Here is a 57,554-nt window from a genome sequence, read left to right as displayed (position 1 = left end):
TCGTCGAGGACGACAATCACGTGGCGGCGGCCCTGTCCGCGGTCCTGGCCAGGCACGGCTTCGACGTCGTGCACGCACGCAGCGGAGAGGAAGCGCTGCAGGCCCTGCTTCCCGGCAAAACGCCACCCTTCGGAGTCGTGCTCCTCGATCTGGGGCTGCCCGATCAGGACGGCTACGAGGTGTGCGGAAAGATCCGCAAGCGCCAGTCGATCCCCGTGATCATGGTGACCGCACGTGCCGACGTACGCTCGCGGATCCACGGTCTGAACCTCGGGGCCGATGACTACGTGGTGAAGCCGTACGACACGGGGGAGCTGATCGCCCGCATCCACGCGGTCATCAGGCGCCCCCCGTCCGGCGCCGCCGCGGAGCCCGCGGACAGCGAACTGCGCCTCGGTTCCGTACGCATCGAACTGCCCACCCGGCAGGTCAGTGTGGACGGTTCGACGGTCCAGCTGACCCGCAAGGAGTTCGACCTGCTCGCGCTTCTCGCGCAGCGGCCCGGCGTGGTGTTCCGCCGGGAGCAGATCATCAGCGAGGTGTGGCGCACCAGCTGGGAGGGAACGGGGCGCACCCTTGAGGTGCATGTCGCTTCCCTGCGCTCCAAGTTGCACATGCCGGCCCTGATCGAGACCGTGCGGGGCGTGGGCTATCGGCTCGTCGTCCCGGCCGCGTAGCGCGTAGCGAGGTCAGGTGCGCTCTCGCCTCCTCCCGCTGCTCATCGTCCTCATGGCGGGAGTGCTGCTCGCGCTGGGCTTCCCGCTCGCGGTGAGCGTGGCCGCGGCACAGCAGCAGAAGGTGGTCGTCGACCGGATCGACGACACGGCGCGCTTCGCGGCACTCGCGCAGTTCGTCACCAAACGTCCCACGGGATCGCGCCTGAGGGACAAAGACGAACGCCGCGAAACCCTTCAGACCGAACTCGACTACTACCACGAGGTCTACGGGATCAAGGCGGGTGTCTTCTTCAGGGACCGTGAGCCCATGGCTCACGCGCCCGGGAGCTGGTTCCTGCCCCCCAGGGGGGCCGAGGTGCGGGAGGCCTTCGAGGAGGCCCTCAGGTCCCGTGGAAGCCACGATCCGCAGCAGGTGTGGCCCTGGCAGCACGGCCGGCTCGTCGTCGCATCGCCGGTGATCAGGGACGGGGACGTCATCGCGGTCGTCGTCACCGAATCACCTACGGGGCGCATGCGCTCCAAGACGCTCCAAGGGTGGCTGCTCATCGGCGCGGGCGAGTCGGCGGCCATGCTCCTGGCCGTCGGTGCCGCGCTGCGCCTCACCGGCTGGGTGCTGCGTCCGGTGCGGATCCTGGACGCGACCACGCACGACATCGCGACCGGGAGCCTGAAGTCGAGGGTGGCGGCCGCGGGCGGGCCCCCGGAACTCCAGCGCCTCGCCCGCTCGTTCAACGAGATGGCCGACAACGTCCAGGACGTCCTCGAGCAGCAGCGGGCCTTCGTCGCCGACGCCTCGCACCAGCTGCGCAACCCGCTCTCCGCCCTGCTGCTGCGCATCGAGCTGCTCGCCCTCGAACTGCCCGAGGGGAACGAGGAGATCGCCTCTGTGCGCACCGAGGGCAAGCGACTCGCCCAGGTCCTCGACGATCTCCTCGGCCTCGCGCTCGCCGAGCACGCGGCAGCCGACCTCCAGCTCACCGACATCGGTGCGCTCACGGCCGAACGGATCGGGTCCTGGCGGCCGCTCGCCGAGGAGCGCGGGGTGCGGCTGCTCGGCACCTGCCCGGCGACCACCGGCTGGGCCGACCCGGTCGCCCTGTCCAGCGCCCTGGACGCGGTGATCGACAACGCCCTCAAGTTCACGCCCGAGGACGAGGAGGTGCGTGTGGAGGTCTCCTGGAGCGGTGCGCTGACGACCGTAGTGATCACCGACGGCGGACCCGGCCTCACGGAGGACGAGCTCGCCCGCATCGGCGACCGCTTCTGGCGCAGCAACCGCCACCAGAACGTGCAGGGCTCGGGCCTCGGCCTGTCCATCTCGCGGGCCCTGCTCACCACGGGCGGCGGTTCGATCGCCTACGAACAGCACGAGCCGCACGGACTGCGCGTGACCGTCACCGTCCCGCGCGGCGAGCCCGGTCCCAAGGTCTGACGGCCACAGGCCTGACGGCTACGGCTTGACCGACTGGTAGTAGCGGCGTGCGCCCTCGTGCAGGGCGAGCGGGTCCGTGTAGAGCGCCGTGCGCAGGTCGACCAGCTGGGCCGCGTGCACCTTGTCACCGATGTGGTCGCGGCTGTCGATCACCGTGCGCGTCAGACCCTCGGTCAGCTTCGGGTCCGCCCGGTCCGTGGTGACCAGGAGGTTCGCCACGGCCAGGGTCGGTACGGCCTCGCTCTGCTGAACGGCGGGATAGGCGTCGGCGGGCATCACCGCTGCCCGGTAGTAGCGGGAGGCCCCGCCCTGCTTGTGCAGCGCGTCCACGAGGTCGCCGAGCGGGACGAGCCGGACGTCGAACGTCTCGGAGAGCTCGGCCACGGTGAGGGTCGGCAGTCCGCCCGACCAGAAGAAGGCGTCGATGTCGCCCTTCTTCAGAAGTTCGGGCGCCGTGTCGATACCGGAGTCCACCGACGTGAGGTCCTTGCCGGGATCGAGACCGGCGGCCTTGAGCACCCGGTCCGCTATCAGGCGCACGCCCGAGCGCGGCTGGCCCACGGCCACCTTCTTGCCCCGCAGGTCCTGGGCCTTGCCGATGTCCGACGAACGCCGGACGACGAGCTGGACGTAGTCGTCGTACAGCCGCGCGCAACCCCGCAGCCGCTCCGCGCCCGCACGCCCCTCCTGGCGGTACTTCGCGACGGCGTCGGCCGCCGCGACGGTGAAATCGGCCTTCCCCGTGGCCACCCGCTCGACGTTCTGCTGCGAGCCCTCGCTGTTGAGCAGCTTCACGTCCACCTTGGGCATGTCATGGGAGACCGCGGTCCGCAGGAGCTTGCCGTACCGCTCGTACACCGCGTTCTTCACGCCCGTGCTGAACGTCATCCGGCCCTCCGGAGAGTCGTCGCCCACCGGAACGAGCCACCACATCAGGAGTCCGAAGACCACGAGGGCAGCGGCCGCACCCTGGAGTGCGCGACGCCTGCTGATGTGGAGGGGTGCCTTGAGCATGCGCGCGATCCTGCCAGGCCACTCGCCGCGATGGCCAGGGCCCAGCTCCCGGCAGGGGCACTTCGGCGACCGCCTACCCTTGTCGTATGAGCAGCGGAGACCGGGGACAGGCAGTGGGCGTCAAAGGAACGTACGAGGTACGCACCTACGGGTGCCAGATGAACGTCCACGATTCGGAGCGCCTCTCCGGTCTCCTCGAGGGCGCCGGCTACGAACGCGCGCCCGAGGGCTCGGACGGCGACGCCGACGTGGTCGTCTTCAACACGTGCGCCGTGCGGGAGAACGCCGACAACAAGCTGTACGGCAATCTCGGCCGTCTGGCGCCGATGAAGACCAAGCGGCCCGGCATGCAGATCGCCGTCGGCGGCTGCCTGGCCCAGAAGGACCGCGACACCATCGTCAAGAAGGCACCCTGGGTCGACGTCGTCTTCGGGACGCACAACATCGGCAAGCTGCCGGTGCTCCTTGAGCGCGCCCGCGTCCAGGAAGAGGCGCAGGTCGAGATCGCCGAGTCGCTCGAGGCGTTCCCCTCGACGCTGCCCACGCGCCGCGAGAGCGCGTACGCGGCCTGGGTCTCCATCTCCGTGGGCTGCAACAACACCTGCACGTTCTGCATCGTGCCCGCCCTGCGCGGCAAGGAGAAGGACCGCAGGACCGGCGACATCCTCGCCGAGATCGAGGCGCTCGTCGGTGAGGGCGTCTCCGAGGTCACCCTGCTCGGCCAGAACGTGAACGCGTACGGCTCGGACATCGGTGACCGCGAGGCCTTCAGCAAGCTCCTTCGGGCCTGCGGGAAGATCGAGGGCCTGGAGCGTGTGCGCTTCACGTCACCGCACCCGCGCGACTTCACGGACGACGTGATCGCCGCCATGGCCGAGACCCTGAACGTGATGCCGCAGCTGCACATGCCGCTCCAGTCGGGCTCGGACCCCATCCTCAAGGCGATGCGCCGCTCGTACCGCCAGGACCGCTTCCTCGGCATCATCGAGAAGGTCCGCGCCGCCATGCCCGACGCGGCGATCTCCACCGACATCATCGTCGGCTTCCCCGGAGAGACCGAGGAGGACTTCGAGCAGACGCTGCACGCGGTCCGTGAGGCCCGCTTCGCCAACGCCTTCACCTTCCAGTACTCCAAGCGCCCCGGTACGCCCGCGGCGACCATGGAGGGGCAGATCCCCAAGGAGGTCGTGCAGGAGCGCTACATGCGTCTTTCCGCCCTCCAGGAGGAGATCTCCTGGAACGAGAACAAGAAGCAGGTCGGCAGGACCCTGGAGCTGATGGTCGCCGAGGGCGAGGGCCGCAAGGACGGCGCCACCCACCGTCTCTCCGGACGCGCCCCCGACAGCCGCCTGGTCCACTTCACCAAGCCGGACACCGAGGTACGCCCCGGTGACGTCGTGACGGTCGAGATCACTTACGCGGCGCCGCACCACCTGCTCGCCGAGGGCCCCGTCCTGAACGTGCGCCCCACGCGCGCGGGTGACGCCTGGGAGAAGCGCAACACCGAGGCGGCGGCCAAGCCCGCGGGCGTGATGCTCGGACTGCCGAAGATCGGCGCCCCCGAGCCGCTCCCGGTGGCCGCGGGCAGCGGTTGCGGCTGCGACTGACCGGGGCGAGCGACGGGGGACGGGGGAGAGGCCGATGGCGCGCTGGGCACTGATGATGGAGAACCCTCCGGGGCCGGGGGCGTGGCATCTGTTCGAGCTGATGGCCACGGTGGACGGCACCCATGAGGAGGCGGTGGAGCGGTTCGCGGAGTTCGTCCGCCTGTACCGCCCCAAGCACCCGCGCTATCCCGTACGGATGCGGCGCTACCGCACGGCCGACGGCTGGATGGTGATCGGCGACGGCTCGTCCGGGGGCTCCTTCCCCTACCGCTTCTCGATCTCCGAGCTGGAGTGGGACTCGGGCCCGATCGCCTACTAGCGCGCGGGCGCGCGTTACGCTGCCGATCATGCTTGTCGCCGCAGCCGTCTGCCCCTGCCCGCCCCTGCTCGTCCCCGAGGTCGCCGCGGGCGCTGCCCCCGAACTGGACGCCGCGCGTGCCGCGTGCACGGACGCCATCGGGGTGCTCGCGGCCTCGCGGCCCGACCGGCTCGTCGTGGTCGGCCCCGCCGAGGAGAGCGGGCGTGGCCCCCATCCGCAGGGCGCCCGTGGCTCCTTCCGCGGTTTCGGCGTGGACCTCGACGTGCGCCTCGGGCGTTCGGGCGACGACGGCACGGACGGCGCCCCGCAAGCTGCGGCGGAGCGCGAACTTCCGACCTCCCTTGCCGTCGCCTCCTGGCTGCTCGACCGCACGGAGTGGTCGGCGGCCCCGCTGGAAGGGCTCGGGGTGGGGGAACCTCTGGCGGCCGAGCGGTGTATTCGGGTCGGAGGGGACATCGCGGCGCGGGGCGACCGGGTGGCTCTGCTGGTGATGGGCGACGCCAGCGCGTGCCGCACGCTGAAGGCGCCGGGGTATCTCGACGAGCGGGCGGCCGGGTTCGACGCGGAGATCGCTCGTGCGCTGGGGGCGGCGGACGTCCAGGCACTCAAGGCGCTCGACGAGGAGCTGGCGTACGAACTGAAGGCGGCGGGACGGGCTCCGTGGCAGGTGCTCGCGGGCGCGGCCGATGGCGCGGGCCTGAGCGGCGAGCTGCTCTACGAGGACGCTCCGTACGGCGTCGGGTATCTGGTGGCCACCTGGTCGTAGCGGCTCGTGTCGTAGCGGCACGGTCGCAGTGGTCTGACCGCGTCGGCCTGGTCGAGGCCGCATGACGTACGGCGACGGCCGCGGAGCTTGTGGCGCTCCACGGCCGTCCGCCGGTGTCGTTCAGGGAGCCTGAGGGGGCTTCGGCGGGGCGGCGTCGCCGCCCGGGCCCTTGCCCTCGTCGGGCGTCCCGGCGAGGCGGTCCATGGCGTCCTTCGCCTTGCCCGTCCCCGCCTGGATCTTGTCGCTGTACTTGCCCTTGGTCTTGTCGTCGACCGCCTTCGCGGCCTTGTCGAGACCTTGGTCGATCTTGTCCCCGTGCTGTTGCGCGAGGCCCGCGACCTTGTCCTTCGCCGGGGCGAGCTTGTCTTTCAGGCTCTGCAGGAAGCCCATCGGTTACCTTCCCTCGCTGGGAGAGTCACTTGCGGGCGCCCTCGTCGGCCTCTTCGTTGTCGGCGGCCTTCTCCGCGGACTGCTGCTTGGGGATGTCCACGTTCTCCGCGGCAGCCTCTTCAGCCTCTTCGGTGTTCTCCGCCTCGTCCTCGGTCTTGCCCTCGGTCTCGGCGTCGGCCTTCGTGTCGGCCTTGGTCTCGTCCTCGGCGGCGGCTTCGGCCTTGGCCTCTTCCTTGCCGGTCTCGGGCTCGGGGGACTCCCCGGCCGCTTCCGGCTCGGCCGTCAGGGTGTCGGCCGCCGCCTCGGTTGTCGACGCCTCTTCCGTGTCCTTGGACTTCCTACGGAACCGTGCAAAAACGCCCATATCTACTCCATACGGTACTCGTGTGGGCGAAATCCCGCGCCGCCCGGTGCGCCCTGTTGCGCCGCCCGGGTCGCCGGTCCTCGAAAACCGGCGGCCGGAACCTCGCAACAGGCAACGACCCCGGACGCGTGGCGTCACGTAGCTCGTTCGGGAAGTGGCCGCGGCGTTTGCGAGACTGGGGCGGTGAGTAGAGCAGCTCCCGCACCGCGGGTCATCGCCGTCGTCGGTCCGACCGCGGCAGGAAAGTCCGATCTGGGCGTTTTCCTCGCCCAGCGTCTCGGCGGCGAAGTCGTCAACGCCGACTCCATGCAGCTCTACAGAGGGATGGACATCGGGACCGCCAAGCTGACCCTCGAAGAGCGCGACGGAGTCCCGCACCACCTCCTCGACATCTGGGACGTCACGGAGGCGGCGAGCGTCGCCGAGTACCAGAAGCTCGCGCGAGCCGAGATCGACCGCCTCCTTGCCGACGGGCGCTGGCCGATCCTGGTCGGCGGCTCCGGGCTCTACGTCAGGGGCGCCGTGGACCACCTGGAGTTCCCCGGTACGGATCCCGTGGTCCGGGCCCGCCTGGAGGAGGAGCTCGAGCTCCGGGGCTCCGGCGCGCTCCACGCCCGTCTCGCCGTCGCGGACCCCGGTGCGGCCCAGGCCATCCTCCCCAGCAACGGCCGCCGGATCGTCCGCGCCCTGGAGGTCATCGAGATCACCGGCAAGCCCTTCACCGCCAACCTCCCCGGACACGAATCCGTCTACGACACCGTCCAGATCGGTGTCGACGTCGGCCGCCCCGAACTCGACGAACGCATCGCCACGCGCGTGGACCGCATGTGGGACGCGGGCCTTGTCGACGAGGTGCGCGCTCTGGAGGCAGTCGGACTGCGCGAAGGGCGTACGGCGTCGCGCGCTCTGGGGTACCAGCAGGTGCTCGCGGCGCTCGCGGGGGAGTGCACCGAGGACGAGGCGCGCGCGGAGACCGTGCGCGCGACCAAGCGCTTCGCACGCCGTCAGGACTCGTGGTTCCGCCGCGATCCCCGGGTGCACTGGCTCAGCGGCGCCATGACCGATCGAGGGGAACTCCCAGGACGGGCACTGGCGTTGGTCGAACGAGCGGTCACAGCCTGATCACGTGATGGCATCGGGACGCTCAGGCGGTCATCCCGGCCCCCGGCGCCGTGCCATCATCGACCATCGATCGACCAGTGGAGTCCGAAGCAGGAGGGCGGATGGCGATGGAGGCCGGCCCTCGTGACACCGCACATGGTGGCGGCGAGCTGACCCCGGACGGCCCCGACGGGGCACCGGACGGCGTGACCGACGACGGTCCCGGCGCGGACCAGATGGCCGTGGCCGAGGTCGAGGTCGAACTGCGCCCGCAGCGCCGTCTGCGCATCTGGCAGCTCGCGCCGATCGTCATCCTCGCCGCGGCGGGATCGCTGATGTTCGCCTTCCCGCTGGCCTTCGAGTTCGGTGACGGCGGAGCCGTCGTCGCCATGCTCGGGCTCCTGATCAGTTCCTGCGCCGCAGGCTGGGGCATGATGGCCGCGCGCCGCGTGGGCCACACCTGGCCGGGGCTGCCGGAGCGCGGTTCCGGAAGCCGCCCGGACTGGCGCATCGTCGGCGCGTACGCCCTGGTGTTCCTGGCCGTCGCCGTCCTCGCGGTGTGGCGCGTCGCACGCCTTCGCTGACGGCGTCCTGCCAGTTCAGGGCCCTGATGGGCACCGTACGGACCGAGTGTCGTCGCCACCCCGTACGATCGAGGAATGAGCACGCGGATCGCCTTCCTCAAGGGGCACGGGACCGAGAACGACTTCGTGATCGTTCCGGACCCCGAGAACGCCGTCGAGCTGCCCCCGAGCGCGGTGGCCGCCCTGTGCGACCGGCGCGCGGGCATCGGGGGAGACGGCCTGCTGCATGTCGTGCGTTCCGCGGCACACCCCGAGGCGCGCCACCTGGCCGCCGAGGCCGAGTGGTTCATGGACTACCGCAACGGCGACGGTTCGATCGCCGAGATGTGCGGCAACGGCGTGCGCGTCTTCGCCCGCTATCTGCAGCGCGCCGGACTGGTGGGCGAGGGTGACCTGGCCGTCGCGACCCGTGGCGGCGTGAAGGCCGTGCACATCGCCAAGGCCGCGGCCGGAGGCGACGTCACCGTCGGAATGGGCAAGGCGGTCTTCCCCGAAGGGGATGTCACCGTCTCCGTGGGCGAGCGCCACTGGCCGGCGCGCAACGTGAACATGGGCAATCCCCACGCGGTCGCCTTCGTGGACGACCTGGCCCACGCCGGGACGCTGTACGACCCGCCGCCATTCAGCCCCGCCTCGGCCTACCCTGACGGCGTGAACGTCGAGTTCGTCGTCGACCGTGGCCCGCGTCACGTCGCGATGCGCGTGCACGAGCGCGGCGCGGGCGAGACCCGCTCGTGCGGCACGGGCGCGTGCGCCGTCGCCGTCGCGGCGGCCCGCAGGGACGGGGTGGACCCCGTGGCGACCGGTTCGCCGGTCACGTACACCGTCGATCTGCCTGGTGGGAGCCTGGTGATCACCGAGCGGCCCGACGGCGAGATCGAGATGACGGGCCCCGCGGTGATCGTCGCCGAAGGCGAGATCGACGCGGAATGGCTCGAAACTGTAAACCCGTGAACTGTCGCTCGAATGGGTGATCCGTTTCACGCTCGGCGAGAGGCGGTCAGCGGCGCGTGATGGGCTCGGTAGCATCAAGCACCGGCCCGGACGGAGCATGCCGTCGTCCGCTCACCGCCGGTCGGAGCAGCCGGAGGTGCCCATGAGTGCGGAGGCTACAAACCCTGCGATGTCTGGGCCCGTGACGCCCGCAGCGCAGCGCAGGCGCGGTCGTCCTAGGCTTGACCTGCGAAGGCTCGGCCGGGCGGCCCTGATGGGGTCCGCCACTCGGGACCGGTTGCCGGACGCGATCGGCCATGTGGCGGAAGCCCATCGCGCCCATTACCCGGACGCGGATCTGGAGCCGTTGCGGCATGCGTGGGTGCTCGCGGAGTCCTCCCACCGCGGCCAGATGCGCAAGAGCGGTGAGCCGTACATCACACATCCGCTCGCGGTGACGCTGATCCTGGCGCAACTGGGCGCCGAGATCACGACCCTGACCGCGTCCCTGCTCCACGACACCGTCGAGGACACGGACGTGACGCTCGATCAGGTGCGTACGGAATTCGGCGACGACGTCTGTTATCTGGTCGACGGCGTCACGAAGCTGGAAAAGGTCGACTACGGAGCGGCCGCCGAGCCGGAGACCTTCCGCAAGATGCTCGTGGCCACCGGCAACGACGTACGCGTCATGTCGATCAAACTGGCCGACCGCCTGCACAACATGCGCACGCTCGGCGTCATGCGCCCCGAGAAGCAGGCGCGGATCGCCAAGGTGACGCGGGACGTCCTCATTCCGCTCGCCGAACGCCTCGGCGTGCAGGCGCTCAAGACCGAGCTGGAGGACCTCGTCTTCGCGATCCTCATGCCGGAGGAGTATTCCCAGGTCCAGGAGCTGATGGCGGCCAACGACAGGGATGGCGGCGACCCCCTGGAGAAGACGGCCGACGACGTCAGAGCGGTGCTGCGCGAGGCGGGCATCGGGGCGGAAGTCCTCATCAGGCCGCGGCACTTCGTCTCGGTCCACCGGGTGCACCGCAAGCGCGGCGAGATGCGCGCGGCGGACTTCGGACGGCTCCTGGTCCTGGTGAACGAGGACGCGGACTGTTACGGCGTCCTCGGGGAGCTCCACACGTGCTTCACGCCGGTGGTCTCGGAGTTCAAGGACTTCATCGCCGTACCGAAGTTCAACCTCTACCAATCGCTGCACACGGCCGTGGCCCGCCCGGACGGAGAGGTCGCCGAAGTCCTCATCCGTACGCACCAGATGCACAAGGTGGCCGAGGCCGGCGTCGTCGCCCTGCGCAATCCGTACGCTCCTCCTTCGGAGGAGCAGTCCGATGCCGCATCCGACACCCCTCCCGACGACTCCTTCGAGGGCGAGCGCGCCGACCCCACCCGGCCCGGCTGGCTCTCCCGCCTGCTCGACTGGCAGGAAGCGGCCCCCGACCCGGACACGTTCTGGTCCACGCTCCGCGAAGACCTCGCCCAGGACCGTGAGATCGCCGTCTTCCGCCCCGACGGCGGCACGCTCGGACTGCCCGCGGGGGCGAGCTGCGTGGACGCCGCCTACGCCCAGTACGGCGAGGACGCCCACGCCTGCATCGGCGCACGTGTCAACGGCCGTCTGGCGACGCTGAGCACGGTCCTGCGGGACGGCGACACGGTCCAGCTGCTCATGGGGCAGGACGCGGCGTCCGGGCCGTCCCGCGAGTGGCTCGACCACGCGCGCACGCCCGGCGCACGTATCGCCATCCGACGCTGGCTCACGACCCACCCCACGCCCGCGTCGGCGCCCGCCGCGTCGACCCCGGAGAAGCCCACGCCCCCGCCGCAGGCCGTCGACTTCCCCCGACCCGCCGCCGCGAACGCCGTCGTGGACAGGGAAGGCGCGAGCGTACGGCTCGCGGGCTGCTGTACGCCCGTGCCGCCCGACGAGGTGACCGCCTTCGCCGTGCGCGGCGGCGTCGTCACCGTGCACCGCGTCGAGTGCCCCGCGGTCGCCCGCATGAAGGAAGTGGGGCGCGCCGAGGTCGGAGTGCGCTGGGGGGACAGCGCGGAGTGCCGGGTCACGCTGATCGCTGAATCGTTCGGGCGGGCGCATCTGATGGCCGACCTCACCGAGGCCATCGCCATGGAGGGCGTCGAGGTCATGTCGGCGACCGTCGAGCCGCCCAGCCAGCAGCGCGTACGCCACACGTACACGCTGCAACTCCCGGACGCGGACCACCTTCCGGGACTGATGCGCGCGATGCGTGCGGTGCCCGGGGTGTACGACGTCAGCCGCGCCCAGCACCCGGCGGCGGCGACTCCGTAGCAGCGCGCTCCGGAGCGTCATCGTCGCCGCAGCCGCCTACTGGCGACTCGTTCGAGTGGCATGTCGCGCGCCGACACCGGTGTGGAAGGCCCGCGCTGATAGCGGTAGTTCATGCTGCTCACCCCCCGGGTCAAGGCCTCGCGGCCGAAGACTCTTCGCATCGCGACCGCGCTCCTGGCCGCGGCCGCCTCCGCCACGCTTCTCGCCGCGAGTGTGCCGTCACCGGCCAAGCCGCTCGGCATCGGCGACCGGCTCTTCCCGCACCTCGGAAACCCCGGGTACGACGTCATGTCGTACGACATCGACTTCACGTACCGCGGCGACAACAAGAAGCCGCTCGACGCCACGACGGTGATCGACGCGCGGACGAGTGCTCCGCTGGAGCGGATCAACCTCGACTTCGCCCACGGCAAGGTCCGCTCCGTAGAGGTCAACGGCGCTCCCGCCCGCTTCGAATCCACCGGTGAGGACCTGGTCGTCACACCCGCGCAGCCGCTCGGCCCGGGCGAGAACATGCGGATCACCGTCCGGCACACCAGCGACCCCGCGCCCGCCAAGGACCAGGAGGGCGGCTGGGTGCCCACCTCCGACGGGCTCGCCATGGCCAATCAGGCCGATGCCGCGCACCGCGTTTTCCCGAGCAACGACCACCCCGCCGACAAGGCGATGTTCACGTTCCGCGTCACCACTCCGAAGGGGCTCACCGCCGTCGCCAACGGTCTGCCCGTCGCCACGGCGCACACCGGGTCCACCACGACGCGGGTCTTCCGCACCCACCACCCCATGGCGACGGAACTCGCGCAGGTCTCCATCGGCCGCTCCACCGTGGTGCGGCGCTCCGGGCCGCACGGCCTCCTCGTACGCGATGTGGTGCCCACCAAGGACCGCACGAAGCTGGAGCGCTGGCTGAAGAAGACGCCCGACCAGATCGGCTGGATGGAGGGGAAGGTCGGCCGCTACCCCTTCGAGGCGTACGGGGTCCTTATGGCGCAGGCGCAGACCGGCTTCGAACTCGAGACGCAGACCCTCTCGCTCTTCGAGAGCGACCTGTTCAAGCGGCCCGAGTTCCCCGAGTGGTACGTGGACTCGATCATGGTGCATGAGCTGGCGCACCAGTGGTTCGGCGACAGCGTGAGCCCGAGCTCCTGGTCCGATCTCTGGCTCAACGAAGGACACGCCACCTGGTACGAGGCACTCTTCGCCGAGGAGAAGGCGAAGAAGCCCCTCCAGAAGCGGATGCGTGAGGCCTATCGCCAGTCCGACGGCTGGCGTGCCGCGGGCGGACCGCCGGCCGCGCCGAAGGGGCCCGAGCCGGGGCAGAAGATCAGCATCTTCCGCCCGGTCGTCTACGACGGCAGCGCGCTGGTCCTCTACGCGCTGCGGCAGGAGATCGGGCACCGCGACTTCGAGCGCATCGAGCGGGACTGGGTGCGGACCCACCGGGACGGGAACGCGACGACCGAGGACTTCGTGCGGCTCGCCTCATCGGTCTCAGGGCGTGACCTGAGCGGGTTCTTCGAGGCCTGGCTGTACGGCGCGAAGACGCCGCCGATGCCGGGGCACCCGGACTGGCGTAAGGCGGCTCCCGCAGGGAAATAACCCCGTGACGAGACGGGCCGTTCCGTGCAACCATTCTTCAGGTCGGCGCCACTGCGGGTCCGGGGAAACCCTTCGGGGTCATCTCAGGGCCGGTAACGGTCGGCCCGGGGAATCTCGGGGCGGCCCGGAGCGTTGACCACCATGACGAGTCCCATCGACGTTAAGGATCCAATGACCTCCTCTTCTTCCCCTTCCCAGGACGCGCAGAGCCTCGCGCAGAACTACCCCGAAGGTCTTCGGGCCGATGCCCTGATGGAAGAGGACGTCGCCTGGAGCCACGGACACGACGGAGATCGGGACGGCGAGCAGCTCGACCGCTCCGAGCGCGCGGCCCTGCGCCGTGTCGCCGGCCTCTCCACCGAGCTCGAAGACGTCACCGAAGTCGAGTACCGACAGCTCCGTCTGGAGCGAGTGGTGCTCGTCGGCGTATGGACCTCGGGCACGGTGCAGGACGCGGAGAACTCGGTCGCCGAGCTGGCAGCCCTCGCCGAGACGGCGGGCGCGCTCGTGCTCGACGGCGTCATCCAGCGCCGCGACAAGCCCGACCCGGCGACGTACATCGGATCCGGCAAGGCTCTGGAGCTGCGTGACATCGTCGTCGAGACCGGGGCCGACACCGTCGTCTGTGACGGTGAGCTGAGCCCTGGCCAGCTGATTCACCTCGAAGACGTCGTCAAGGTCAAGGTGGTCGACAGGACCGCGCTGATCCTCGACATCTTCGCCCAGCACGCCAAGTCCCGAGAGGGCAAGGCGCAGGTCGCCCTTGCCCAGATGCAGTACATGCTCCCGCGCCTGCGTGGCTGGGGTCAGTCGCTCTCCCGTCAGATGGGCGGCGGCGGATCCAGCGGTGGCGGCGGCATGGCGACGCGTGGTCCCGGTGAGACCAAGATCGAGACGGACCGTCGTCGGATCCGCGAGAAGATGGCGAAGATGCGCCGGGAGATCGCGGAGATGAAGACGGGCCGCGAGATCAAGCGCCAGGAGCGCAAGCGCAACAAGGTGCCCTCGGTCGCGATCGCCGGATACACGAACGCGGGCAAGTCCTCCCTGCTCAACCGCCTCACGGGCGCGGGCGTCCTGGTGGAGAACTCCCTGTTCGCCACCCTCGACCCGACCGTGCGCCGGGCCGAGACGCCGAGCGGCCGGATCTACACCCTGGCCGACACCGTCGGGTTCGTACGGCATCTGCCGCACCACCTCGTCGAGGCGTTCCGCTCCACCATGGAAGAGGTCGGCGAGTCCGACCTGATCCTGCACGTGGTGGACGGTTCGCACCCGGTGCCGGAGGAGCAGCTTGCCGCCGTGCGCGAGGTGATCCGCGATGTGGGCGCGACCGACGTGCCCGAGATCGTGATCGTCAACAAGGCGGACGCGGCCGATCCGCTGGTCCTCCAGCGGCTGCTGCGCAACGAGAAGCACGCCATCGCGGTCTCCGCCCGCACGGGCGCGGGCATCGAAGAGCTGCTCGCGCTGATCGACACCGAACTGCCGCGGCCCGAGATCGAGATCGAGGCCCTCGTGCCGTACACGCAGGGTCAGCTCATCGCGCGGGCGCACGCCGAGGGCGAGGTGCTCTCCGAGGAGCACACCGCCGATGGCACGCTGCTCAAGGCGCGGGTGCACGAGGAACTGGCGGCGGACCTCACGCCGTACGTTCCTGTCGCGGGCTGAACGCGGGCCGGACAGGGTTCACATGACGAAGGCCCGCCCCCTCTCGTAGGGGGCGGGCCTTCGCCGTGTCAGGTGCGGGTCGCGAGGTACGGGGACTTCCGCTGGTCCTCGCCGTGCGGCTACTTGGAGCCGTACTTCTCGCTCATCATGTCGTAGACCTGCTCGGCACCCTTGCCCAGCTGCGGTCCGGCGAGCCAGGTGTTCTCGGCCGGGCCGATCGAGGTGTTCGAGACCAGCTGCGTCTTGCCGCCAACCATCCGGAACCAGCCGCCGCCGGACGAACCACCGGTCATGGTGCAGCCGATGCGGTACATCGTCGGCTGCGCGGAGGTCAGCGAAAGACGACCGGGCTTGTCGATGCACTTGTGCATGATCTGGCCGTCGTACGGGGGAGCGGCGGGGTAGCCCCAGGCGCCCATCGAGCTCACGCTCTGCGTCGACGGGGTCGTGAAGTCGACGGTCAGCGCGTTCCCGACGGTCTCCTCGAGGGACTTGGATCCCTGCTGCGGCTTCACGTGCATCACGGCGTAGTCGTACGGAGCGCCCGCACCGCCCGAAGCGGCGCCCTGGTCGATCCACTCGTTGGAGGTCGAGACCCAGTCGGCCCAGAACTGGCCGTAGGGGGTGACTTCCTGCTGGGTGGCGCTGCTGAGCTCGGCCTCGGACTTGCCCAGGTCGTTGTAGGCGGGCACGAAGGTGATGTTGCGGTACCAGCCGCCCTCGGCGCCGGCGTGCACGCAGTGGCCCGCGGTCCACACGAGGTTGGACTTGCCGGGGTTGCGCGGGTCCTTCACGACCGTGCCGGAGCAGACCATCGAGCCCTTGGGGGAGTCGAAGAAGATCTTGCCGACCGGTGCGGCGTTCTCGTGGTACGGCGTCTTCTCGCGCTTGGCCGGGACCGGCGACGGCTCGGGGTCGGTCGCGCCCTGGTCGGAAGGGGCGTCCTTCGCGGCGATCGTCTTGTTCGGGTCCTTGGCGTCCTTCATCCGCTCGGGCTTCCATAGGCCCTCGATGACCGGGTTGACGAAGTCCTTGGACTCGCGGAGCCAGTCGTCCTTGTTCCAGTTCTTCCAGGCCCCGTCCTTCCACTTGTCCGGGTCGATGCCGTGCTTCTTCAGCTTGTCGGCGAGGTCGGCGGGCAGCTTGGCGTCGGAGCCGGTGTCGGAACCCTGGTCCGCGTCCGCGCCCTGGGAGGAGCCGGAGTCCGCCTTGTCGCCGGCCTTGTCGTCGCTCGGACCACAGGCCGTGGCGGTGAGTGCCAGAGTCGCGGCGAGCCCGGTGGCGGCGAGTGCGAGACGCCGCCCGCGGCTGCGTGCCAAGGGCACACGAGTGGAGTGCATGGTGCTGTAACCCCCGTATTGAACACTTAATGCTGCGATTGCCATGTACGTGTCATGCGCGAGCGGGAAAGCTGCGAGAGGTTCCCGCCGACGCGACACCTCACTATGCCTGTGCGTTTGGGGACGAACAGAGGCGGGGTCGTGAAGATTTCCGGCGACCCCGCCTCCGTTGCATCAGGCCGTCATCGGCCGACTACTTGTCGGCGAACTTCTTGCTGACCTCGCCGTAGATGCCCTTGGCCTCCTTGCCGAGGCGGGGACCGGCGAGCCAGCCTGCCGTCACCGGGCCGATGGAGGTGTTGGACACCAGGGCGGGCTTGCCGTCCGAGCCCTCGGCGACCCAGCCGCCGCCGGACGAACCACCGGTCATCGTGCAGCCGATGCGGTACATCGTCGGGTCGGGCTTGCTGATCGAGAGACGGCCCGGCTTGTCGGCGCACTGGAACGCCTTCTGGCCGTCGAACGGCGGGGCGGCGGGGTAGCCGGTCGCCGTCATGTCGGCGATCTGGGGCACTGCCTTGGCGTTGAAGTCCACCGGGAGCGCCGAACCGACCTGCTCCTCGAGCGACTTGCCCTCGCTGCCCTTCTCGGGCGTCACGTGGATGACCGCGAAGTCGTACGGAGCGCCCGTGCCGCCCGTCGGGCCACCGTTCTCGATCCACTGGTCGGAGGTCTGCGCCCAGTCGCCCCACCAGACGCCGTGCGGAGCGACTTCTTCCTTGGGGGTGCTCTCCAGCTCGTCGACCGACTTGCCGGTGTTGTTGTACGAGGGCACGAAGGCGATGTTGCGGTACCAGCCGCCCTTGGCGCCGGCGTGCACGCAGTGGCCCGCGGTCCACACCATGTTGGACTTGCCCGGATGGGCCGGGTCCTCGACGACGGTCGCGGAGCAGACCATCGAGCCTTCGGGCGAGTCGAAGAACAGCTTGCCCGAAGCGGGAGCGCTTGCCTCGTACGGCGTCTTCAGGGCCGCTGCCTCCACCGGCGCGGGCGTCGGGTCGGTCACGCCCTGGTCGCCGGAGATGTCGTTCTCCTCGACACCGCGGTCGGGGTTCTTGTCCGCGTCCCGCATGCGGTCCTTGTCCCACAGACCGTCGATGATCGGGTTGACGTAGTCACCGGCCTCGCGGAGCCAGTCGTCCTTGTTCCAGTTCTTCCAGGCCCCGTTCTTCCACTTGTCCAGGTCGATGCCGTGCTCCTTGAGCCGGTCCTGGATGTCCTGCGGAATCTTGACCTTGCCGTCGTCGTTGCCGTCGCCGGCGGGCTGGGACGCGGACGACTCGTCACCCGCGTTGTCCTCGCTGGGGCCACAGGCCGTCGCGGTCAGAACGAGCGCCGCGCCGATGGCGACAGCGGCCGCCACGGGGGAGGTTCTGCCGCGCGCGCTCCTCCCACGAGGAGTGGACTTGAGCGGGCGTATGGGTCGCATAGAGAGATTCCCCCTGGGCTTCGAGAACGTTCGCATACCGGACACCCGGTGCCGCGCGGCGCGTTGAGCACCGCACTTGCGTGGCGCTGCGCACCCTGCAGCGGATGAACGGCACCCCACACTATGCCGGTGCCGTAGGGGACAGCCGACGGAACGGCAACGGTTCCGTCACGGCAAGGATCTTCCGATTACCCGTGTTCCTCCGCAGCCCCCGTCGTTGGTACGTACGGGGGAGTGGCGGCCTGTGTTCATCTCCCCTGCCAACTCGTCGGCGCACCGGCCCAGATCGAGTGGAAAGCGATCGAGTGGGAAGCGCCCATTCCCAGCGGGAGGACCAACAGTCGTGGCCGTGACCGAGCCGGCGCCCGCGGCGGTTTCCGCGGCGCAGTCCGCAGCGCACGAGGGAGCACAAGAGGGAGCGCACGAGGGGATCCTGCGACGCCAGTCGGCGCGCGAATCGTCGGCGCGCACCTATGCGCGCGCCCTGCCGATCGTGCCGGTGCGGGCGCGCGGCCTGACGATCGAGGGCGCCGACGGACAGCGCTACCTCGATTGCCTCTCGGGTGCGGGGACCCTGGCCCTCGGGCACAATCACCCGGTTGTGCTCGAGGCGATCAGAAAGGTCCTCGACTCGGGGGCACCGCTGCACGTCCTCGACCTGGCCACGCCGGTCAAGGACGCCTTCACCACCGAGCTGTTCCGCACACTGCCCCGCGGGCTCGCGGACCGCGCGCGGATCCAGTTCTGCGGCCCCGCCGGTACGGACGCGGTGGAGGCCGCGCTCAAACTCGTGCGTACGGCCACCGGGCGCGACGGCCTGCTCGCCTTCACCGGCGCCTACCACGGGATGACCGCAGGGGCGCTCGAAGCATCCGGCGGCGCTTCGGATGTACGCGTCGCGCGCCTGCCCTACCCGCAGGACTACCGCTGCCCGTTCGGCATCGGCGGTGCGGGCGGCGCCGAGCTCGCGGCCCGCTGGACCGAGAGCCTCCTCGACGACACCAAATCGGGAGTGCCGCAGCCGGCCGGGATGATCCTCGAACCGGTGCAGGGCGAGGGCGGTGTGATCCCCGCCCCCGACGAGTGGCTGCGCCGGATGCGCGCGATCACCGCCGCCCGCTCGATCCCGCTCATCGCGGACGAGGTCCAGACCGGCGTCGGGCGCACCGGCGCCTTCTGGGCCGTCGAGCACAGTGGCGTCGTCCCGGACGTGATGGTGCTGTCCAAGGCCATCGGCGGCAGCCTGCCCCTGGCCGTCGTGATCTACCGCGACGACCTCGACGTCTGGCAGCCCGGCGCCCACGCGGGCACCTTCCGCGGCAACCAGCTCGCCATGGCGGCGGGCACGGCCACCCTCGCGTACGTCCGTGAGAACGGCCTCGCGGAGCGCGCCGGAGTCCTGGGCGCCCGCATGCTCACCCAGCTGCGGTCCCTGGCCGCCGAGCATCCCTGTATCGGCGATGTCCGGGGCAGAGGCCTGATGATCGGCGTCGAGCTCGTGGACCCGGCTGCCACGGACGACCCCGGGCAGGGTGCCTCGGACCGCGCCGCCCCTGGTGGCTCCGCCGCGCCCCTCGCCCTGGACCGCACCACGCGTCCGCTTCCCCCGGCGCCCGCACTCGCTGCCGTGGTGCAACGAGAGTGCCTGCGCCGCGGACTCATCGTCGAGCTGGGCGGACGGCACTCCAGCGTCGTACGCCTCCTTCCTCCTCTGACCATTACGGACGAGCAGGCGGCCGCGATCCTGGACCGCCTCGCCGACGCGATCTCCGCGGCGGCGCGCCCGCACCACGGATAGTCACGCCGGACCAGGCCGTCCCGCGTATGGCCAAAAGACATCAGCACAGCTCCAGCCCGTCACCCCGGAGCCCGAACGACTTCACAAGGAAGCCCTCTTGAACGCCACCCCCGCATCCGACGGCCCACCCCACTCCCACGTCCCAGGTGCGTGCGGCAAGCAATCCTCGCTGGTGGCGGAGCCCGGTACGGTCCCCCGGCAGAAGGGAGGACGGCAGAGCGAGCAGCTGCGAGGCGCGACCGCCGACCTCTTGGAGCACCCGGATCCGTACACCGCCGCGCAGGTGGCGGCCATCGAGAACCTCCTGCGCTGCTGGGTACGCGAGAACAACTTCCCCGCCCCCGAGCAGGGCGCCCTGCGCATCCCGCTCGACGCCAGCGGCACCGCTCTCCTCGTCCCCGTGTACTACTGGTCGGCCACGGGCTGGCACCGGTTCGGCCTCCCGTACCTGGAAGACGGCCCCCAGAGCGCGCCCCCGGCCGACGCCGTCACCGTCGCCGCCCTCCTGGGCCGCGAGACGGGCCGACGCAGTGCGGCCGCCGATCCGAGCACGATCATCGGTACTGGTACTGGTACTGCTACCAGTACCGATGGCGATGACGAGCGAGTCGAGGCAGGGGACCTCGTCGGCCGCGTCGCCGACTCGGTGCGGCGCACCGCCACCTTCATCGCCGACCGCAGGAACAACCCCGGCGACGAGCCCGACCTCTTCCTCGCCGCCGAGCAGTCCTTGCTCCTCGGCCACCCCCTGCACCCCACCCCGAAGAGCCGCGAGGGACTCTCCGACACCGAATCCCGCCTCTACTCACCGGAGTTGCGCGGCGCCTTCGCCCTGCACTGGCTCGCCGTCGACCCCTCCGTGCTCGCTGCGGGCTCGGCCTGGACCGAGCGTGGCCGCACCCTCCCGGCCGAACAGCTCACCGCCCGCCTCGCAGGGCCGGACCTGCCGCTGCCGGAAGGCCGCGCCGCCCTGCCCCTGCACCCATGGCAGATCCGTGAGCTCAGACACCGCCCCGCGACCGCCGCTCTCCTGGAAGCCGGACTCCTGAAGGACCTCGGCCCCCACGGCGCACCGTGGTACCCGACCTCCTCCGTGCGCACCCTCTACCGCTCGGGCGCCGCAGCCATGCTGAAGCTCTCGCTCGGGCTGCGCATCACCAACTCCCGTCGTGAGAATCTCCGTAAGGAACTCCACCGAGGCGTCGAGGTCCACCGGCTCCTTCGCAGCGGCCTCGCCGAGCGGTGGCAGGCGGCCCACCCGGGATTCGACGTGATCCGTGACCCGGCCTGGCTCGCCGTGAACGGCCCCGACGGGGAGCCCGTCCCCGGACTCGACGTCATGATCCGGCACAACCCCTTCAGACCCGGCGACGACGTCACCTGCATCGCGGGACTCGTCTCGCCCCGGCCGTCACCGCAGTCCACCGGGCACGACCGCGCCCCGATGCGCTCCCGGCTCGGCGAGATCGTCACCCGCCTCGCCGGGCGGACGGGCCGTCCGCGGGGAGCCGTCGCCACGGAGTGGTTCCTGCGCTACCTGGAGAACGTCGTACGCCCCGTGCTCTGGCTGGACAGTGAGGCTGGTGTCGCCCTGGAGGCCCACCAGCAGAACACGCTCCTGCTGCTCGACCCCGACGGCTGGCCGGTGGGCGGCCGGTACCGCGACAATCAGGGGTACTACTACCGCGAGTCCCGGCGCGCCGAACTCGAACGAAGGCTCCCCGGCATCGGTGAGCACAGCGACACGTTCGTGTCCGACGAAGTGGCCAACGAGCGCTTCGCCTACTACCTCGGCATCAACAACGTCCTCGGCCTCATCGGAGCCCTCGGCGCCGAATGCCTGGCCGACGAGCGGCTGTTGCTCGCGGCGTTCCGCCGCTTCCTCGGCGATGTCGCCTCCGGTCCTGCTTCCCTGCGTACGCCCTTGGCCTCCCTGCTTCTCGACTCACCCGTGCTGCGGTGCAAGGCCAACCTGCTGACCCGGCTTCGCGGGCTCGACGAGCTCGAGGGCCCCGTCGACACCCAGTCCGTCTACGTCTCCATCGCCAACCCCCTTCATTCCTGAGGAACATGACCAGCCGTTTCTGAGAGGAGCGACGCCGTGCCTCTGCCTGATGCGAGCGCCGACGCCGGAACCGAGACCGCCCCCGAGTCCGCTGCCGAGTCCGCCACCGCCGACAGGGCAGACATCCAGGACACCCTGGACCTGCGCCTCCCGGACGAGCTCATCGCCCTGTTCGGCGCGGGTGACGCGAGTGAGCCGGTCGACGATCTGCTCGACAACGTCGCCGGCTGGGGCCCCGCGACCACCCCTGCCGGTGTCTTCCAACTCGTCTCCGTACGTGTCGAACGCGACCTCCCCCTCATCAGCCGGTGGATGAACGACCCTGCCGTGGCGGCGTTCTGGGAGCTGGCCGGCCCCGATGCCGTCACGGAGGCGCATCTGCGCGACCAGATCGACGGTGACGGGCGCAGCGTCCCGTGCCTCGGTGTTCTGGACGGCACACCGATGAGCTACTGGGAGGTCTACCGCGCGGACCTCGACGCCCTGGCCCGCCACTATCCGGCCCGCCCGCACGACACCGGCCTCCATCTCCTCATCGGCGGTGTCGCCGACCGCGGCCGGGGGCTCGGCACCTCCTTGCTGAGAGCGGTCGCCGACCTCGTGCTCGACCATCGAGCCGCATGCGCACGTGTCGTCGCGGAACCCGACCTCCGCAACACCCCTTCCGTCTCCGCATTTCTGAGCGCAGGATTCCGCTTCTCCGCCGAGGTGGATCTCCCCGACAAGCGCGCGGCGCTCATGGTCCGTGACCGCGCCCTGCGCGCAGTGCTCTGATCCGCTCACCCTCAGCGCTCACCCTCAGTACACCGCTCGACCTGATCCGGTTCCCTCCCTGAGGAGTTCCCGTGCCGAATCCGTCCGTTCCCCCGACGGCCCCAACACCATCCGTTCTGTACGACCCGCCCGAGCTGACCCCGGAGAGGTGGGCGAGGGCCGGGCGCCGTCTCCTCGCCAAAATGGTCGGTGAGTTCGCCTATGAGGAGATCATCGAGCCCGCCCCCGCCGGACCGGGCGAAACGGACAGCTACAGCCTCCGGCTCGATGACGACGACGGGGGCCACGGGGCCCACGGGGGCCACGCAGACGATGGACAGGGCCGGGACGACGGACACGAGCCCCCGACGGCAGCCCCCCGTCTCCACTTCCGCGCACACCGCGGCTCGTACGGCAGTTGGCACGTCGACCCGGACAGCCTGGCCCTGGCCGAGGGAGACGGACCGCCGCTCCCCTTCAGCGACCCCCTCCAATTCCTCACCCGAGCCCGCCGCACCCTGGGAATCGACGGCGCCACGCTCGGCCACCTCATCCGCGAGCTGACCGTCACGCTCGCCGCCGACACCCGGCTCGACCGGACCGCCCTCACCGCGGCGCAGCTCGCCGACCTCGACTACGCGCAACTCGAAGGGCATCAGACCGGCCACCCCTGGCTCGTCCTCAACAAGGGCCGCATCGGTTTCTCCGCGAGCGACACCGCCCGCTGGGCGCCCGAGGCCCGCCTCACCGCGCGGCTCCCCTGGATCGCGGTCCACACCGACCTCGCCGCCTACCGGGGTGTCACCGGCCTGGACACGGCGGAGAAGCTCTACACACGTGAACTCGACGCCGCCACAAGGAAGTCCTTCGCAGGCATACTCAGGGCACGCGGCCTCGACCCGCATGCCTATCTCTACTTGCCGGTGCATCCGTGGCAGTGGGACGACATCGTCCTCCCTCTCTTCGCCCCTTCGGTCGCCGCGGGAATGATCGTCCCCCTCACCACCGACGGCGATCTGCGGCTGCCCCAGCAGTCCATTCGTACGTTCCTGAACCTGTCCCGCTCGGACCGGCACACCGTCAAGCTGCCGCTGTCGATCCTCAACACCCTCGTGTGGCGCGGACTCCCGACCGAGCGCACCCTGGCCGCCCCCGCCGTCACCGCCTGGATGCACGCGCTGCGCGACGCGGACCCCTTCCTGCGTGACGAATGCCGGATGATCCTGCTCGGCGAGGTCGCGTCGGTGACCGTCGAGCACCCGCTGTACGAAGGCCTGCCCGAGGTCTCCTACCAGTACAAGGAACTGCTCGGTGCGATCTGGCGCGAGCCGATCACCCGGTACCTCGCTCCCGACGAGCGCGCCCGCACGCTTGCCTCTTTGTTGCACACCGACCCGCACGGCAAGGCTTTCGTCGCCGAGCTTGTCGAGCGCTCGCGCCTCGCCCCCGAGGTGTGGCTGCGGCACTTCTTCGCCGCCCTGCTCCCTCCGCTCCTGCAGTTCCTGTACCGGTACGGCACGGTGTTCTCCCCTCACGGGGAGAACGCCATCGTCGTCTTCGACGACAGGGACGTACCCGTCCGGCTCGCGGTGAAGGACTTCGTGGACGACGTCAACGTCAGCGCCGATGCCCTTCCGGAGCACGCGTCGATGCCGGACGACGTCAGGGACGTACTGCTCACCGAACGCCCCGACTTCCTCACCCAGTTCATCCACTCAGGGCTCTTCGTGGGTGTCTTCCGTTATCTCGCCCCGCTCTGCCACGAGCAGTTGGGCATCTCGGAGAACGCCTTCTGGTCCCTCGTCCGTGCCGAGATCCTCCGCCATCAGGCGCGTGCCCCGCAGCTCAAGGAGCGATACGCGATGTTCGACCTGCTCACCCCCCGCATCGAGCGGCTCTGTCTCAATCGCAACCGGCTCCACCTCGATGGGTACCGGGACCGCCCCGAGCGCCCGCACGCCGCCGTGCACGGGAGCGTTCCGAACCCCCTTCATCAGCCTTGACCGGAGGATTGTCAGTGGAGACCCGTAGGGTGGTCGCGCTATGACAAAGCCCTCCCTTCCCGAGCTCCTGCACGCCGCCGTCACCGCCGTCGGCGGCACAGAGCGCCCTGGCCAGGTGACGATGGCCGAGACCGTCGCCGAGGCGATCGACGACGGCTCCCACCTGCTGATCCAGGCCGGTACCGGCACGGGCAAGTCCCTCGGCTATCTGGTGCCCGCCCTCGCGCACGGCGAGCGTGTGGTGGTCGCGACCGCCACGCTGGCGCTGCAGCGCCAGCTCGTGGAGCGTGACCTGCCGCGGACGGTGGACGCCCTGCATCCCCTGCTGCGGCGCCGGCCCCAGTTCGCCATGCTCAAGGGCCGCTCGAACTACCTGTGCCTGCATCGCCTCCACGAAGGAGTGCCGCAGGAAGAGGAGGAGGGGCCGGGGCTCTTCGACCAGTTCGAGGCCGCCGCCCCCTCCAGCAAGCTCGGGCAGGACCTGCTGCGGATGCGGGACTGGGCTGACGAGACCGAGACCGGCGACCGGGACGATCTCACTCCTGGAGTGTCCGACCGCGCCTGGTCCCAGGTGTCCGTCTCCTCCAGGGAGTGCCTGGGAGCGTCGAAGTGCGCGTATGGGGCGGAGTGCTTCGCCGAGGCGGCGCGCGAGCGGGCCAAGCTCTCGGAGGTGGTGGTCACCAACCACGCGCTCCTCGCGATCGACGCCATCGAGGGCGCTCCCGTCCTTCCTCAGCACGAGGTGCTGATCGTGGACGAGGCCCATGAGCTGGTGTCCCGGGTCACCGGCGTCGCCACCGGTGAGCTCACTCCCGGCCAGGTCAACCGCGCGGTGCGCCGGGCCGCCAAGCTCGTGAACGAAAAGGCGGCCGATCAGCTCCAGACCGCGTCCGAGGGCTTCGAGCGGGTGATGGAGCTGGCCCTTCCCGGCCGTCTCGAGGAGGTTCCGGAGGACCTCGGGTACGCCCTGATGGCCCTGCGTGACGCCGCCCGCACGGTCATCTCGGCGCTCGGCTCCACCCGCGACAAGTCGGTCCAGGACGAGGACTCGGTACGCAAGCAGGCCCTCGCCTCCGTCGAGTCGGTCCACGACGTGGCGGAGCGCATCGCGAACGGCTCCGAGTGGGACGTCGTCTGGTACGAGCGTCACGACCGCTTCGGGGCCTCGCTGCGGGTGGCGCCCATGTCCGTGTCGGGCCTGCTCCGCGAGAAGCTCTTCAGCGACCGCTCCGTGGTCCTCACGTCGGCCACCCTCAAGCTCGGCGGCGACTTCAACGGGGTGGGAGCCTCCGTGGGGCTCGCCCCCGAGGGCACTGCGTCCGAGGACGCCCCGGCCTGGAAGGGCCTCGATGTCGGCTCGCCCTTCGACTACCGCAAGCAGGGCATTCTGTACGTCGCCCAGCATCTGGCCCGGCCCGCCCGCGAGGGCACGCGCACCGACATGATCGAGGAGCTGGCCGAACTGATCGAGGCGGCGGGCGGCCGCACGCTCGGCCTCTTCTCGTCCATGCGCGCCGCTCAGAACGCCGCCGAGGAGCTCCGTGGCCGGCTCGACATGCCCATCCTGCTGCAGGGCGAGGAGACGCTCGGCGAGCTGATCAAGAACTTCGCTGCGGACTCGCAGACCTGCCTGTTCGGGACGCTGTCGTTGTGGCAGGGCGTCGACGTGCCGGGCGCGAGCTGCCAGTTGGTGGTCATGGACAAGATCCCCTTCCCGCGTCCCGACGACCCGCTGATGAGCGCGCGCCAGAAGGCGGTGGACGACAACGGCGGCAACGGCTTCATGGCCGTCGCCGCGACGCACGCGGCGCTCTTGATGGCGCAGGGAGCGGGCCGCCTCGTGCGGGCCTCGGCGGACCGGGGAGTGGTCGCCATCCTGGACCCCCGGCTCGCCACGGCGCGCTACGGCAGCTATCTGAGGGCCTCGCTGCCCGACTTCTGGTACACGACGGACCGCAATCAGGCGCGCCGTTCCCTGGCCGCTATCGACGCGGCGGCGAAGGCAAAGGTCACGATCACGGCCGCCGACGAAGACAAGGCAGCTGAAGACAAGGCAGCTGAGGAGGACAAGGCCGGGAGCGAGGACTCGGCCGACGAGGAGTAGCCCGCGTACGACCCCCGGACGCAGCAGGTACGTACGCCCCCCTGGACGCGCGCAGGTACATACGCCCCCCCGGACGCATGCAGGTACATACGAGCCCCGGACACAGCAGGGCCCCGGAACCGGCGCAGTTGGTTCCGGGGCCCGGTCAGGGGCGGCGGCTCAGATCCGCCGCAGCACCGCCACGACCTTGCCGAGGATCGTCGCCTCGTCGCCGGGGATGGGCTGGTACGCGGAGTTGTGAGGCAGCAGCCACACGTGTCCGTCCTCGCGCTTGAACCGCTTGACCGTCGCCTCGCCGTCGAGCATGGCGGCGACGATGTCGCCGTTCTCGGCGACGGGCTGGCGGCGGACCGTCACCCAGTCCCCGTCGCAGATCGCGGCCTCGATCATCGAGTCGCCGACGACCTTGAGGACGAACAGCTCACCGTCGCCGACGAGCTGCCGGGGGAGCGGGAAGACGTCTTCCACCGACTCCTCGGCGAGGATCGGACCACCGGCGGCGATGCGGCCGACCAACGGCACGTACGAAGCGGCGGGCTTGCCTGCCGTGTCCGTGGGCTGGCTGCTCGGCTGGTCCGAGCCGCGCACCTCGTACGCACGCGGGCGGTGCGGGTCACGGCGCAGGAAGCCCTTGCGCTCCAGGGCCATCAGCTGATGGGCGACCGACGAGGTGCTGGAGAGGCCTACCGCCTGCCCGATCTCCCGCATCGACGGCGGGTAGCCCCGCCGCTGCACCGAGTCCCTGATGACCTCGATGACACGGCGCTGCCGGTCGGTGAGCCCCGAGCTGTCGGCGCGGATTCCAGGAGGTCGGCCCGGTAGGGAGCGGGTGGGCTTGGGGCCCTCCTGGTTCGTGTCTGCGTCATTCATGGCATGCACCGGCTCGAGTCGGCTCTGGCGGTCCTGGGCGGTGATGGTGGCGCTGTCTGCGGTGGTGGTCACGTCGGTCGGCCCCTCTCGAGAATGTTCTCCCTAGTTAGCCAACGGTAGTTGCTTTCGAAAGGTTGCGCCAAACACACGTTCGAGTGAAAAATCGCAGAATGCCTACTGCGATCATGCGTCTGGGTGTATGGCTAACGTTCGAGCCGAATGGCATTTCGGTTGATTACGGTACGCTTCACCGCTGAGGTCGCGGCCCCCTCAGCGGGGCTCCCATACTGCCACTCGCCGCCCGGTCGGACCGGCACCACCCCCTTCCTGTGTGGCGCGCGAGGCGGCCTCGTAACCTTCACGGCGGGCCGCGGGCGCGCGACACGCGATGAGGCCGAATTTGCGGCCAAACCCCAGATCTAGTGGTTGGATTGCAACCACGGCCCAGAAGTTGTGGTCCCCGGTCTTTTCAGGCCGCGGGCATCGCCTATGCTTGGGGCTGCTTCGAGGGCCTCACGGGCCTGGTGAGGCCTACGAGTCGTGTCCTGAAGGAGGGTTGGGAGTTCCATGCACTGCCCCTTCTGCAGGCACCCCGACAGTCGCGTCGTCGACAGTCGCACCACTGATGACGGAACGTCGATCCGCAGGCGCCGTCAGTGCCCCGACTGCTCGCGTCGCTTCACGACCGTCGAGACGTGCTCACTGATGGTGGTCAAGCGCAGCGGCGTGACCGAGCCTTTCAGTCGTACGAAGGTGATCAACGGCGTACGCAAGGCGTGCCAGGGGCGGCCGGTGACCGAGGACGCCCTCGCTCTGCTCGGCCAGCGGGTCGAAGAGGCGGTGCGGGCCACCGGGAGTGCCGAACTGACCACGCACGACGTGGGTCTGGCCATACTCGGTCCGCTGCAGGAGCTGGACCTCGTGGCCTACCTGCGCTTCGCGTCCGTGTACCGGGCGTTCGACTCTCTCGATGACTTCGAGGCTGCTGTCGAGGAACTGAGGGACCAGCGGGAAAAGCGGCTCGACGACGAGTCGCCCGGCGCCGACGGCGAGCGCGGCGCGAAAAACTGCGGGCCCGGAGGGACTGTCGAAGTCCCGGTGCCCGCCACTGCCACCGACTGACCCGCGCAGCGGTCTACGGCGGCACACACAGACCTGCTTGCGGGGCGCCTTTGCGGGCTCCGCGGCACCGGACAACACCGTGTCACGGGAACATCGTGGCACTTCAGGGCGTTTTAGCCTGATACAGGGAGGCGGCATGACCGAGACGACGAGCGGCCCGGCACGAGGTTCCCGCGCCAAGGGATCCAAGGCCAGCAAGGGTCTGCGTATCGAGCGCATCCATACGACGCCCGGCGTGCATCCGTACGACGAGGTGGTCTGGGAGCGCCGAGACGTCGTCATGACCAACTGGCGCGACGGCTCGATCAACTTCGAGCAGCGTGGCGTCGAGTTCCCCGACTTCTGGTCGGTGAACGCGGTCAACATCGTCACCAGTAAGTACTTCCGCGGGGCCGTTGGCACCCCGCAGCGCGAGACCGGCCTCAAGCAGCTGATCGACCGCATCGTGAAGACGTACCGGAAGGCCGGCGAGGACTACAACTACTTCGCGTCGCCCGCCGACGCCGAGATCTTCGAGCACGAGCTGGCGTACGCCCTCCTGCACCAGGTCTTCAGCTTCAACTCGCCGGTCTGGTTCAACGTGGGCACGCCCCAGCCGCAGCAGGTCTCCGCCTGCTTCATCCTGGCTGTGGACGACTCCATGGACTCGATCCTCGACTGGTACAAGGAAGAGGGGATGATCTTCAAGGGCGGCTCCGGCGCCGGCCTGAACCTCTCCCGCATCCGTTCCTCCAAGGAGCTCCTTTCCTCCGGCGGCAACGCCTCGGGGCCGGTCTCCTTCATGCGCGGTGCCGACGCGTCCGCGGGAACGATCAAGTCGGGTGGCGCCACGCGCCGCGCGGCCAAGATGGTCATCCTCGACGTCGACCACCCCGACATCGAGGGCTTCATCGAGACCAAGGTGAAGGAAGAGGAGAAGATCCGCGCCCTGCGTGACGCGGGCTTCGACATGGACCTGGGCGGCGACGACATCACGTCCGTCCAGTACCAGAACGCCAACAACTCGGTCCGCGTGAACGACACGTTCATGAAGGCGGTCGAGGAGGGCGGCAAGTTCGGCCTCACGTCCCGCATGACGGGCGACGTCATCGAGGAGGTCGACGCCAAGTCGCTCTTCCGCAAGATGGCCGAGGCCGCCTGGGCCTGCGCCGACCCCGGCATTCAGTACGACGACACCATCAACGCCTGGCACACCTGCCCGGAGTCCGGCCGGATCAACGGCTCGAACCCGTGCAGCGAGTACATGCACCTGGACAACACGTCCTGCAACCTCGCCTCGCTGAACCTGATGAAGTTCCTCAAGGACGACGGCCTGGGCAACCAGTCCTTCGAGGCCGAGCGTTTCGCGAAGGTCGTCGAGCTCGTCATCACCGCGATGGACATCTCCATCTGCTTCGCGGACTTCCCGACGCAGAAGATCGGCGAGAACACCCGCGCCTTCCGTCAGCTCGGCATCGGTTACGCCAACCTGGGTGCCCTGCTCATGGCGACCGGCCACGCCTACGACTCCGACGGCGGCCGCGCGCTCGCCGGTGCCATCACCTCGCTGATGACCGGTACCTCGTACAAGCGTTCCGCCGAGCTCGCCGCGGTCGTCGGCCCGTACGACGGCTACGCCAAGAACGCCACGCCGCACAATCGCGTCATGAAGCAGCACTCCGACGCCAACGGCACGGCGATCCGCGTCGACGACCTGGACACGCCGGTCTGGGCCGCCGCCACGGAGGCCTGGCAGGACGTGCTCCGCCTCGGTGAGAAGAACGGTTTCCGTAACTCCCAGGCATCGGTCATCGCCCCGACCGGCACCATCGGTCTCGCGATGTCCTGCGACACCACCGGCCTCGAGCCGGACCTCGCCCTGGTCAAGTTCAAGAAGCTCGTCGGCGGCGGCTCGATGCAGATCGTCAACGGCACCGTGCCGCAGGCGCTGCGTCGCCTGGGCTACCAGGAGGAGCAGATCGAGGCGATCGTCGCCCACATCGCCGAGAACGGCAATGTGACCGACGCCCCGAGCCTGAAGACCGAGCACTACGAGATCTTCGACTGCGCGATGGGCGAGCGCTCCATCTCCGCGATGGGTCACGTCCGGATGATGGCGGCCATCCAGCCGTGGATCTCCGGCGCGCTCTCCAAGACGGTCAACCTCCCGGAGACCGCCTCCGTCGAGGACGTCGAAGAGGTCTACTACGAGGCCTGGAAGATGGGCGTCAAGGCGCTCGCCGTCTACCGCGACAACTGCAAGGTCGGCCAGCCCCTCTCCGCCAAGAAGAAGGAGCAGGAGAAGGTCGCGGTCACCGAGAAGGCCGAGGACACGATCCGCACCGCGGTCGAGAAGGTGGTCGAGTACCGCCCCGTCCGCAAGCGCCTTCCCAAGGGCCGCCCGGGGATCACCACCTCCTTCACCGTGGGTGGCGCCGAGGGCTACATGACCGCCAACTCCTACCCGGACGACGGTCTCGGCGAGGTCTTCCTGAAGATGTCCAAGCAGGGTTCGACCCTCGCGGGCATGATGGACGCCTTCTCGATCGCCGTCTCCGTGGGCCTGCAGTACGGCGTTCCGCTGGAGACGTACGTCTCGAAGTTCACGAACATGCGCTTCGAGCCGGCCGGCATGACGGACGACCCGGACGTGCGGATGGCGCAGTCGATCGTCGACTACATCTTCCGCCGCCTGGCGCTGGACTTCCTGCCCTTCGAGACCCGTTCCGCGCTCGGCATTCACTCGGCCGAGGAGCGTCAGCGTCACCTGGACACCGGTTCGTACGAGCCGTTCCTCGACGGCTCCGACGCGGACGCCGAGGGTCTGGGCCTGGCCGCTCCGCAGCAGCCCGAGATCCTGAAGCCGGTCGCCGTGCCGAAGGCGGCCGAGGCCGAGAAGCCCGCTCCGCAGCAGGCGCACACCAGCGCCGAGCTCGTGGAGATGCAGCTGGGCATCCAGGCCGACGCACCGCTGTGCTTCTCCTGCGGGACGAAGATGCAGCGCGCCGGTTCCTGCTACATCTGCGAGGGCTGCGGCTCGACCAGTGGTTGCAGCTGATCCCGCACTTGCCGGGAGCTCCGGGCGCTAGCCCGGAGTAAAGCCTGAACGCCAAGGGCGGTGGTGCCGAGGAATCGGCGCCACCGCCCTCGGCGTTTCTCGTGACGCGAAGAACCGTGGCTCGGGGCCGTCTGCGGACGTCGTCCTCAGATCGCGGTCCCCATCACCGCGGCGAACGACGTCGGGTCGGCGTCGAATCCGCGGATGATCTCGCGGAAGGACCATGCGCCCGACTCGCTTCGGGTGAACTCCGCGATCGTCGCGGCCGTGTGCCCGGAGACCGCGGAAAGGTCGCTCTGCGCGAGGTCGGTGTGTCCCGTGCGGATGCGCACCGCGGTGTTCGGGATGTCGCCGAACACCTTCTCCCCCTCGTGAGGCTGTATGGCCACACCGACCACCACGCGCGCGTACGACGCCGCGAGCCGGTCGAGCTCCAGGGTCATGACCTCGTCGAAGCCGAAGCCCTGGCCCGTCGTGCTGTCCCTGTTGAGGGTGATGGTCCCGTCGGGGGCGCGGCTGTCGAAGTGCACCAGATACACGGGGCTGTCGTACGGAGCGTCCGCCAAGTAGGTCGCGGCGATGATGTCGAGATCATTCGGTGGCGCACCGACAGGGCTCGGGTCCCATTTGAGCCCCACCTCGACCTTTTCGATCCCCTTGCTGACACTGCTCACAGAGCTTCCCCTCCTCGTGTACCGGCTGACGCTGACGCACCAGGCATGTCCGCACGGCACGTCCAGGAGACACGCTACGGCGTATGACTGACATCACTGAAGTTTCCTGGTCGGTACGGCCGTTGGGCTGCCGGGGGCTTTCCCGGTGGCGTGCGTCCGTGGGCGCGTAGATCATGGGCCCCATGACATGGAACGGGGAAGAACTGGACATCGAGGCCTACTTGGCCAGGATCGGTCACGAGGGAGAGGTGAAGCCCGACTTCGACACGCTCCGTGCGCTCCACGGGGCGCATGTGGCCTCGATCCCCTTCGAGAACCTGGAGATGATGCTGGGCCGCCCCGTACCGCTGGAGCTGGCGGCACTCCAGGACAAGCTGGTGCGGCAGCGCAGAGGCGGCTACTGCTACGAGCAGAACCTCCTGTTCGCCGCGGCTCTGGAACGCATCGGCTTCGCCGTCACGGGACTCGGCGCGCGGGTCAGAGTGGGCGCATCGTCGCGTCGCGCGGTGACGCACATGCTCCTGAAGGTCGAGGCGGACGGGCGGCAGTGGCACTGTGACGTCGGTTTCGGTGCCGAGGGGCTGCTCGAACCGATCCCCATGGGGGACGGGAACGACGTACCGCAGAACGTGCGACAAGGAGAGTGGCGGTTCGGGATCGTCCAGGAGGCGAACGGTGCGCGGGTGTTGCGGACCGAGCACGCGGACGGCTGGTTCGATCTCTACGAATACACGCTGGAAGAACGCCTTCCCGTCGACTACGTAGTGATGAACCACTACACGTCGACCCACCCCAGGTCGTCGTTCATCCGCCGTCCCGTGCTCCAGAGGGCCGCTCCTGATGTGCGTCGCACATTGGTCGGTGAGCATCTGACGGTGACGCGACCGGACGGCACAAAGGACGAACGCGACGTATCCGTCGATGAGTTGAGCGAGGTTATCGCCCGCGAGTTCGATATCGAACTGGGCGCCGACGACTGCGCCGAGCTGATCCGGGCGCACTACGCCGGAGCGTGACCCGGGCCACGCTCAGCGGCCGTACGATGGCGCGGTGCTGGTCAAGTGGATTCGCTGCACCGTGGTGGACCGACGGGGGTTCGAGCGGGGGCAGCGAAAGTGGGCGGGGCTTCTGGGGGAGCCGGGGTTCCGGGGACAGGGTGGAGGGTGGAGCCGTGAGCGGCCGGGCGTGGCGCATGTCTTCGCCTTCTGGGAGAGCCGGGCTTTCTACGACTCCTTCATGGCGCGCTCCCATGACCGGCTGGCCTCCGCACAGGCGGGCACCTTCAAGGACATCCAGAGCAAGTTATTTGACCACCGTTTCGACGTGAAGACAGGATTTGAGCCGCGTTTCGCGGATGCCGACGTGGTGCGGGTGGCGCACTGCCGGGTCCATGAGGAGCGGGTGGAGCACTTCGCGCTGATGCAGGAGAAGGTCTGGAACCCGGCGATGGCGGGCTCTCCCGGTATGGTGCGCGGGCTCTTCGGCGAGGCGCCCGGGCACGAGTTCCTCGTCCTCTCGATGTGGCTGTCGGCCGCCGAGCACGGCAAGTACCGCAGGGAACGGGTGGAACGCCTCTCGCTGCGCGCCCAGACGGAGGCCGACGTCGCGGCCCTTGCCGGTGACATCGTGGAACTGGAGCCGTCATGGACGGTGTGATGACGCGTCGTGCGGGGCGACCTGCTGCGGCGCCGATGCGGGTGAGGGTGAGGGTGACGGCTGGCGGTACGGGTAGTGGCCGTATACGCCGGATGGAGCTCGGACGGCCGACCGGTTGGGCCGTCCGGCAGGGGTCGATCTAGGGTTTCCGTATGGCACGTCCGCGGCGCATCTTCCTTGTCCGACACGGCGAGTCGGCCGGAAACGCCGACGACACCGTGTACGAACGCGAACCCGACCACGCCCTTGCGCTCACCGAGAAGGGGTGGCGGCAGGCGGACGAGACGGGTGAGCAGCTACGGGAAGCCGTAGGCCTGGAGCGGGTGAGCGTGTACGTCTCGCCCTATCGCCGCACCCATGAGACCTTCCGGGCCATGCGGCTCGATCCCGGCCTCGTGCGGGTGCGCGAGGAGCCGCGGCTGCGGGAGCAGGACTGGGGAAACTGGCAGGACAGGGACGACGTCAGACTCCAGAAGGCGTACCGCGACGCGTACGGACACTTCTTCTACCGCTTCGCCCAGGGCGAGTCGGGGGCCGACGTGTACGACAGGGTGGGCGCGTTCCTGGAGAGCCTGTACCGGAGCTTCGAGGCACCGGATCATCCGCCGAACGTCCTCCTCGTCACCCATGGCCTGACCATGCGGTTGTTCTGCATGCGCTGGTTCCACTGGTCGGTGGCGGAGTTCGAGTCGCTGTCCAACCCCGGGAACGGCGAGATGCGGACGCTGGTGCTCGGCGACGACGGCAAGTACACACTGGATCGCCCGTTCGAACGCTGGCGCGAACCGGAACCGTACGGCGTCACCGGATAGAGTGGCAGGGCGATGACCGCTGACTCCTCTCCCGACCGGCGCCTGGCCCGCGCTCTGGCCAGCCTGCGCGGACTGGCGGTGGGGGACGCGCTGGGCTCACAGTTCTTCGTGCCCGCGAACTACCCGCTGCTGAAGCGCCGGGAAGCGCCCCCAGGCCCCTGGCAGTGGACCGACGACACCGAGATGGCCTGTTCCGTGCTCGCGGTCCTGGTCCGTCACGACCGGATCGACCAGGACGCGCTCGCCCTGTCCTTCGCCGAGCACCATGACTTCGACCGCGGCTACGGCCCTGCCGTGAACCGGCTGCTCAGGCAGGTCCGGGAGGGCGGTGACTGGCGGGAGCTGGCCTCCGCGCTGTTCAAGGGGCAGGGCTCCTGGGGGAACGGCGCTGCCATGCGGATCGCGCCGCTCGGCGCCTGGTACGCGGACGATCCCGAGCAGGCGACGCACCAGGCGGAGATCTCCGCGTACCCCACCCATCAGCACCGTGAGGCGGTCGTGGGAGCCATGGCGGTGGCCGCCGCCGCGGCACTGGCGGCCGCCCCCGACGGGCCGCCCACGCCGAAGGCGCTGCTCGACGGCGTCATCGACCTCGTTCCCCGCAGCGCCGTGGGAGCGGGGCTCCGCCGGGCGCGGGACATGCTCGACTACGGGGACGCGGCGACGGTCGCCGCGGTCCTGGGCTGCGGCCGCCGTACGACGGCTCATGACACGGTGCCCTTCGCTCTGTGGTCGGCCGCCCGAGGCCTCGGCGCCTATGAGCGGGCCATCTGGTCCACCGCCCAGGTGGGCGGCGACATGGATACGACCTGCGCCATCGTGGGCGGAGTGGTTGCTTCCGGTGAGGGCGGTGCGCCCTTGGACGAGTGGCTGGAGCAGAGCGAGGCGTTGCCCGGCTGGGTGCCGGTCGGGGCGGGCTGACTTCGGGCTCCTGATTTCGGACTCCAGGGGCTCGGTGCGAGTGACTGTCACGGTCATGCCACAGCGGGGCCGATTCGGGGAGCCTCGTCGGCCTCGCGGCTACTCTTTCCGGCAGGCCGCGAGTTGATCATGACTTGCGTGTCCTCAACGAGATGCCGGTCGCCCGGCGGCCCCGCCACGCGTGCGTGCCGTCCGCTGCACGTGCGGACCGGCCGGGAGGGGGTCCCGTGTCCGATACACCGTCCACGCCGTCTACGCCGTCCACATCGTCTACGTCGTCCATGCCTGAGCCGTCAGACAGCGGCAGCGAGAGGGAGAGCCAGGGCGAGGGGCCAGAGGACGTCGTGCCCGCCCCGCGTGCCGCTGAGGCGAGCCCAGGGCCGCCGCCCCCCAACTGGGCGTACCCGGTGGGCCCCGCGGGCAAGCCCGAGCCGTTCCTGGCCGATCTGCGGGCCGAGCCGCCCGCTCCGGTCCGGACGGGAACGCTTGGCGCGGTGCTCGCCACCGGCCTCCTGAGCATGGTGCTGCTCGGTGACGGGCTCGCGCTCAATCTGCTGATCGTCGCCGTGCCGGCCGCGCTCGCCGCGTACTTCGCCGCCGATCAGGCCGGTCGCAGGCCGCGCCCCTGGACGCTGGTCTGGGCGATCGGCGGCCTCGGGCTGCTTGCTGTGCCCGCCCTGCGGGACGCGGGCTTGCCCTCGTTCCTCGCCATCGTCTCGGCCGTCGCGCTCGGCTCGCTCGCCCTTCACGGCTGCCGCACCTGGCCAGGCGTCCTGCTCGGCCCGCTCGGGCTCTTCGAAGCGATGATCTCCGGCCTGGGCTGGGGCTGGCACGGTGCACGGAGCCGCGCGAGCGGGTCACGGAGCGGGCCCGTGCTGCGGGCGGTCGCGGTGACCGCCGTCCTGCTGCTGGTCTTCGGCGCGCTGTTCGCCGGGGCCGACGCCGCCTTCGCGGGGCTGCTCGGCGATCTGATGCCCGACGCCTCCGTCGCCGAGGGGCCGTGGCGCCTGCTGCTCTTTGCGGCCGGTGTCGTCGGAGCGCTCGCCGCGGCGCACACCGCTGCCGCACCCGTGCGCTGGGACCGGCTCGTCGTGGGTCCTGGCCGGGAGCGGGGCCGCATGGAGTGGGCGCTGCCGCTGATCGTCCTGAACCTGCTGTTCGCGGCGTTCAACGTGGTCCAGCTCGCCGTGCTCTTCGGTGGCTACGACGCGGTCCTCGAGAAGACCGACCTCTCGTACGCGGAGTACGCGCGCCAGGGCTTCTGGCAGCTGCTGCTTGCCACGCTGCTCACTTTGGGCGTCATCGTTCTCGCCCTGCGCTGGGCGCCGCGTGACGGGTCCGGCGACCGGGGTCTTGTGCGGGCCGTGCTCGGTACGCTCTGCGCCCTCACGCTCGTCGTCGTGGCGTCGGCGGTGCGCCGCATGGACATGTACGTCGATGCGTACGGCCTGACCCGGCTGAGGGTCTCGGTCGTGGCCGTGGAGCTCTGGCTCGGCCTGATCATCGTATTGATCATGGCGGCGGGGGTGTGGGGCGCCCGCTGGCTGCCGCGTGCTGTCGCCGCGAGCGCCGCGGCCAGTGTGCTGGCCTTCGGGATCCTCTCGCCCGACGGACTCATCGCCGAGCGCAATGTCCAGCGCTACGAGGACACCGGGAAGTTCGACCTGGAGTACGCGCGCGAGCTGTCCGCCGATGCCGCACCAGCCGTCGACGGGCTGCCGGAGCCGCTGCGTTCCTGCGCCCTTGAGGGCATCGCGAACGGCCTCGGGTCCGAGCGCGGCCCTTGGTACGCCACCAGCCTGGGTGAGGCGCGGGCCAGGGACATCATCGAGGAACGGCCGCCGGAGGTCCCCCCGGAGGGCTGCGATCGATTCGGCGGCCAGGAGACCTCGTACCGCTGAGGCGCGCTCCGGTGGGCCTGCGGTCTCATGAACGGTCTCGTGGAACCGCAGGCCCGCCGCTGTGGAGGCCCGGCACGTACGCCCCGTCAGCCGCCCGCGGGCCCCGCCGCACCGGCCGTACCGGACAGTGCATCCAGGTCGCTCTTGCGCACCCGGACAAGCACCACGGCGGTGATCAGGGCGAGCAGGGCCATGACGACGGCCGGGATGAAGGCCGTCGAGATCCCCTGGGACAGCACTTCGTGTCCCCAGGGAGCGGGCAGTTCACCGGTCTTGGCGAAGGCGGCCTTCTGTTCCGGCGACGCGTGCGCCATGAAGTCCGCCATCTGTTCCTTGCCCTCGTTCCGGCTCGCCGTGCCGAACACCGTGGTCAGGATGGAGAGGCCGAGTGAACCGCCCACCTGTTGTGTCGCGTTGAGCAGGCCCGACGCGGCGCCCGCCTCGTGTGGGGCCACTCCGGAGACGGCCGTCAATGTAAGGGTCACGAAGTTCAGACCCATGCCGAAGCCGAACACCAGCATCGGGCCGAGCACGCCGCTCGCGTACGAACTGTCCGGGCCGATGAGGGTCAGCCAGCCGAGCCCGAGGGCCACGAGGGCCGAACCGGTCACCATGAACGGCTTGGGGCCGAGGACCGGAAGCAGCCGTTGGGAGATGCCCGCGCCCGCCACGATCGCGACCGTGATCGGCAGGAAGGCGAGGCCCGCTTCGATCGGTGTGTAGCCCAGTACGTTCTGGACGAAGAGCACGATGAAGAAGAACATGCCGAACATCGCCGCGGCCAGGCTCAGCATGATCACGTACGAGCCCGAGCGGTTGCGGTCCGCGAACATCTTCAGCGGAGTGATCGGTTCCTTCGCCCGGCTCTCGATCAGGGTGAAGGCCAGGAGCAGGACGATCGCCGCGCCGAACGACGCCAGGGTGAGGCTGTCGCGCCAGCCGTCCTCGGCCGCCCGGATGAATCCGTAGACCAGGGAGGCCATGCCGAGGGTCGACGTGAGGGCGCCCGCGATGTCGAAACGGCCCGGATGGCGCTCGGACTCGTTGATGTAGAGCGGGGCGAGGAAGGCGATCAGGATGCCGATGGGGACGTTCACGAACAGCACCCAGCGCCAGTCGAGCCACTCCGTGAGCATGCCGCCGGCCAGCAGACCGATGGCGCCGCCGCCCGCGGAGACGGCCGCGAAGACACCGAACGCGCGGTTGCGCTCGGGGCCTTCGGGGAAGGTCGTGGTGATGAGTGCCAGGGAGGTGGGCGATGCGATCGCGCCGCCTACGCCCTGCAAGGCCCGCGCGGCGAGCAACTGCCAGGGTTCCTGGGCGAATCCGCCGAGCAGTGAGGCGAGGGTGAAGACCAGGATGCCGGTCATGAAGACCCGGCGGCGGCCGAGGATGTCACCGGCGCGGCCACCGAGAAGCAGCAGCCCGCCGAAAGTGAGCGTGTACGCGCTGACGACCCAAGTGAGGTCAGTGGTGGTGAATTTGACCGCGTCCTGAATGTGCGGGAGCGCGATGTTCACAATCGTCGCGTCGAGGACCACCATGAGTTGGCAGGCCGCGATGACGGCTAGCGCGATTCCTGGCCGGCCCGCTCGGCGGGCGGCGCCGGGCTTCTGATCTTGAGCTAACTGAGAGGTTGTCACTATGGATCCCCCACAAGAGCAGTAGTGAACGCAACCGTTCACTGTCCCGTCCACGGTAGTGACTCCCCATCAGTGAACGCAACCGTTCACTGACACTGCCTCGAATTGCGCAACGGAGAGATATCGATGGTTACTTCGCGCTGGAGCGCCGCCTCCGCTCAGACGGCCTCCCCGCGCCGACGAGGCCCTGTGCTGGAGCGGGCGATCCTCGATGCCACGCTCGAGCAGCTCAGCACCGTCGGCTGGAACGGCCTGACGATGGAGGGTGTGGCCGCGGGCGCGCAGACCGGCAAGGCCGCGGTGTACCGTCGGTGGCCCTCCAAGGAGGACCTCGTCGTGGACGCGCTGCAGGCGGGCCTCCCGAAACTCGACTCCGCACCGGACTGCGGCGGAGTCAGGGAGGACCTCCTTCAGCTGTGCAGGCAGATGCGTGCGGCGATGTTCTCGCGCCCCGGATTCGCTCTCCGGGCCGTGCTTCACGAATGCGACACGGTGACGGCCGAGCGGTTCCATGGAGTGATCTTCGAGGGGGTCGTCGAGCCGAGCGTGGAGCTGATCAAAGAGGTCGTACGTCGTGGGGTCGAGCGCGGAGAGGTGCGCTCCGAGGCCGTGGACCCGTACGTATGCGACGTCATTCCGGCGATGATGATGTATCGCTCCAAGGTGTGCGGGAGCGAATGGAGCGACGAGGAATTCGCCGAACTGATCGACCAGGTCATGGTTCCGCTGCTCCGTCGGTAGACCTGGGTGTCGCGGGTGACATCCGGCGGCGTACGCTGTCTGGCGCCATGCCGTACGAACCTCCCACCCACACCGTCGAGCGCTCCCTTCGCGCTACCACCGGAGCGAAGATCGTTGCCGGCGTCGACGAAGTCGGGCGCGGCGCGTGGGCGGGACCGGTGACCGTCTGTGCGGCGATCACGGGACTGCGCAGGCCGCCCGAAGGACTCACCGACTCCAAGCTGATCAGTCCCAAGCGGCGCACCACGCTCGCCGGGGAACTGGAGAGCTGGGTCACGGCGTACGCCCTGGGGCACTCCTCGCCCGAGGAGATCGACGACATGGGGATGACCGCCGCGCTGCGGCTCGCCGCCGTGCGCGCCCTGGAGGCGTTGCCGGTGCGTCCGGAAGCGGTGATTCTCGATGGGAAGCACGACTATCTCGGGATTCCCTGGCGGGTTCGTACGGTGATCAAAGGCGATCAATCCTGTGTGGCCGTCGCTGCGGCGTCGGTGATCGCCAAGGTTCGGCGCGACAAAATGATGGCCGAACTGGGTATCGAACATGCAGACTTCGGTTTTGCGGCCAACGCCGGCTATCCGTCGCCGGTGCACAAGGCCGCGCTGGCGGAGCGGGGGCCCACCCCGTACCACCGGATGTCGTGGGCGTATCTTGATGCGCTGCCCCAGTGGCGGCACCTCAAGAAGGCCCGCAGCTGGGCGGATGGGAGCGTTCCGGAAATCGAGGGCCAGCTTGGCTTCGACTTCTGACACTTCCGGCAGTTCCACTCGCACTCATGTGCCACCCGCCGATGCCACTCGCACCGGCGTCTGATAAATAACAACGCATGCCTCTCAGTCCCGAGGAGCCTCAGATTCACGAGAGTGCCCAGGGTCCCCGCGTGACCCCGGCCAGTGGCCGCATCACGCCGACCCCCCGCCCCGTACCCGGCCCGCGTCCCGCGGCTGTGCCGCGTCCCGGCCGACCGGGCCCCGCCCGGCCGACGCCGCCGGCGCAGCGCACGTCGCATGAGCCGGCCGCCAAGCCCGGGCCGTCCGCCCCGGCTGCTTCCGGACCTTCCGCCGTTTCCGCCGGTTCCCCTGCGGGCTCCGCGACGGATGCCGGTGCTTCGGTTCCGCAGATCCAGCTGATCCCGGCTTCCGCCGAGGGGGCGCTCGACGCCGCCGAGGAAGCCGTCGACCTGCTGCTCGACTCCGGCCGTGTTCCGGGTGAGGTCCTGGTGATCACCACCGGCGACCCGCACCCGTGGGCCACGCACGAGCTGTCGTTCGGCGAGGCCTCCTACTGGGCTCAGCACGACGCGGGCGACGACGTCTTCTACGCCGACGCCGCAGCCCTTGACCGTGCCGTGTCCCGCCCCGTGGTCGTCGTCGCCATCAACGGCGGCAGCGAGGAGACCGCGGTCGGCGCGCTGCCGACGGCGCTCGCCCGGGCCGGAACCCTGCTGATCGTCTGCGGTGACCCACAGCGGATCAACGCGATGCTGGGCGCGGGCGTCTGACGCTCACTGTCTGACTCCTGCGCGCCGGGTCCCGGCTTCGACTGTCTGTCTCCGAAGTCGGGTGGTCGGTGTCAGTGGTGCTGCCGGTGGTGGTCGGTGTCCGTCCGTGGCATGGCCGGGTGAGCTTCGAGCTGTATGCGTCGCGTCCCGCGTGACGCGGGCGGCGGCGCGCTCCGGTCCATGCCTGTGGCCCGCCCGGCGTGGCGGGTCGAAGGACGCCTCAGCGTGCCGCCGCTCGGCGCAGGACGTCGGACGCGGCGCCGCCGGTGCGGGGTGGCGGCGGATCGGTTTCGGCGAAAGCCTCCGGGCGTGAGCCGGAACTCGGCCGACGGCCGCCACGGCCCTCGCCGAGCACCTGCCAGCCGTCACGGGTCAGTGTGATGTAGGCACCGCACCGCAACCCGTGCAGCGTGCAGGCGTCTCGCAGACCCCACATCCACGCCCCGTCCTCCTGCGTCCAACGCGCGTCACCGTCACGGCAGTAGAGCAGGACGGCGGTGCGCACCGGGGTGCGGCGCCGCAGGTCGTGCGGGATGATCCGGCGCAACTGCGCGAGCAGCGCGTTACGGAACACCCAGCCGTCCGCCGCGCTCGGCCGTCGGGTGAACGAAGCGCTCGCCCGGAGCCGTTCCTCCGGATCGAGGACGGCGACGACGGCTGTCTCGGGCGTCGGGCGATGTCGGGTATGCAGGCCGCTGACGACCTCACGCGGATTGCGCAGCAGGGGAATTCCCGCGGCTGACCACTCCGCGGGCTCGAGCATCCGGGCCAGTCGGTTGGTGGAATCGGCGGACATCTCAGCCGACGTCGAAGACTCCGACATCGATGCCGCAGCGAACGGAGCGAATCCGAAGGTCACGGTCCTCCCTTCGGCTACGCGCCCATAGGGCGGGTCGGACTGGGGAGCGCACCGCGGCACAGCCCTGCCGGACCACGGGGAGGCGCGCGGGGAGCAGTACCAATTCTTCCCGTCGTACTGCCTTGCGGCAACGAGCAATCGGGTTCGCCGACCAGTATCTGGTGATGCGCCGCCTATATCCCTGCCCAAGGCGGCCCGCATCGACGCTTGCGTCAGCCTTGTACGGCCAGGACCAGCGGCAACACCCCCTTCGCTCCGGCCCGGCGGAGCATGCGAGCGGCCACCGCCAGGGTCCATCCGCTGTCCGTCAGGTCGTCGACGAGCAGAACGGGACCGCCCGCTTCCTGGAGTGCCGCCGCGAGCTCGGGTGGCACGGTCAGCGCCCCGTCGAGGGCGCGCAGGCGCTGCGCGCTGTTGCTCCTGGGCACATGTGCCGTATCGGCTCCGGCGGCGTACTCGATGGAGCCGAGGAGCGGGAGGCGGCCGATCTCGGCGATCCGTGCGCCAAGTGACTGGATCAGCTGGGGCCTCGTGTGCGAGGACATGGTCACGACACCGGCCGGCCGCGCCTGGGCGTCGGCGTTGCCCGAGGCCCAGCCGCCGGGCCCCTTCGCCCAGTCGGCGAGCACGCCGACCACAGCCTTCGCCACGTCGTCGGGCACCGGTCCGTCAGGGGCCTGGGGGGCGAGCATCGGCCGGAGCCTGTTGCCCCATCCGATGTCGGAGAGCCGCCCGAGGGCCTTTCCCTGGGAGGCCTGTTCTCCCACGGGGATACGCCCCTTGAGGTCGACGCCGACGGCGGCGAGCCCGGTCGGCCACATCTTCCGGGGTTCCACGTCGACACCCGCACGGACCAGTTCGCCCCGTGCCGTGTCCAGTGCTCCGGAGGACACGGCATCGGTGAAGCGCGCGCCCGCGCAGTTGTCGCAGCGCCCGCAGGGTGTTGCTGCCTCGTCGTCCAGCTGCCGCCGCAGGAACTCCATCCGGCAGCCGGGAGTCGTGGCGTAATCGCGCATCGCCTGCTGTTCCGTCTGCCGCTGCTTGGCGACCCAGGCATAGCGCTCGGCGTCGTACGCCCAGGGCATCCCCGTGGAGGTCCAGCCGCCCTTGACGCGCCGGACCGCGCCGTCCACGTCGAGGACCTTGAGCATCGTCTCGAGCCGTGACCGGCGCAGCTCGACCAGCGGCTCCAATGCGGGCAGCGAGAGCGGCCTTCCCGCCTGCGCGAGGACGTCCAGCGTGCGCCGGACCTGCTCCTCGGGAGGGAAGGCGAGCGAGGCGAAGTAGTTCCAGATCGCTTCGTCCTCCTTGCCCGGAAGCAGGAGTACCTCCGCGTGATCGACACCACGGCCCGCGCGGCCGACCTGCTGGTAATAGGCGATCGGGGACGAGGGGGAGCCGAGATGCACCACGAATCCGAGATCCGGCTTGTCGAAGCCCATGCCCAGGGCGGAGGTGGCGACCAGGGCCTTCACCCGGTTGGCGAGCAGATCTTCCTCGGCCTGCTGCCGGTCCGCGTTCTCCGTCTTACCGGTGTACGAGGTGACGGTGTGCCCGCACTGCCGCAAGAAGGCGGTGATCTCCTCGGCGGCTGCGACGGTGAGCGTATAGATGATTCCCGAACCCGGCAGCTCGTCCAGGTGGTCGGCGAGCCAGGCCAGCCGGTGCGCGGCGTTGGGAAGTTGGAGCACGCTCAAGCTCAGGCTCTCGCGGTCGAGAGGCCCGCGCAGCACGAGCGCGTCCGAGCTGCCGCCGGTGCCCAACTGCTCGGCCACATCGGCCGTCACACGTGAGTTGGCCGTCGCGGTGGTGGCCAGTACGGGGACGCCAGGCGGCAGGTCGGCGAGCATGGTGCGCAACCGTCGGTAGTCGGGCCGGAAGTCGTGACCCCAGTCCGAGATGCAGTGTGCCTCGTCGACCACGAGCAGGCCGGTCGCCGCGGCGAGCTTGGGCAGGACCTGATCGCGGAAGTCCGGGTTGTTCAGCCGCTCGGGACTGACGAGGAGGACGTCCACGTCGCCGGAGGCCACCTCGGCCTGGATGGTCTCCCACTCCTCCGTGTTGGAGGAGTTGATCGTGCGGGCGGTGATTCCGGCTCGAGCGGCCGACTCCACCTGATTGCGCATGAGTGCGAGCAGCGGGGAGACGATCACGGTGGGGCCGCTGCCCCGCTCCCGCAGCAGCGCGGTCGCGACGAAGTACACGGCGGACTTTCCCCATCCCGTGCGCTGCACGACCAGCGCCCGGCGCTTGTCGGCGACCAGCGCCTCGATCGCGCGCCACTGGTCCTCGCGCAGTCGTGGACCGTCCGACGGCGCCGCCTCGCCGCTTGCGGGGGCGGGGCCGCCGACGAGGCGGGCGAGTACGGCATCGGCCGCCGTGCGCAGATCTTCGTTGCTCATGCCCCCATGCAACCCGATGGGTCTGACATTAGGCGAACGAGTCCACCGGTCTGTGGACAACTCTTGGCGTGCACCTGATCGCAGTTATCCACAGGCCAAACCGGAATCTGGTGATCCGCGGGAGAGTCGGCGCATGGCGAACCACAGCGAACAGAACGACCCGATCGACTCCACCGACTCCATCGATTCCACCCGTTCCACTGATTCCATCGACGGGACCCTGGTCACCTTGCGTACCCCGGCCGAACTCGCGGACGCCCTTCCGTACTTGCTCGGGTTCCGGCCCGAGGAGAGCGTCGTCCTCATCGCTCTGCACGGCGAGCGGGGGCGGTTGGGTGGCCGTGTGCGCCTCGGCATTCCCGGGCGCGCTGAGGACTGGCCACCCATCGCGGAGCAGCTCGCCCAGTGTCTGGTGGGCGGCTGTGAGCGGCGCGGGGCCCGGCCTGACGGCATTGTCGCCTTCCTGTGTGCGGAGCCCGTGGGCGCCGAATCCGGACGGCAGGTCATGCAGCGCCTGCGACCGCTCGCGCAGGTGCTCCGCACCGCCTGCGGAAGCCTCGACGTCCCCGTGTTCGAGGTCGTGTGCATCTCGGCGGGCAGTTTCTGGACCTACTGCTGCCCGAACAAGGAGTGCTGCCCGCCGGAAGGAGTGCCGCTGCTGCGGCCGGGCACGTCGGTCCTGGCCGCGGCCACGGCCTATGCGGGCGTCCAGGTGGGTGTCACCCCAAGGGAGATGCGGGCGCGGCTCACCCCTTGGGAATCCGTCGCCGCGGCGGACCAGGAGGCCGCTCTCGACGCGGCGGGCATGGCGATCGTGCGCCGGATCCTGGACAAGGACGGGCACGCCGAGGTCGCCGCTGACACGCTCGATCTGGCCCGCCGGATCATGGCGCGTATGGCTGCGGCACCCACGGTCGTCGACAGGCTGGAGGCGGATCTCCAGGACGACGAACTTCTCGCGCACGACGAAGCCGCGGCGCTGATCCTCGGCCTGCAGGACCGCACGACACGTGATCAGGCGGCCGAATGGATGGAGGGCGACGCCGCGGCGACGGCACTTCGTCTCTGGAGGGTCCTGGCCCGTCGCTGCGTCGGCGCCTACGGAGAGCACGCCGCGGCCCCCCTGTCCCTCGCGGGCTGGGTCGCCTGGTCCCTCGGCGATGCCACGGAGGGGCAGGAGGCCCTGTCCATGGCGCTGTGTGCCGACCCCGGCTACACCTTCGCGCAACTCCTGCACCATGCCTGCGCCGGGGATCTGGACCCCGAGCCGATCCGCCGCTGCTTGCGAAGGGAGCGAACCGACCGTGGCGCGTCGGGGGTTCAGACCGAACTGCCGGTACCAGCAGAGACCTCGGACTCCGCGGGAGAGCCGGTGGGCGCCGCACCCCGACGCCGCGGCCGCCCCGCACGGCCGAAGAGCGGCACCGGCCCACGGGCCACCGAGAGGCCGAGCACAGGGCCGCAGAACCGCCGTCGCACCACCCGGCGCGCGGCGAGGAACGACACATGAACGCGGGAGTTCGTCACCTGAGGGCAGGTCTGAGGGAGGGTGAGCGGGACGGGGCGAGATGGGTACCGGCGAGGGTTCCTTGCGGGGGAGACCGGGGCCGGCCGAGTGGCTTCGCGTTCTGTGGGCGTGACCTGGGGCGGGGGAGGTCCGTTCACCTGAGTGGCGGTACCCGTACCTGGGTCGAGCCGCCGTACGACCTCCGACTCCCCGTAGCGCGGACAGCGCGGAAGAAGCCGCCTCATGTCCCTGCCCGCCCCGTCTCCTGCCTCCGGCAGAGAGGGTCCCCAGCGACCCACGCCGACTCCATCGCGCCTGCCCGGCGGGCAGGCCCCGGCTCCCGCGCCGCGTCGCTCCGCTCAGCTGCCGCCCGCGCACGACGCGCTGATCTGTGTGGCCATGCCCGCGCTCGCGATCTCCACGGATCAGGGGCAGTTGACCGGCCGCGGACTCGAGGGGTTCTACCGCGCGGGGCGCAGGCTGCTGTCCCGCTGCCAAGTGCGGGTGGCGGGGCGCGAGCCGGTGGCCGTACAGGCCCGGATGCTCTCGGCCGACCGTGCCCGCTTCCTCGCGACACTGCGTACGTCAGCGGACGGCGGTCCGGATCCGGATGTGATCGTCGAGCGGACCCGGTACGCGGACGGTACGGAGCGGATCATCCTCACCAGCGGCGCGGGGCGTGTACTGCGGCTGCCCGTGGAGGTGTCGCTCGGCACGGATCTGGCGGAGCTCGGAGCGATCGCGTCCGGCAACACCGGTCCCGAACTGCCCGCCAGTGTCCACGACTCCGGCATGCGCTGGTCCTCACCCGCGGGCCACTGTGCGGTCACCTCGCATCCGGCGCCCGCGGACGCGCTGGCCTCCGCGGGGCTGTTGCGCTGGGAGGTGGAGCTGCCACCGGGCGGCACGTGGAGTCTGGAGCTACGGGTGCGCACGGAGGGTGCGGGTCCGGTGCGGGCGGTCGGACAGGGGGCCTCGCGCTCCCTCGCCACGGCACGGGCCGCGGGCGACGACCCCAGGGCCCGGGCTCTGCTGGACCGATCAGTGGAGGATCTCCAGGCGTTGCTGATGCGGGACCCCGAGCACCCGACCGATGTCCATCTGGCCGCGGGGGCGCCATGGCGCTGTGGTCTCGCTCCCGCCGAGGCGCTCGCGGCCGCCCGGATGACCTTGCCGCTCGGCACCCGGATCGCCATGGGGACGCTGCGTACGCTCGCCCGCCGTCAGTTCACGGGCAAGGGGCCGCGGGCGGGCATGATCCCCGGACCGGTGCGGAACAGAGGTCCGCATCTGCCGCCCGGGTGCACGGGGATCGAGGCGACGCTGCTCTTCCCGGTGCTGCTGGCGGAGGCGTGGCGGTGGGGACTTTCGGCGCAGGAGACGGAGGAGTTGCTGCCGGCGGCCGAGCGCTGCCTGCGGTGGCTGCTTGCAGCGGTCGGCGACGGAGTTCGACTGCCGGACCCGTATCCGGGTGGCCCGGCGCGCTGCGAGACCCAGGCCCATGCCCACCGGGCCGCGCTGCTCGGCGCCGACCTGCTCGACGCGCACGGCCGTGCGGGCGGCACCGACCTGCGGCAGTGGGCGGAGCGGCTGCGAGGCGCGTTCCGGGGGAACTTCTGGGTGGAGGACCGGGCGGGTGGCCGACCCGCCGCGGCCTGCCTGCCCGACGGCCGCCCCGTTCCCCTCCTCACCGGTGGTGCCGCCCACCTCCTCGACACCGGCCTGCTCGGGTCCGGTGCGCTGGCACCGGGGCTGCTCGACAAGGTGCAGACCGAGCAGCTTGCCCGGCTGCTGGGCGGTCCCGCCATGGACTCGGGGTGGGGGCTGCGGAGCTTGGGCGTCAAGGAAGCCGCGTACAACCCTTTCGGGCATCGTGGCGGAGCGGTCCGTGTCCATGAGACGTCGGTCGCCGTCGCGGGTCTGGCCGCCGCCGGATACGAGAAGGAAGCGAGTGGACTGCTGCGGGGGGTGATGGCGGCGGCCGAGACGTTCGACTACCGGCTGCCTGAGATGTATGCGGGGGAGCAGCGCACGGAGGGCGGCGCTCCGTTGCCGCATCCCGCTGCCTGCCGTCCGGCGGCCGTCTCGGCTGCCGCTGGAGTGCAACTCCTCACGGCACTCGCCGGGATCCGGCCCGACGCCCCGTCGGGCACGGTGACGCTGAGGCCCGTTCGCAGCGCGCCTTTGGGGGAACTGGGACTGACGGCGCTGTCCGTCGCGGGTGCCCCGTTCTCCGTGCGCGTCAGCAGGCTCGGTCTCGCCATGGTCGAGGAGGCCGCCGACGGACTGCAGTTGGGGGTGTGACCCACGGCCCACGACAGGAGGCCTGCGGCGGGTGTGGTGCACATCTGACGCAGGACCCGGTGAGTTGAGTTCAGCCGTACAGGGAGGGGGGAGCAGCGTCGCGCGCACGTCAGGAGAGGACCAGTGCCTCGCGCACGTCAGGAAGGGCGGCCGATCTCCCAGGCTGCCTCGATCATCCGGAAGATCTCGTCCACCGCGGCCTCCGGATCGTCCGCCTCACGGGCCAGCGCGTAGGCGTCGATAGCGAACCTCGCGATCGTCCGGCAGGCCGTTGTGGTCTGTGGCAGGTCGAGATCGGCGGCGATCGCCGTTGCCAGCGACTCCGCATGGCGCAGCTGCATCGACTCGTCGTACTTACGCAGGGCAGATGATTCGTCGATCATCCGGAAGATCGGGGCGGCGCCGTCCGCCGTGCAATGCCGCACCAAGGCCTGGATCTCGCGGCGCAGCGCGGGGATGAGCGGCTCGTGCGGTGCCCGGCCGGCGACTGCCTGAGTGAGGCGTTTCTCGAAGTCTTCGTCCTGCTCGAACACCAGGGCCTCTTTCGAGGCGAAGTGGGAGAAGAGCGTGGTGACGGCCACGTCGGCCTCGGCTGCCACATCACGGATGCCCACCGCGTCGTACCCGCGTTCCAAGAAGAGCTGCAGAGCGGTGTCAGCGATCTTCTGGCGGGTCGCGGCCTTCTTGCGCTCTCGGCGTCCGGTCGGCACGGTCATGCGTTGATGCTATCAGGTACAAAACACTAACCGTTTTTGAACACTAACGGTTAGTGTTACGGTCGGCGGTATGAAGAGAGTGAGCTTCGCCGAGTTCGGCGGTCCGGACGTTCTGCAACTTCTAGAGGTCGAGGAGCCCCACCCGGGCCCCGGCCAGATACGTATCGCCGTGCGGGCGGCGGGTGTGAACCCCGTTGACTGGCGGGTCCGTGAAGGGCAGGTCCTGGGCGCTCACCCGACCGAGTTGCCCGCCGGAGTCGGTCTTGACGCCGCCGGGGTGGTGGACGAGGTCGGCGAGAGTGTCGAAGGGGTCGAGATCGGCGACCACGTGTTCGGTGAAGGCGCCAGCACCTATGCCGAGTTCGCCGTGCTGTCGGCCTGGGCGCGGATGCCCGAGGGGCTGACGTTCGAGGAGGCGGCCGGTTACCCCTCCGTGGTGGAGACCGCGCTGCGCATCATCCGCGAGGTCGGTGTGCAGCCCGGGCAGACTCTGCTGGTCAGCGGTGCGTCCGGGGGAGTCGGATCGGCGGTGCTGCAGATCGCCCGCGACCGCGGCATCGCGGTGATCGGCACGGCCGGGGCCGCGAACCAGGACTATCTGCGTGGCCTGGGAGCCGTCGCCACGATGTACGGCGAGGGCTGGGTCGAGCGGGTGCGGCAGCTCGGCCATGTCGACGCGGCTCTCGACCTGGCCGGCTCGGGCGTGATCCGCGAGCTTGTCGAGCTGACCGGGGATCCGCAGAAGGTGATCTCCATCGCCGATCTCGGTGCGCCGGAGTTCGGTGTCCGGTTCTCCGGCGTGGCCGGGAGCGTACCGGCGGCGCTCGCCGAGGCCGCCGGTCTCATCTCGCGGGGGGAGCTCCACATCCCGGTCGAGAAGTCGTACACGCTCGCCGAGGCCGCTCAGGCGCACATCGACAGCCAGGCCGGTCACACGCGCGGGCGCCGGGTCCTGGTCATCTGAGCCGATGCCTGTGCGGCTGCACGACCCGCCGCGGCCCGGCAAGCTGAATTCCTGGTAGTTCCGATTCGGCGAAGTCCCTCAACCACAGTTCCCTGAAAGAGACTTCGCCGCGTCGGTCCAGCCGCGTACAGAATCAACGCCGCAGGGCTCTTGTGCGTGCTCCGGCCCTTTCCCGGGCGCTCTGTCGCGTTCGAGTGGTGCTCACGGTCGCGCGGAAATGCTTTTGAGGCCGCAGAACCAGGATCGGATGTCGGAGGAGCTGTTTATCGTCAGGCAGACGACTATGATCGCGGCATGTCGCCCTACGACCCGTCGGCCTTCCCGCCCTTCGCTGTCACCGTCGATCTGGTCGTGCTGACCGTGCGCAGCCACGCGCTCTGCGCGCTTGCCGTGCGGCGGGGTGAGTCGCCGTTCCAGGGCCGCTGGGCGCTCCCCGGCGGATTCGTGCGGGACGACGAGGACCTGTCGGCGGCCGCCGCGCGGGAGCTGGTCGAGGAGACGGGGCTGTGCGCCCACGATCGGGACACTCCGGTCCAGGCGAACGGCGCCCACCTGGAGCAGCTCGCCACGTACGGCGATCCCAAGCGTGATCCGCGGATGCGGGTCGTGAGCGTCGCCCATCTCGCTCTCGCTCCCGATCTGCCCGCACCGCGGGCCGGTGGCGATGCGAAAAGCGCGCGGTGGGCGACGGTCGAGGCGCTGCTCCACCAGGGCGGATACGGCCGTGAGGGCGAGCAGGCGGCGCCACTGGCCTTCGATCACGCGCAGATCCTGGCGGACGGTGTGGAGCGCGCCCGCTCGAAGATCGAGTACTCCTCCCTCGCGACGGCCTTCTGCCCGCCCGAGTTCACCGTCGGAGAGCTGCGCCGCGTGTACGAGGCCGTGTGGGGCGTCGTGCTGGACCCGCGCAACTTCCACCGCAAGGTGACCGGCACGCCGGGCTTCCTCGTCCCCACCGGCGGTACGACCACTCGCCAGGGCGGTCGCCCCGCCCAGCTCTTCCGTGCGGGCGGCGCGACGCTGCTCAACCCGCCGATGCTGCGCCCCGAAGTCTGAGGTCCGAGCCGCGGGGCACGCGCTGGTCACACCTGTCGGTCTGGCCGCGTGAGGGTCGCGTGATGGACACCCGCGACCCACACCCTGACCGAAATGACGGAAATATCGCGTTATCTTGCTGAAGTACCCACGGGGTTCGTCCGTCCCCGACCCGGCGGACGAACTCTGGCCGCCGAGCGGTCGCACATCCCGCGAGAGAAGCGATGATCCAGGCCATCGGACTGACCAGCAATCTCCGCCAGGAGCTGCCACCCGCCGTCGACGACGTGTCCTTCGAGGCGCGAACAGGCCGTGTCACGGCGCTGCTCGGCGCACAGGGCGCCGGTAAGACGACGGCGCTGAGACTCATGCTCGAAATCCAACAGGGCCGAGGGGTCACCTACTTCAGAGGGCGTCCGCTGCACCGCATCGCCCACCCCTCCCGCGAGGTGGGCGTCCTTCTGGGCGAGGTACCTGGGCACCCCGGCCGCACGGTCCGCGGCCAGCTGCGCATGTTGTGCGCTGCCGCCGGTGTTCCCGTCCAGCGCGCCGACGACGTACTCGAAGTCGTCGGTCTCGTCAGCCTCCGTGATCAGCGGCTCGGCACGCTCTCGCGCGGCATGGACCGCCGTCTCGGCCTGGCCTGCGCGCTGCTCGCCGACCCGCACACGCTCGTCCTCGACGGTCCCGCCGACGGGCTTTCGGCCCGGGAGGGCGGGTGGCTGCACGACGTTCTGCGCGCGCATGCCGCCCAGGGGGGAACGGTCCTGTTCTCCACGGCCGACCCCAAGGAGGCGGCACGGAGCGCAGACCGGGTCGTCACCCTGGAAGCGGGCCGTCTGGTCGCCGACCAGGAAGCCGGGGATTTCGCCCGCACACGGCTGCGCCCCCGTGTCGCGGTGCGCAGTCCGCACGCGGCGCGCCTCGGCGCCCTGCTGTCCAAGGAGGCCCGTGCGGGCCAACGCTCCATCGAGGTGGTGAGGGAGTACGGCAACCGGCTTTCCGTGTACGGCAGCAATTGCGCCGATGTCGGAGAGACGGCGTTCCGCCACGGAATCCTCGTCCACCAACTCGCCGATGAGATCGGGGATGCGGGGCCTGTCGCTGTGGCACCGACGCCGTCGCCCGCGCCCGCGCCCGAAGGCAGACCCGAACGCAGAGTCGAAGTCCCTGGTGGGGTGGCTGCGGCTGCGGGCGGCACGGGTGTGGATACGGGGCAGATGTCACGCGGGGGTTCGGTAGGAAGCCCGGCGGGAGAGGCCCCGGCGGGAGAGGCCCCGGCGGGAGAGACCTCGGCGGGGGACAGGCCGGCCGAGGCAGCCGACGTGCTGCCCGAAGCCGGCACCGAGATCGTCACCGGCACTGAGGCCGCCACCGGCACCAGCACCGGCATCGAGCCCGTGTCCACGGCCAAGATCCTCATCCCGCTCGCCACCGCGGAACCACCCGTCACCATGGACCCCCTCGCCACCACCGCCCCACAGACCCCCGTGGCCCCGGCCGCCTTGCCGCCCCCCATCTCGATCCGCCCCGCTCGTACCCCTCTTCGCCCCTTGCGTTACGAGCTGCGCCGCGTCGCCGGTGTCGGCACCGGATACCTCACCGCCGCCGTCGTGCTCGCCGTATCCGCAGTCCTCTGCGTCTTCCTCGCCAGGAGCGGTCACACGCCACAACCGCTCCTGCTGGCCGCCTGGCCTCAGGAACTCCCCCTGCCGCCCGCCGCGCTTGGCGCCGGGCTGCTCGGCGCGCTCGCCTTCGGTGAAGAGTTCCGTCACCCCGCCCTGGCCGTCGACCGGGGCACCGTCCCCCGCCGCCTGGGGCTGCTCTGCGCCAAGTTGATCGTCGCGGCGGCCACCGGGCTCCTGCTGGGCCTGCTCGTCCTGGGTTCCGACACCGCGCTGCTCCACCTGGTATACGGAGAAGAGCTCGCGAAAGTTCCCGCTGACTGGCTCTCGCTGAGCGCGAGTTGGATCGCCCTGGTGGTGGGCTGCGCCTGGGCGGGGGTGCTCGCGGGCGGAGTCTTCCGGTCCACGACGGCCGGCCTCGCCGCGGTTCTCGCGGTGCCGATCGTCGTCGTACCGCTCGTACAAAAGGCCTTGGAGGGGCCGTCTGTGCGATCGGCGGCGGGGCTGCCGGGGAGGCTGCGCGACCTCGCACTGGTGCAGTGGCCGTTCGGTGTCGAGCGATATCTGGCCGGTGGAGTCCGGATGGTCGCCCAACCTGTCGGCAGCGCACTGATGTTGTCACTGACCGCTCTGCTCTGCGCATATCTGCTCACGGGGATGCGCAGCAGGGCTCGATAACGATCGCCCGGTGCTTCCGTTCCCGTACTGCGCACAACTCCTCGGAGAACGGCCGTTTCTTTCCGATAAGGCGTCAAGTGCGGCGGGGTAAGCGATCACCCTTTCGTGTGCTTTTCACCAAAGACCTCAAGGGACTTGGGAGCGACGCCGACAAAGGATCCGTGAGTACCCTTGCGCACACCATGATGACCGCCGCCCGCTCCGCAGACTCCGGTCTCGCCGGCCCGGGCGAACTCGACCGCTACCCCTACGCAGAGGCCCCTGGTGCCGACCGCGTCGTCGCGCCCCCGTGGGACAGCGCCGACCACGACCTCGGCCGCGTCGGCCGACGCACCGCAGGAAACCGTGGCCGTGGACTGCACGGCCAACTCGTCCAGCAGCTCGGTCAGATGATCGTCTCCGGTGACCTGGGCGCCGACCGCCCGCTGGTCCCCGAGGAGATCGGCCAGCGTTTCGAGGTCTCCCGCACCGTCGTGCGGGAGTCGCTGCGCGTGCTCGAAGCCAAGGGCCTGGTCAGCGCGAGGCCGAACGTCGGCACCCGCGTGCGGCCCGTCAGCGACTGGAACCTGCTGGACCCGGACATCATCGAGTGGCGCGCGTTCGGGCCGCAGCGCGACGACCAGCGCCGCGAACTGGGCGAGCTTCGCTGGACGATCGAGCCCCTCGCCGCTCGGCTCGCCGCGGGCCACGGCCGCGAGGAGGTGCAGCAGCGGCTCGCCGACATGGTCGAGATCATGGGCCATGCCCTGAGCCAGGGCGACGGGATCACCTTCTCCCGCGCCGACGCGGAGTTCCACTCGCTGCTCATCCAGCTCGCGAGCAACCGCATGCTGGAGCACCTGTCCGGCATCGTCTCGGCCGCACTCCAGGTCTCCGGTGGCCCGATCACCGGCTGTGACCGTCCCACCGAGGCGTCCCTGGTCCACCACTCGCGCATCGTCGACGCTCTCGGGGCGGGCGACGCACCCGGCGCCGAAGCGGCCATGCGTCAGCTGCTCACCGCCCACCCGGAGGTGGAGCGCGTCGTGCCCGCCCCTCGCGAGCACTGACCGGCCGGGTCTGCGTCCGTACGGCCGGCGCATGCGCCTCGCGGCCCGTCCTCATCACTCCGTTGGCGCGGTACCGTCGCCGGGCCTCTGCGGGTTCCTCGGGGATCAGGCAGAGACCCGGCGACGCGGTCGTTGCCGTCTGGACGGTCACCAGAGCCTAGATCTGAGCACTTCTGACCGTATCTGGACGCTTTTGGGTGCTTACGGGGTGTGACTCGGGCCACGTAGATTGGGCGTAACGCTCCTCGGGGCAGCGCGATGACCTAAGAGGTGATAGCCGAGGAGGGAATACAGCAGTCGTTCGCGGCGCTGTGTAGCTCCCCGGCCCCGCCTGCGCCGTCGGCCCATCCCCAGTCGTCGGTCGTCGGTCCTGGTCCACAATGGACGGGGCCGGAAGCCGTTTTCCAACGTTCCGAGAGGTTGTTCGTGTCGGCCAGCACATCCCGTACGCTCCCGCCGGAGATCGCCGAATCCGTCTCTGTCATGGCGCTCATCGAGCGGGGAAAGGCTGATGGGCAGATCGCCGGCGATGACGTGCGTCGTGCCTTCGAAGCTGACCAGATTCCGGCCACTCAGTGGAAGAACGTTCTGCGCAGCCTCAACCAGATCCTCGAGGAAGAGGGTGTGACGCTGATGGTCAGTGCCGCGGAGCCGAAGCGCCCCCGCAAGAGCGTCGCAGCGAAGAGCCCGGTCAAGCGCACCGCGACCAAGACCGTCGCGGCCAAGACGACCACGACTAAGCAGGCCACCGCGACCGCCGCCCCCGAGGCGTCGGCCGTAGATGTCGCAGCTGAGGACTCGCCCGCGAAGAAGGTCGCCGCCAAGAAGACGACGGCGAAGAAGGCCGTCGCCAAGAAGACCGTCGCCAAGAAGGCGACGGCAAAGAAGAGTGCGTCCAAGCAGGACGACGAGATCCTGGACGACGAGGCCACCGAGGAGACGCCCGCCAAGGGCAAGCCCGGTGAGGGTGAGTCCTCGGAAGAGGGTCCCCAGGCAGGCTTCGTACTGTCCGACGAGGACGAGGACGACGCCCCGGCCCAGCAGGTCGCCGCGGCCGGTGCCACCGCCGACCCCGTCAAGGACTACCTGAAGCAGATCGGCAAGGTCCCGCTCCTCAACGCGGAGCAGGAGGTCGAGCTCGCCAAGCGCATCGAGGCCGGCCTGTTCGCCGAGGACAAGCTGGCGAACGCCGACAAGCTCGCGCCGAAGCTCAAGCGCGAGCTGGAGATCATCGCCGAGGACGGGCGCCGCGCCAAGAACCACCTCCTGGAGGCCAACCTCCGTCTGGTGGTCTCCCTGGCAAAGCGCTACACCGGCCGCGGCATGCTCTTCCTGGACCTCATCCAGGAGGGCAACCTCGGTCTGATCCGCGCGGTCGAGAAGTTCGACTACACCAAGGGCTACAAGTTCTCCACGTACGCCACCTGGTGGATCCGTCAGGCGATCACCCGCGCCATGGCCGACCAGGCCCGCACCATCCGTATCCCGGTGCACATGGTCGAGGTCATCAACAAGCTCGCGCGCGTGCAGCGCCAGATGCTCCAGGACCTGGGCCGTGAGCCCACCCCGGAGGAGCTGGCCAAGGAACTCGACATGACCCCGGAGAAGGTCATCGAGGTCCAGAAGTACGGCCGCGAGCCGATCTCCCTCCACACCCCCCTGGGTGAGGACGGCGACAGCGAGTTCGGTGACCTCATCGAGGACTCCGAGGCGGTCGTTCCGGCCGACGCGGTCAGCTTCACGCTCCTTCAGGAGCAGTTGCACTCCGTGCTCGACACCCTGTCCGAGCGTGAGGCGGGCGTGGTCTCCATGCGCTTCGGTCTCACCGACGGCCAGCCGAAGACCCTCGACGAGATCGGCAAGGTCTACGGGGTGACGCGTGAGCGCATCCGTCAGATCGAGTCGAAGACGATGTCGAAGCTGCGTCACCCGTCGCGTTCGCAGGTTCTGCGCGACTACCTCGACTAGTCACCAGCGCTCCACAAGGAAGACCCGAAACCTCGTGCGAGGTTTCGGGTCTTCCTGTTTGTCCGATGAGTTCGCCCTGGCGCGGACGTGCGTGGCGCGGGTGCGGGGTGTGCCGCACTGGATCACTGTGGGTGTGCCATGGCAACCCAAAGTGAGGAGATCGCATGCCTCGTCCTTTCGCCCGAACATTTACGGCGGCATTGGCCCTTGTCGCACCGGTGGCGGTGCTGCCGCTGGCCTCTCCGGCCCCCGCGGCGGCCGACAGCATCGTCATCGGGGGCAGTCCGGTCCGGGTGGCCGACAACCCCTGGGTGGTGGCGCTGTCCAGTCGTGACCGGTTCGGGGGTACGCGCTCGGGGCAGTTCTGCGGAGGTGTGGTGGTCGGTCCCACGACCGTCCTCACCGCGGCGCACTGCATGGGTGAGGAAGTCCTCGGAGTGCCGCTGCGCAAGATGAGCGACCTGAAGGTGATCGCGGGCCGTGACGACCTGAGCACGTCGGCCGGCCGCGAGATCCCGGTGCGCGAGGCGTCGGTCGATCCGGAGTACGACAGTTCCTCGAACTCCGGAGACGTCGCGGTCCTGTCTCTGGCGAGCCCGCTTCCGAAGAGTTACGCGATCAGTATGGCCGGGGAGGGGGACTCGGCGTACGAGCCCGGCACGCGCGCGGCTGTCTTCGGGTGGGGTGACACGACGGGGGCGGGTGATTACGCGAATACGTTGCGCTCCGCGCCCGTGCGGGTACTGCCCGACTCGACGTGCGGAAAGGCCTACCCGGGCAGCTCCGACGGAACGTACGAGGCCGCATCCATGCTGTGTGCCGGAGAAGTCGAGGGCGGGCGTGACGCCTGTCAGGGGGACAGCGGCGGCCCGCTTGTCGCACACGGGCGGCTCATCGGCCTCGTCTCGTGGGGCAGCGGCTGCGGGCAGGCCGGGAGTCCTGGGGTCTATACGCGGATCTCGGGCGTCGCGCGGGACATGCCTCTGCACGGCTGAGACTGCGGAATGTGCCACGCGGGGAGAGTGGAGCGCCGCGTGGGACCGCCGAGAAGGTGCCTGGGCGGCCGTGTGACGAGAGCGGGCGGCCGCCCCTGGGGTTGGCAGGGTCGGCCGCCCGATCACCGGCCTGGAGTGCGCCGGATGGCTCGTCGTGGGTGCGAGGCGTCAGCGATCCTCGTCATTGGTTTCCGGGACGGCCGTAAGCCGCTCCGTCTCGTCCTGTATCTCAGCGGCGATCTTCTTGAGTTCCGGCTCGAACTTGCGGCCGTGGTGGGCGCAGAAGAGCAGTTCACCGCCGCTCAACA

At 69.9% G+C, this 57,554-nt stretch carries 46 protein-coding genes (2 of these 46 running past the window's edge); 34 read left to right on the top strand and 12 right to left on the bottom strand.

Going from position 1 to position 57,554, the window contains the following annotated elements:
* Both ACWFRJ_RS38145 and ACWFRJ_RS38140 read left to right on the top strand, forming a co-directional pair.
* A protein-coding gene (locus ACWFRJ_RS38145) for a response regulator transcription factor (RefSeq protein ID WP_453541998.1) crosses the window boundary here: on the top strand, positions 1-677 show its 3' portion. Its footprint begins 13 nt before the window's first position; only the last 677 of its 690 coding nucleotides appear in the window; the start codon falls outside the window, past its left edge; its stop codon occupies positions 675-677.
* 16 nt (positions 678-693) lie between these two features.
* Entirely contained in the window at positions 694-2,109 is a 1,416-nt protein-coding gene (locus tag ACWFRJ_RS38140; RefSeq protein ID WP_453541995.1) for a sensor histidine kinase, read from the top strand.
* 18 nt (positions 2,110-2,127) lie between these two features.
* On the opposite strand, the gene ACWFRJ_RS38135 is transcribed toward ACWFRJ_RS38140, so the two are convergent.
* Complete coding sequence (locus ACWFRJ_RS38135; protein ID WP_453541992.1) at positions 2,128-3,123, bottom strand: TAXI family TRAP transporter solute-binding subunit; 996 nt, start codon at positions 3,121-3,123, stop codon at positions 2,128-2,130.
* Between the two features lie 86 nt (positions 3,124-3,209).
* Between ACWFRJ_RS38135 and miaB the strand changes: the two genes are divergently transcribed.
* From miaB to ACWFRJ_RS38120, 3 genes are read left to right on the top strand one after another with little or no spacing between them, the layout of a single operon-like run.
* Positions 3,210-4,730, top strand: coding sequence for a tRNA (N6-isopentenyl adenosine(37)-C2)-methylthiotransferase MiaB (miaB, locus tag ACWFRJ_RS38130; protein WP_453541989.1), 1,521 nt, complete (start codon positions 3,210-3,212; stop codon positions 4,728-4,730).
* A 34-nt stretch (positions 4,731-4,764) separates the two neighbouring features.
* Positions 4,765-5,049 (top strand): hypothetical protein, encoded by a 285-nt coding sequence (locus ACWFRJ_RS38125; RefSeq protein ID WP_383270683.1) that lies wholly within the window; start codon positions 4,765-4,767, stop codon positions 5,047-5,049.
* Positions 5,050-5,077: 28 nt separating this feature from the next.
* On the top strand, positions 5,078-5,815 hold the full coding sequence (locus ACWFRJ_RS38120) for a class III extradiol dioxygenase subunit B-like domain-containing protein (protein ID WP_453541986.1): 738 nt from the start codon (positions 5,078-5,080) through the stop codon (positions 5,813-5,815).
* A gap of 120 nt (positions 5,816-5,935) precedes the next feature.
* Here the strand turns inward: ACWFRJ_RS38120 and ACWFRJ_RS38115 are convergent, their stop codons facing one another.
* Positions 5,936-6,205 (bottom strand): antitoxin, encoded by a 270-nt coding sequence (locus ACWFRJ_RS38115; protein ID WP_453541983.1) that lies wholly within the window; start codon positions 6,203-6,205, stop codon positions 5,936-5,938.
* A 25-nt stretch (positions 6,206-6,230) separates the two neighbouring features.
* Positions 6,231-6,569: a hypothetical protein gene (locus ACWFRJ_RS38110; protein WP_453541980.1), complete on the bottom strand. Its 339-nt coding sequence runs from the start codon at positions 6,567-6,569 to the stop codon at positions 6,231-6,233.
* Positions 6,570-6,752: 183 nt separating this feature from the next.
* Here ACWFRJ_RS38110 and miaA point away from each other — a divergent pair, with 183 nt between their 5' ends.
* The 6 genes from miaA to hflX all read left to right on the top strand — a co-directional run bounded on the left by miaA (position 6,753) and on the right by hflX (position 14,774).
* Positions 6,753-7,691: a tRNA (adenosine(37)-N6)-dimethylallyltransferase MiaA gene (gene miaA / locus ACWFRJ_RS38105; protein WP_453541977.1), complete on the top strand. Its 939-nt coding sequence runs from the start codon at positions 6,753-6,755 to the stop codon at positions 7,689-7,691.
* Between the two features lie 101 nt (positions 7,692-7,792).
* Positions 7,793-8,254 (top strand): hypothetical protein, encoded by a 462-nt coding sequence (locus ACWFRJ_RS38100; protein WP_453541974.1) that lies wholly within the window; start codon positions 7,793-7,795, stop codon positions 8,252-8,254.
* A gap of 75 nt (positions 8,255-8,329) precedes the next feature.
* The gene (dapF, locus tag ACWFRJ_RS38095; RefSeq protein ID WP_453541971.1) at positions 8,330-9,208 is read left to right on the top strand and encodes a diaminopimelate epimerase; all 879 of its coding nucleotides are present in this window, start codon (positions 8,330-8,332) and stop codon (positions 9,206-9,208) included.
* A 142-nt stretch (positions 9,209-9,350) separates the two neighbouring features.
* On the top strand, positions 9,351-11,504 hold the full coding sequence (locus ACWFRJ_RS38090) for a RelA/SpoT family protein (protein ID WP_453541968.1): 2,154 nt from the start codon (positions 9,351-9,353) through the stop codon (positions 11,502-11,504).
* Positions 11,505-11,615: 111 nt separating this feature from the next.
* Entirely contained in the window at positions 11,616-13,103 is a 1,488-nt protein-coding gene (locus tag ACWFRJ_RS38085) for a M1 family metallopeptidase (RefSeq protein ID WP_453541965.1), read from the top strand.
* 171 nt (positions 13,104-13,274) lie between these two features.
* Positions 13,275-14,774: a GTPase HflX gene (gene hflX, locus ACWFRJ_RS38080; RefSeq protein WP_453541962.1), complete on the top strand. Its 1,500-nt coding sequence runs from the start codon at positions 13,275-13,277 to the stop codon at positions 14,772-14,774.
* A 119-nt stretch (positions 14,775-14,893) separates the two neighbouring features.
* On the opposite strand, the gene ACWFRJ_RS38075 is transcribed toward hflX, so the two are convergent.
* Together ACWFRJ_RS38075 and ACWFRJ_RS38070 are read right to left on the bottom strand one after the other, a co-directional pair.
* The gene (locus ACWFRJ_RS38075; protein ID WP_453541959.1) at positions 14,894-16,114 is read right to left on the bottom strand and encodes a trypsin-like serine peptidase; all 1,221 of its coding nucleotides are present in this window, start codon (positions 16,112-16,114) and stop codon (positions 14,894-14,896) included.
* 193 nt (positions 16,115-16,307) lie between these two features.
* Positions 16,308-17,543: a trypsin-like serine peptidase gene (locus ACWFRJ_RS38070; RefSeq protein WP_453541956.1), complete on the bottom strand. Its 1,236-nt coding sequence runs from the start codon at positions 17,541-17,543 to the stop codon at positions 16,308-16,310.
* A 343-nt stretch (positions 17,544-17,886) separates the two neighbouring features.
* Between ACWFRJ_RS38070 and ACWFRJ_RS38065 the strand changes: the two genes are divergently transcribed.
* From ACWFRJ_RS38065 to ACWFRJ_RS38045, 5 genes are all read left to right on the top strand, one after another.
* On the top strand, positions 17,887-19,341 hold the full coding sequence (locus ACWFRJ_RS38065; protein WP_453541953.1) for a diaminobutyrate--2-oxoglutarate transaminase family protein: 1,455 nt from the start codon (positions 17,887-17,889) through the stop codon (positions 19,339-19,341).
* Positions 19,342-19,438: 97 nt separating this feature from the next.
* A complete protein-coding gene (locus ACWFRJ_RS38060) occupies positions 19,439-21,406 on the top strand; it encodes an IucA/IucC family protein (protein ID WP_453541951.1) in 1,968 nt (655 codons plus the stop codon).
* A 36-nt stretch (positions 21,407-21,442) separates the two neighbouring features.
* Positions 21,443-22,180: a GNAT family N-acetyltransferase gene (locus ACWFRJ_RS38055; RefSeq protein WP_453541948.1), complete on the top strand. Its 738-nt coding sequence runs from the start codon at positions 21,443-21,445 to the stop codon at positions 22,178-22,180.
* Between the two features lie 71 nt (positions 22,181-22,251).
* The gene (locus ACWFRJ_RS38050; RefSeq protein WP_453541945.1) at positions 22,252-24,162 is read left to right on the top strand and encodes an IucA/IucC family protein; all 1,911 of its coding nucleotides are present in this window, start codon (positions 22,252-22,254) and stop codon (positions 24,160-24,162) included.
* Positions 24,163-24,202: 40 nt separating this feature from the next.
* A complete protein-coding gene (locus tag ACWFRJ_RS38045; protein WP_453541943.1) occupies positions 24,203-26,266 on the top strand; it encodes an ATP-dependent DNA helicase in 2,064 nt (687 codons plus the stop codon).
* A gap of 159 nt (positions 26,267-26,425) precedes the next feature.
* Here ACWFRJ_RS38045 and lexA read toward each other — a convergent pair whose 3' ends face one another.
* Positions 26,426-27,208: a transcriptional repressor LexA gene (gene lexA, locus ACWFRJ_RS38040; RefSeq protein WP_453541940.1), complete on the bottom strand. Its 783-nt coding sequence runs from the start codon at positions 27,206-27,208 to the stop codon at positions 26,426-26,428.
* A 495-nt stretch (positions 27,209-27,703) separates the two neighbouring features.
* Between lexA and nrdR the strand changes: the two genes are divergently transcribed.
* Positions 27,704-28,258, top strand: a complete 555-nt coding sequence (gene nrdR, locus ACWFRJ_RS38035; RefSeq protein WP_453541937.1) for a transcriptional regulator NrdR — start codon at positions 27,704-27,706, stop codon at positions 28,256-28,258.
* Positions 28,259-28,394: 136 nt separating this feature from the next.
* Positions 28,395-31,295: a vitamin B12-dependent ribonucleotide reductase gene (locus tag ACWFRJ_RS38030; protein ID WP_453541934.1), complete on the top strand. Its 2,901-nt coding sequence runs from the start codon at positions 28,395-28,397 to the stop codon at positions 31,293-31,295.
* Between the two features lie 146 nt (positions 31,296-31,441).
* Here the strand turns inward: ACWFRJ_RS38030 and ACWFRJ_RS38025 are convergent, their stop codons facing one another.
* A complete protein-coding gene (locus ACWFRJ_RS38025; RefSeq protein WP_453541931.1) occupies positions 31,442-31,969 on the bottom strand; it encodes a TerD family protein in 528 nt (175 codons plus the stop codon).
* Between the two features lie 182 nt (positions 31,970-32,151).
* Here ACWFRJ_RS38025 and ACWFRJ_RS38020 point away from each other — a divergent pair, with 182 nt between their 5' ends.
* The 5 genes from ACWFRJ_RS38020 (at position 32,152) to ACWFRJ_RS38000 (ending at position 37,259) form a co-directional block, all read left to right on the top strand.
* Positions 32,152-32,985, top strand: coding sequence for an arylamine N-acetyltransferase family protein (locus tag ACWFRJ_RS38020; protein WP_453541928.1), 834 nt, complete (start codon positions 32,152-32,154; stop codon positions 32,983-32,985).
* A gap of 34 nt (positions 32,986-33,019) precedes the next feature.
* Complete coding sequence (locus ACWFRJ_RS38015; protein WP_453541925.1) at positions 33,020-33,625, top strand: YdbC family protein; 606 nt, start codon at positions 33,020-33,022, stop codon at positions 33,623-33,625.
* A 152-nt stretch (positions 33,626-33,777) separates the two neighbouring features.
* Positions 33,778-34,437 carry a histidine phosphatase family protein gene (locus tag ACWFRJ_RS38010; RefSeq protein WP_453541922.1) on the top strand — a complete coding sequence of 220 codons (660 nt, stop codon included), beginning with the start codon at positions 33,778-33,780 and terminating at the stop codon, positions 34,435-34,437.
* A gap of 12 nt (positions 34,438-34,449) precedes the next feature.
* A complete protein-coding gene (locus tag ACWFRJ_RS38005; protein WP_453541919.1) occupies positions 34,450-35,358 on the top strand; it encodes an ADP-ribosylglycohydrolase family protein in 909 nt (302 codons plus the stop codon).
* A 281-nt stretch (positions 35,359-35,639) separates the two neighbouring features.
* Complete coding sequence (locus ACWFRJ_RS38000; RefSeq protein WP_453541916.1) at positions 35,640-37,259, top strand: DUF4153 domain-containing protein; 1,620 nt, start codon at positions 35,640-35,642, stop codon at positions 37,257-37,259.
* Positions 37,260-37,345: 86 nt separating this feature from the next.
* Here ACWFRJ_RS38000 and ACWFRJ_RS37995 read toward each other — a convergent pair whose 3' ends face one another.
* Positions 37,346-38,902 (bottom strand): MFS transporter, encoded by a 1,557-nt coding sequence (locus ACWFRJ_RS37995; RefSeq protein WP_453541913.1) that lies wholly within the window; start codon positions 38,900-38,902, stop codon positions 37,346-37,348.
* Between the two features lie 126 nt (positions 38,903-39,028).
* On the opposite strand from ACWFRJ_RS37995, the gene ACWFRJ_RS37990 reads away from it, so the two are divergent.
* From ACWFRJ_RS37990 to ACWFRJ_RS37980, 3 genes are all read left to right on the top strand, one after another.
* Positions 39,029-39,643 carry a TetR/AcrR family transcriptional regulator gene (locus tag ACWFRJ_RS37990; protein WP_453541910.1) on the top strand — a complete coding sequence of 205 codons (615 nt, stop codon included), beginning with the start codon at positions 39,029-39,031 and terminating at the stop codon, positions 39,641-39,643.
* 47 nt (positions 39,644-39,690) lie between these two features.
* Positions 39,691-40,392 carry a ribonuclease HII gene (locus tag ACWFRJ_RS37985; RefSeq protein WP_453541905.1) on the top strand — a complete coding sequence of 234 codons (702 nt, stop codon included), beginning with the start codon at positions 39,691-39,693 and terminating at the stop codon, positions 40,390-40,392.
* Between the two features lie 77 nt (positions 40,393-40,469).
* Entirely contained in the window at positions 40,470-41,144 is a 675-nt protein-coding gene (locus ACWFRJ_RS37980; RefSeq protein ID WP_453541902.1) for a hypothetical protein, read from the top strand.
* 220 nt (positions 41,145-41,364) lie between these two features.
* Here the strand turns inward: ACWFRJ_RS37980 and ACWFRJ_RS37975 are convergent, their stop codons facing one another.
* Together ACWFRJ_RS37975 and ACWFRJ_RS37970 are read right to left on the bottom strand one after the other, a co-directional pair.
* Positions 41,365-42,003 carry a hypothetical protein gene (locus tag ACWFRJ_RS37975; RefSeq protein ID WP_453541899.1) on the bottom strand — a complete coding sequence of 213 codons (639 nt, stop codon included), beginning with the start codon at positions 42,001-42,003 and terminating at the stop codon, positions 41,365-41,367.
* 212 nt (positions 42,004-42,215) lie between these two features.
* Entirely contained in the window at positions 42,216-44,405 is a 2,190-nt protein-coding gene (locus ACWFRJ_RS37970; RefSeq protein WP_453541896.1) for a RecQ family ATP-dependent DNA helicase, read from the bottom strand.
* A gap of 133 nt (positions 44,406-44,538) precedes the next feature.
* Between ACWFRJ_RS37970 and ACWFRJ_RS37965 the strand changes: the two genes are divergently transcribed.
* Together ACWFRJ_RS37965 and ACWFRJ_RS37960 are read left to right on the top strand one after the other, a co-directional pair.
* Positions 44,539-45,915, top strand: a complete 1,377-nt coding sequence (locus ACWFRJ_RS37965; RefSeq protein WP_453541893.1) for a DUF4192 domain-containing protein — start codon at positions 44,539-44,541, stop codon at positions 45,913-45,915.
* A gap of 240 nt (positions 45,916-46,155) precedes the next feature.
* Entirely contained in the window at positions 46,156-48,216 is a 2,061-nt protein-coding gene (locus tag ACWFRJ_RS37960; RefSeq protein ID WP_453541890.1) for a glycogen debranching N-terminal domain-containing protein, read from the top strand.
* 137 nt (positions 48,217-48,353) lie between these two features.
* Here ACWFRJ_RS37960 and ACWFRJ_RS37955 read toward each other — a convergent pair whose 3' ends face one another.
* Positions 48,354-48,932: a TetR/AcrR family transcriptional regulator gene (locus ACWFRJ_RS37955; RefSeq protein WP_453541887.1), complete on the bottom strand. Its 579-nt coding sequence runs from the start codon at positions 48,930-48,932 to the stop codon at positions 48,354-48,356.
* A gap of 70 nt (positions 48,933-49,002) precedes the next feature.
* Here ACWFRJ_RS37955 and ACWFRJ_RS37950 point away from each other — a divergent pair, with 70 nt between their 5' ends.
* The 6 genes from ACWFRJ_RS37950 (at position 49,003) to ACWFRJ_RS37925 (ending at position 57,246) form a co-directional block, all read left to right on the top strand.
* A complete protein-coding gene (locus tag ACWFRJ_RS37950; RefSeq protein WP_453541884.1) occupies positions 49,003-49,896 on the top strand; it encodes an NADP-dependent oxidoreductase in 894 nt (297 codons plus the stop codon).
* 294 nt (positions 49,897-50,190) lie between these two features.
* The gene (locus tag ACWFRJ_RS37945) at positions 50,191-50,952 is read left to right on the top strand and encodes an NUDIX hydrolase (protein WP_453541881.1); all 762 of its coding nucleotides are present in this window, start codon (positions 50,191-50,193) and stop codon (positions 50,950-50,952) included.
* 203 nt (positions 50,953-51,155) lie between these two features.
* Complete coding sequence (locus ACWFRJ_RS37940; RefSeq protein ID WP_453541878.1) at positions 51,156-53,234, top strand: ABC transporter ATP-binding protein; 2,079 nt, start codon at positions 51,156-51,158, stop codon at positions 53,232-53,234.
* 161 nt (positions 53,235-53,395) lie between these two features.
* Positions 53,396-54,283 (top strand): FadR/GntR family transcriptional regulator, encoded by an 888-nt coding sequence (locus ACWFRJ_RS37935; protein WP_453541875.1) that lies wholly within the window; start codon positions 53,396-53,398, stop codon positions 54,281-54,283.
* A gap of 420 nt (positions 54,284-54,703) precedes the next feature.
* A complete protein-coding gene (locus tag ACWFRJ_RS37930; protein ID WP_453541872.1) occupies positions 54,704-56,251 on the top strand; it encodes an RNA polymerase sigma factor in 1,548 nt (515 codons plus the stop codon).
* Positions 56,252-56,415: 164 nt separating this feature from the next.
* Positions 56,416-57,246: a S1 family peptidase gene (locus tag ACWFRJ_RS37925; protein ID WP_453541869.1), complete on the top strand. Its 831-nt coding sequence runs from the start codon at positions 56,416-56,418 to the stop codon at positions 57,244-57,246.
* A gap of 168 nt (positions 57,247-57,414) precedes the next feature.
* On the opposite strand, the gene ACWFRJ_RS37920 is transcribed toward ACWFRJ_RS37925, so the two are convergent.
* A protein-coding gene (locus ACWFRJ_RS37920; RefSeq protein WP_160507629.1) for a DUF7455 domain-containing protein crosses the window boundary here: on the bottom strand, positions 57,415-57,554 show its 3' portion. Its footprint extends 88 nt past the window's final position; the window shows 140 of its 228 coding nt (coding positions 89-228); its start codon lies beyond the right edge, outside the window — the gene reads right to left on this strand; its stop codon occupies positions 57,415-57,417.

It is taken from the genome of Streptomyces sp. NPDC055239 (genome assembly GCF_053606205.1).
The sequence above is the reverse complement of the archived record's forward strand: the minus strand, read 5'-3'. Positions and strand labels throughout refer to the sequence as shown.

What these genes read in the sequence shown, in the direction of transcription:
- ACWFRJ_RS38135 (WP_453541992.1), bottom strand. Translation starts at nt 3,123, where the DNA reads ATGCTCAAGGCACCCCTCCACATCAGCAGGCGTCGCGCACTCCAGGGT.
- miaB (WP_453541989.1), top strand. Translation starts at nt 3,210, where the DNA reads ATGAGCAGCGGAGACCGGGGACAGGCAGTGGGCGTCAAAGGAACGTAC.
- ACWFRJ_RS38125 (WP_383270683.1), top strand. Translation starts at nt 4,765, where the DNA reads ATGGCGCGCTGGGCACTGATGATGGAGAACCCTCCGGGGCCGGGGGCG.
- ACWFRJ_RS38120 (WP_453541986.1), top strand. Translation starts at nt 5,078, where the DNA reads ATGCTTGTCGCCGCAGCCGTCTGCCCCTGCCCGCCCCTGCTCGTCCCC.
- ACWFRJ_RS38115 (WP_453541983.1), bottom strand. Translation starts at nt 6,205, where the DNA reads ATGGGCTTCCTGCAGAGCCTGAAAGACAAGCTCGCCCCGGCGAAGGAC.
- ACWFRJ_RS38110 (WP_453541980.1), bottom strand. Translation starts at nt 6,569, where the DNA reads ATGGGCGTTTTTGCACGGTTCCGTAGGAAGTCCAAGGACACGGAAGAG.
- ACWFRJ_RS38100 (WP_453541974.1), top strand. Translation starts at nt 7,793, where the DNA reads ATGGCGATGGAGGCCGGCCCTCGTGACACCGCACATGGTGGCGGCGAG.
- dapF (WP_453541971.1), top strand. Translation starts at nt 8,330, where the DNA reads ATGAGCACGCGGATCGCCTTCCTCAAGGGGCACGGGACCGAGAACGAC.
- ACWFRJ_RS38090 (WP_453541968.1), top strand. Translation starts at nt 9,351, where the DNA reads ATGAGTGCGGAGGCTACAAACCCTGCGATGTCTGGGCCCGTGACGCCC.
- ACWFRJ_RS38085 (WP_453541965.1), top strand. Translation starts at nt 11,616, where the DNA reads ATGCTGCTCACCCCCCGGGTCAAGGCCTCGCGGCCGAAGACTCTTCGC.
- hflX (WP_453541962.1), top strand. Translation starts at nt 13,275, where the DNA reads ATGACCTCCTCTTCTTCCCCTTCCCAGGACGCGCAGAGCCTCGCGCAG.
- ACWFRJ_RS38075 (WP_453541959.1), bottom strand. Translation starts at nt 16,114, where the DNA reads ATGCACTCCACTCGTGTGCCCTTGGCACGCAGCCGCGGGCGGCGTCTC.
- ACWFRJ_RS38070 (WP_453541956.1), bottom strand. Translation starts at nt 17,543, where the DNA reads ATGCGACCCATACGCCCGCTCAAGTCCACTCCTCGTGGGAGGAGCGCG.
- ACWFRJ_RS38045 (WP_453541943.1), top strand. Translation starts at nt 24,203, where the DNA reads ATGACAAAGCCCTCCCTTCCCGAGCTCCTGCACGCCGCCGTCACCGCC.
- nrdR (WP_453541937.1), top strand. Translation starts at nt 27,704, where the DNA reads ATGCACTGCCCCTTCTGCAGGCACCCCGACAGTCGCGTCGTCGACAGT.
- ACWFRJ_RS38030 (WP_453541934.1), top strand. Translation starts at nt 28,395, where the DNA reads ATGACCGAGACGACGAGCGGCCCGGCACGAGGTTCCCGCGCCAAGGGA.
- ACWFRJ_RS38020 (WP_453541928.1), top strand. Translation starts at nt 32,152, where the DNA reads ATGACATGGAACGGGGAAGAACTGGACATCGAGGCCTACTTGGCCAGG.
- ACWFRJ_RS38010 (WP_453541922.1), top strand. Translation starts at nt 33,778, where the DNA reads ATGGCACGTCCGCGGCGCATCTTCCTTGTCCGACACGGCGAGTCGGCC.
- ACWFRJ_RS38005 (WP_453541919.1), top strand. Translation starts at nt 34,450, where the DNA reads ATGACCGCTGACTCCTCTCCCGACCGGCGCCTGGCCCGCGCTCTGGCC.
- ACWFRJ_RS38000 (WP_453541916.1), top strand. Translation starts at nt 35,640, where the DNA reads ATGCCTGAGCCGTCAGACAGCGGCAGCGAGAGGGAGAGCCAGGGCGAG.
- ACWFRJ_RS37990 (WP_453541910.1), top strand. Translation starts at nt 39,029, where the DNA reads ATGGTTACTTCGCGCTGGAGCGCCGCCTCCGCTCAGACGGCCTCCCCG.
- ACWFRJ_RS37985 (WP_453541905.1), top strand. Translation starts at nt 39,691, where the DNA reads ATGCCGTACGAACCTCCCACCCACACCGTCGAGCGCTCCCTTCGCGCT.
- ACWFRJ_RS37980 (WP_453541902.1), top strand. Translation starts at nt 40,470, where the DNA reads ATGCCTCTCAGTCCCGAGGAGCCTCAGATTCACGAGAGTGCCCAGGGT.
- ACWFRJ_RS37970 (WP_453541896.1), bottom strand. Translation starts at nt 44,405, where the DNA reads ATGAGCAACGAAGATCTGCGCACGGCGGCCGATGCCGTACTCGCCCGC.
- ACWFRJ_RS37965 (WP_453541893.1), top strand. Translation starts at nt 44,539, where the DNA reads ATGGCGAACCACAGCGAACAGAACGACCCGATCGACTCCACCGACTCC.
- ACWFRJ_RS37960 (WP_453541890.1), top strand. Translation starts at nt 46,156, where the DNA reads ATGTCCCTGCCCGCCCCGTCTCCTGCCTCCGGCAGAGAGGGTCCCCAG.
- ACWFRJ_RS37955 (WP_453541887.1), bottom strand. Translation starts at nt 48,932, where the DNA reads ATGACCGTGCCGACCGGACGCCGAGAGCGCAAGAAGGCCGCGACCCGC.
- ACWFRJ_RS37950 (WP_453541884.1), top strand. Translation starts at nt 49,003, where the DNA reads ATGAAGAGAGTGAGCTTCGCCGAGTTCGGCGGTCCGGACGTTCTGCAA.
- ACWFRJ_RS37945 (WP_453541881.1), top strand. Translation starts at nt 50,191, where the DNA reads ATGTCGCCCTACGACCCGTCGGCCTTCCCGCCCTTCGCTGTCACCGTC.
- ACWFRJ_RS37940 (WP_453541878.1), top strand. Translation starts at nt 51,156, where the DNA reads ATGATCCAGGCCATCGGACTGACCAGCAATCTCCGCCAGGAGCTGCCA.
- ACWFRJ_RS37925 (WP_453541869.1), top strand. Translation starts at nt 56,416, where the DNA reads ATGCCTCGTCCTTTCGCCCGAACATTTACGGCGGCATTGGCCCTTGTC.